Source organism: Salipiger sp. PrR007 (assembly GCF_010499845.1).
In the GTDB taxonomy this organism is placed as follows: Bacteria; Pseudomonadota; Alphaproteobacteria; order Rhodobacterales; family Rhodobacteraceae; genus Salipiger; species Salipiger pacificus_A.
Map to the genome: position 1 here is coordinate 1 of NZ_JAAGOZ010000016.1, position 56,161 is coordinate 56,161.

50 protein-coding genes, 1 tRNA gene and 1 pseudogene (1 of these 52 cut by a window edge) are annotated in these 56,161 nt (G+C 66.0%); 32 read left to right on the top strand and 20 right to left on the bottom strand.

The genetic code is table 11. The features are described from left to right. The 10 genes and pseudogenes from G0Q01_RS06405 to G0Q01_RS06450 form a co-directional block, all read left to right on the top strand. Positions 1–3,579 (top strand): annotated as a pseudogene (locus G0Q01_RS06405) (hypothetical protein); the annotation flags it as partial. A gap of 3 nt (positions 3,580–3,582) precedes the next feature. Further along, on the top strand, positions 3,583–4,080 hold the full coding sequence (locus G0Q01_RS06410; RefSeq protein WP_164213113.1) for a tail fiber assembly protein: 498 nt from the start codon (positions 3,583–3,585) through the stop codon (positions 4,078–4,080). Next, positions 4,077–4,271 (top strand): hypothetical protein, encoded by a 195-nt coding sequence (locus G0Q01_RS06415; RefSeq protein ID WP_164213114.1) that lies wholly within the window; start codon positions 4,077–4,079, stop codon positions 4,269–4,271. Before G0Q01_RS06410 ends, G0Q01_RS06415 begins: the two co-directional genes overlap by 4 nt. 12 nt (positions 4,272–4,283) lie before the next feature. Continuing rightward, entirely contained in the window at positions 4,284–5,357 is a 1,074-nt protein-coding gene (locus G0Q01_RS06420; protein WP_164213115.1) for a hypothetical protein, read from the top strand. A gap of 10 nt (positions 5,358–5,367) precedes the next feature. Then, positions 5,368–5,694 carry a hypothetical protein gene (locus G0Q01_RS06425; protein ID WP_164213116.1) on the top strand — a complete coding sequence of 109 codons (327 nt, stop codon included), beginning with the start codon at positions 5,368–5,370 and terminating at the stop codon, positions 5,692–5,694. Continuing rightward, complete coding sequence (locus G0Q01_RS06430) at positions 5,691–6,017, top strand: hypothetical protein (protein ID WP_164213117.1); 327 nt, start codon at positions 5,691–5,693, stop codon at positions 6,015–6,017. Before G0Q01_RS06425 ends, G0Q01_RS06430 begins: the two co-directional genes overlap by 4 nt. Before the next feature lie 59 nt (positions 6,018–6,076). Beyond that, positions 6,077–6,691, top strand: coding sequence for a hypothetical protein (locus G0Q01_RS06435; protein ID WP_164213118.1), 615 nt, complete (start codon positions 6,077–6,079; stop codon positions 6,689–6,691). A 183-nt stretch (positions 6,692–6,874) separates the two neighbouring features. Beyond that, entirely contained in the window at positions 6,875–7,678 is an 804-nt protein-coding gene (locus G0Q01_RS06440; RefSeq protein WP_164213119.1) for an N-acetylmuramoyl-L-alanine amidase, read from the top strand. Next, complete coding sequence (locus tag G0Q01_RS06445) at positions 7,651–8,025, top strand: DUF6527 family protein (RefSeq protein WP_370526682.1); 375 nt, start codon at positions 7,651–7,653, stop codon at positions 8,023–8,025. Before G0Q01_RS06440 ends, G0Q01_RS06445 begins: the two co-directional genes overlap by 28 nt. 87 nt (positions 8,026–8,112) lie before the next feature. Beyond that, complete coding sequence (locus G0Q01_RS06450) at positions 8,113–8,481, top strand: hypothetical protein (RefSeq protein WP_235939748.1); 369 nt, start codon at positions 8,113–8,115, stop codon at positions 8,479–8,481. Positions 8,482–8,872: 391 nt separating this feature from the next. Here the strand turns inward: G0Q01_RS06450 and G0Q01_RS06455 are convergent, their stop codons facing one another. Then, the gene (locus tag G0Q01_RS06455) at positions 8,873–9,421 is read right to left on the bottom strand and encodes a hypothetical protein (protein WP_164213120.1); all 549 of its coding nucleotides are present in this window, start codon (positions 9,419–9,421) and stop codon (positions 8,873–8,875) included. A gap of 393 nt (positions 9,422–9,814) precedes the next feature. Further along, positions 9,815–9,891, bottom strand: a tRNA-Ile gene (locus G0Q01_RS06460). 330 nt (positions 9,892–10,221) lie between these two features. Between G0Q01_RS06460 and G0Q01_RS06465 the strand changes: the two genes are divergently transcribed. Beyond that, positions 10,222–10,635 (top strand): universal stress protein, encoded by a 414-nt coding sequence (locus tag G0Q01_RS06465; protein WP_164196501.1) that lies wholly within the window; start codon positions 10,222–10,224, stop codon positions 10,633–10,635. Positions 10,636–10,713: 78 nt separating this feature from the next. Further along, positions 10,714–12,372, top strand: coding sequence for a BCCT family transporter (locus G0Q01_RS06470; RefSeq protein ID WP_164196500.1), 1,659 nt, complete (start codon positions 10,714–10,716; stop codon positions 12,370–12,372). Positions 12,373–12,436: 64 nt separating this feature from the next. Here G0Q01_RS06470 and G0Q01_RS06475 read toward each other — a convergent pair whose 3' ends face one another. After that, positions 12,437–12,931: a GNAT family N-acetyltransferase gene (locus tag G0Q01_RS06475; RefSeq protein ID WP_164196499.1), complete on the bottom strand. Its 495-nt coding sequence runs from the start codon at positions 12,929–12,931 to the stop codon at positions 12,437–12,439. Between the two features lie 204 nt (positions 12,932–13,135). On the opposite strand from G0Q01_RS06475, the gene G0Q01_RS06480 reads away from it, so the two are divergent. The 6 genes from G0Q01_RS06480 (at position 13,136) to G0Q01_RS06505 (ending at position 20,519) form a co-directional block, all read left to right on the top strand. Continuing rightward, the gene (locus G0Q01_RS06480; RefSeq protein WP_164196498.1) at positions 13,136–14,557 is read left to right on the top strand and encodes a deoxyribodipyrimidine photo-lyase; all 1,422 of its coding nucleotides are present in this window, start codon (positions 13,136–13,138) and stop codon (positions 14,555–14,557) included. Positions 14,558–14,717: 160 nt separating this feature from the next. Continuing rightward, a complete protein-coding gene (locus G0Q01_RS06485) occupies positions 14,718–15,161 on the top strand; it encodes a TrgA family protein (RefSeq protein WP_164196497.1) in 444 nt (147 codons plus the stop codon). A gap of 5 nt (positions 15,162–15,166) precedes the next feature. Then, a complete protein-coding gene (locus tag G0Q01_RS06490; protein ID WP_164196496.1) occupies positions 15,167–16,273 on the top strand; it encodes an NUDIX domain-containing protein in 1,107 nt (368 codons plus the stop codon). A gap of 59 nt (positions 16,274–16,332) precedes the next feature. Further along, positions 16,333–17,367, top strand: a complete 1,035-nt coding sequence (locus G0Q01_RS06495; protein ID WP_164196495.1) for a cysteine synthase A — start codon at positions 16,333–16,335, stop codon at positions 17,365–17,367. Next, positions 17,364–19,793, top strand: a complete 2,430-nt coding sequence (locus G0Q01_RS06500; RefSeq protein WP_164213121.1) for a DUF3772 domain-containing protein — start codon at positions 17,364–17,366, stop codon at positions 19,791–19,793. The genes G0Q01_RS06495 and G0Q01_RS06500 overlap by 4 nt, the downstream gene beginning before the upstream one ends. A gap of 9 nt (positions 19,794–19,802) precedes the next feature. Continuing rightward, complete coding sequence (locus G0Q01_RS06505) at positions 19,803–20,519, top strand: alanyl-tRNA editing protein (protein WP_164196493.1); 717 nt, start codon at positions 19,803–19,805, stop codon at positions 20,517–20,519. A 22-nt stretch (positions 20,520–20,541) separates the two neighbouring features. Here G0Q01_RS06505 and G0Q01_RS06510 read toward each other — a convergent pair whose 3' ends face one another. The 5 genes from G0Q01_RS06510 to G0Q01_RS06530 all read right to left on the bottom strand — a co-directional run bounded on the left by G0Q01_RS06510 (position 20,542) and on the right by G0Q01_RS06530 (position 25,273). After that, entirely contained in the window at positions 20,542–21,489 is a 948-nt protein-coding gene (locus G0Q01_RS06510; RefSeq protein WP_164196492.1) for a DMT family transporter, read from the bottom strand. A gap of 40 nt (positions 21,490–21,529) precedes the next feature. Next, positions 21,530–22,261: a DUF533 domain-containing protein gene (locus G0Q01_RS06515; RefSeq protein ID WP_164196491.1), complete on the bottom strand. Its 732-nt coding sequence runs from the start codon at positions 22,259–22,261 to the stop codon at positions 21,530–21,532. 141 nt (positions 22,262–22,402) lie between these two features. Beyond that, a complete protein-coding gene (locus G0Q01_RS06520) occupies positions 22,403–23,821 on the bottom strand; it encodes a YdiU family protein (RefSeq protein WP_164213122.1) in 1,419 nt (472 codons plus the stop codon). 76 nt (positions 23,822–23,897) lie between these two features. Next, on the bottom strand, positions 23,898–24,341 hold the full coding sequence (locus G0Q01_RS06525; RefSeq protein WP_164196489.1) for a GNAT family N-acetyltransferase: 444 nt from the start codon (positions 24,339–24,341) through the stop codon (positions 23,898–23,900). Beyond that, on the bottom strand, positions 24,338–25,273 hold the full coding sequence (locus G0Q01_RS06530; protein ID WP_164196488.1) for a nucleoside hydrolase: 936 nt from the start codon (positions 25,271–25,273) through the stop codon (positions 24,338–24,340). The genes G0Q01_RS06525 and G0Q01_RS06530 overlap by 4 nt, the downstream gene beginning before the upstream one ends. Positions 25,274–25,527: 254 nt before the next feature. Between G0Q01_RS06530 and zwf the strand changes: the two genes are divergently transcribed. The 4 genes from zwf (at position 25,528) to G0Q01_RS06550 (ending at position 30,032) form a co-directional block, all read left to right on the top strand. Continuing rightward, the gene (gene zwf / locus G0Q01_RS06535) at positions 25,528–26,985 is read left to right on the top strand and encodes a glucose-6-phosphate dehydrogenase (RefSeq protein ID WP_164196487.1); all 1,458 of its coding nucleotides are present in this window, start codon (positions 25,528–25,530) and stop codon (positions 26,983–26,985) included. Beyond that, positions 26,982–27,659: a 6-phosphogluconolactonase gene (gene pgl / locus G0Q01_RS06540; protein WP_164196486.1), complete on the top strand. Its 678-nt coding sequence runs from the start codon at positions 26,982–26,984 to the stop codon at positions 27,657–27,659. The genes zwf and pgl overlap by 4 nt, the downstream gene beginning before the upstream one ends. Before the next feature lie 18 nt (positions 27,660–27,677). Continuing rightward, positions 27,678–29,279, top strand: a complete 1,602-nt coding sequence (gene pgi, locus G0Q01_RS06545; RefSeq protein WP_370457287.1) for a glucose-6-phosphate isomerase — start codon at positions 27,678–27,680, stop codon at positions 29,277–29,279. Positions 29,280–29,390: 111 nt separating this feature from the next. Further along, positions 29,391–30,032, top strand: a complete 642-nt coding sequence (locus G0Q01_RS06550; protein WP_164196484.1) for a PRC-barrel domain-containing protein — start codon at positions 29,391–29,393, stop codon at positions 30,030–30,032. Positions 30,033–30,086: 54 nt separating this feature from the next. On the opposite strand, the gene G0Q01_RS06555 is transcribed toward G0Q01_RS06550, so the two are convergent. Next, positions 30,087–30,509: a cupin domain-containing protein gene (locus G0Q01_RS06555; RefSeq protein WP_164196483.1), complete on the bottom strand. Its 423-nt coding sequence runs from the start codon at positions 30,507–30,509 to the stop codon at positions 30,087–30,089. A gap of 104 nt (positions 30,510–30,613) precedes the next feature. On the opposite strand from G0Q01_RS06555, the gene G0Q01_RS06560 reads away from it, so the two are divergent. Together G0Q01_RS06560 and G0Q01_RS06565 are read left to right on the top strand one after the other, a co-directional pair. Next, positions 30,614–31,234 (top strand): holin-associated N-acetylmuramidase, encoded by a 621-nt coding sequence (locus tag G0Q01_RS06560; protein ID WP_164196482.1) that lies wholly within the window; start codon positions 30,614–30,616, stop codon positions 31,232–31,234. Next, positions 31,225–31,740, top strand: coding sequence for a holin family protein (locus G0Q01_RS06565; RefSeq protein WP_164196481.1), 516 nt, complete (start codon positions 31,225–31,227; stop codon positions 31,738–31,740). Before G0Q01_RS06560 ends, G0Q01_RS06565 begins: the two co-directional genes overlap by 10 nt. A gap of 110 nt (positions 31,741–31,850) precedes the next feature. On the opposite strand, the gene G0Q01_RS06570 is transcribed toward G0Q01_RS06565, so the two are convergent. Beyond that, positions 31,851–32,420, bottom strand: coding sequence for a DUF882 domain-containing protein (locus G0Q01_RS06570; RefSeq protein WP_108965394.1), 570 nt, complete (start codon positions 32,418–32,420; stop codon positions 31,851–31,853). A gap of 336 nt (positions 32,421–32,756) precedes the next feature. Between G0Q01_RS06570 and G0Q01_RS06575 the strand changes: the two genes are divergently transcribed. From G0Q01_RS06575 to G0Q01_RS06590, 4 genes are read left to right on the top strand one after another with little or no spacing between them, the layout of a single operon-like run. Continuing rightward, positions 32,757–34,430, top strand: a complete 1,674-nt coding sequence (locus tag G0Q01_RS06575; protein WP_164196480.1) for a L,D-transpeptidase family protein — start codon at positions 32,757–32,759, stop codon at positions 34,428–34,430. Positions 34,431–34,460: 30 nt separating this feature from the next. Continuing rightward, positions 34,461–35,573, top strand: coding sequence for a UDP-3-O-(3-hydroxymyristoyl)glucosamine N-acyltransferase (locus G0Q01_RS06580; RefSeq protein ID WP_164196479.1), 1,113 nt, complete (start codon positions 34,461–34,463; stop codon positions 35,571–35,573). Positions 35,574–35,618: 45 nt separating this feature from the next. After that, positions 35,619–35,879, top strand: a complete 261-nt coding sequence (locus G0Q01_RS06585) for an acyl carrier protein (protein WP_164196478.1) — start codon at positions 35,619–35,621, stop codon at positions 35,877–35,879. Then, positions 35,876–37,084, top strand: coding sequence for a beta-ketoacyl-[acyl-carrier-protein] synthase family protein (locus G0Q01_RS06590; protein WP_164196477.1), 1,209 nt, complete (start codon positions 35,876–35,878; stop codon positions 37,082–37,084). Before G0Q01_RS06585 ends, G0Q01_RS06590 begins: the two co-directional genes overlap by 4 nt. 110 nt (positions 37,085–37,194) lie before the next feature. Here the strand turns inward: G0Q01_RS06590 and gap are convergent, their stop codons facing one another. Continuing rightward, complete coding sequence (gene gap, locus G0Q01_RS06595; protein ID WP_164196476.1) at positions 37,195–38,196, bottom strand: type I glyceraldehyde-3-phosphate dehydrogenase; 1,002 nt, start codon at positions 38,194–38,196, stop codon at positions 37,195–37,197. Between the two features lie 244 nt (positions 38,197–38,440). Between gap and G0Q01_RS06600 the strand changes: the two genes are divergently transcribed. Beyond that, positions 38,441–39,409: a DUF808 domain-containing protein gene (locus tag G0Q01_RS06600; protein WP_164196475.1), complete on the top strand. Its 969-nt coding sequence runs from the start codon at positions 38,441–38,443 to the stop codon at positions 39,407–39,409. Between the two features lie 135 nt (positions 39,410–39,544). Here G0Q01_RS06600 and tkt read toward each other — a convergent pair whose 3' ends face one another. Then, positions 39,545–41,563: a transketolase gene (gene tkt / locus G0Q01_RS06605; protein WP_164213123.1), complete on the bottom strand. Its 2,019-nt coding sequence runs from the start codon at positions 41,561–41,563 to the stop codon at positions 39,545–39,547. 318 nt (positions 41,564–41,881) lie between these two features. Between tkt and G0Q01_RS06610 the strand changes: the two genes are divergently transcribed. Beyond that, entirely contained in the window at positions 41,882–42,391 is a 510-nt protein-coding gene (locus G0Q01_RS06610; RefSeq protein WP_164196473.1) for a hypothetical protein, read from the top strand. Further along, on the top strand, positions 42,391–42,813 hold the full coding sequence (locus G0Q01_RS06615) for a cell division protein ZapA (protein ID WP_164196472.1): 423 nt from the start codon (positions 42,391–42,393) through the stop codon (positions 42,811–42,813). Before G0Q01_RS06610 ends, G0Q01_RS06615 begins: the two co-directional genes overlap by 1 nt. Positions 42,814–42,961: 148 nt before the next feature. Here the strand turns inward: G0Q01_RS06615 and eno are convergent, their stop codons facing one another. Then, the gene (gene eno, locus G0Q01_RS06620) at positions 42,962–44,239 is read right to left on the bottom strand and encodes a phosphopyruvate hydratase (protein ID WP_164196471.1); all 1,278 of its coding nucleotides are present in this window, start codon (positions 44,237–44,239) and stop codon (positions 42,962–42,964) included. A gap of 248 nt (positions 44,240–44,487) precedes the next feature. Here eno and G0Q01_RS06625 point away from each other — a divergent pair, with 248 nt between their 5' ends. Continuing rightward, the gene (locus tag G0Q01_RS06625) at positions 44,488–45,675 is read left to right on the top strand and encodes a mechanosensitive ion channel family protein (protein ID WP_164213124.1); all 1,188 of its coding nucleotides are present in this window, start codon (positions 44,488–44,490) and stop codon (positions 45,673–45,675) included. A gap of 16 nt (positions 45,676–45,691) precedes the next feature. On the opposite strand, the gene G0Q01_RS06630 is transcribed toward G0Q01_RS06625, so the two are convergent. The 7 genes from G0Q01_RS06630 to glgB all read right to left on the bottom strand — a co-directional run. Beyond that, positions 45,692–46,582, bottom strand: a complete 891-nt coding sequence (locus G0Q01_RS06630; RefSeq protein ID WP_164213125.1) for a DMT family transporter — start codon at positions 46,580–46,582, stop codon at positions 45,692–45,694. Positions 46,583–46,597: 15 nt separating this feature from the next. Next, positions 46,598–48,232, bottom strand: coding sequence for an alpha-D-glucose phosphate-specific phosphoglucomutase (locus G0Q01_RS06635; RefSeq protein ID WP_164213126.1), 1,635 nt, complete (start codon positions 48,230–48,232; stop codon positions 46,598–46,600). Beyond that, on the bottom strand, positions 48,229–50,097 hold the full coding sequence (malQ, locus tag G0Q01_RS06640) for a 4-alpha-glucanotransferase (RefSeq protein WP_164196468.1): 1,869 nt from the start codon (positions 50,095–50,097) through the stop codon (positions 48,229–48,231). Before malQ ends, G0Q01_RS06635 begins: the two co-directional genes overlap by 4 nt. After that, positions 50,097–52,151 carry a glycogen debranching protein GlgX gene (gene glgX / locus G0Q01_RS06645; RefSeq protein ID WP_164196467.1) on the bottom strand — a complete coding sequence of 685 codons (2,055 nt, stop codon included), beginning with the start codon at positions 52,149–52,151 and terminating at the stop codon, positions 50,097–50,099. The genes malQ and glgX overlap by 1 nt, the downstream gene beginning before the upstream one ends. Before the next feature lie 7 nt (positions 52,152–52,158). Then, positions 52,159–53,580: a glycogen synthase GlgA gene (gene glgA, locus G0Q01_RS06650; protein ID WP_108965422.1), complete on the bottom strand. Its 1,422-nt coding sequence runs from the start codon at positions 53,578–53,580 to the stop codon at positions 52,159–52,161. Beyond that, entirely contained in the window at positions 53,577–54,839 is a 1,263-nt protein-coding gene (gene glgC / locus G0Q01_RS06655) for a glucose-1-phosphate adenylyltransferase (RefSeq protein WP_164196466.1), read from the bottom strand. The genes glgA and glgC overlap by 4 nt, the downstream gene beginning before the upstream one ends. A 62-nt stretch (positions 54,840–54,901) precedes the next feature. Further along, on the bottom strand, positions 54,902–56,161 hold the 3' portion of the coding sequence (gene glgB / locus G0Q01_RS06660) for a 1,4-alpha-glucan branching protein GlgB (RefSeq protein ID WP_164196465.1). 939 nt of this gene lie beyond the right edge of the window; only the last 1,260 of its 2,199 coding nucleotides appear in the window; the start codon falls outside the window, past its right edge; its stop codon occupies positions 54,902–54,904.

Below are 56,161 nucleotides of genomic sequence, written 5' to 3' on the forward strand. Positions count from 1 at the left end.
GTGAAGGCGCGCTCCGAGCGCCTCGAGTGGCAGGAAGACGAGATCCTCGTTCTCGCCGATGGCTTCACCCGCAAGACGGCAAGTGAGCTCGAGACGCTCGATCTGCCCGGTGTGGTGGTGACCACCGAGGACGAAGACGAGGGCAACGTCTACCGGCTCGGTCGGTACCATCTCGCAACCGCGCTGAACCGCCCGGCCACCTACACGCTGCAGGTCGGCTGGGAGCACCTGCGCGTCACGCGCGGCGACAAGGTGCGCTTCGTGCATGACGTGCCGCTGATCGGCGTGGGGCAGGCGCGCATCAAGGCAATCACCGTGGGCGGCGACGGGTTCGTCGATAGTCTCGTCCTCGATGATGTTTTCGACATGGAGCAAGCCAGCTTCCGCATGCTGGTCCGAAACGTCGGCGGCAATCAGAGCTTCACCGCGTTTTCTCCGGTCGATCCCCAGACGCGCGTCTGGACGCCGGCCACCAATGTGGCGGCGGGCGACATTGCGGTCGGTGACCTGGCGATCGTCGAAGAGCTGATGCAGGAAAGCGTGGACCTCATTGTCACCAGCGTGCGGCCGAAGCCGGATGAGAGCGCCGAGCTGCAGTTGGTGGACGCGGTGCCCGCCGTCCTCGACGCGGACAGCGGGGCAATCCCGCCTTACAGCCCGGTAATCACCGAGCCGCGCGATCCGGCCACCGCAGGTCTGCCACCGGCCCCGGTGGTGATCTCGGCCTATTCCTCGAGCCTCACCCAGATCGTGCTGCCCGACCTGTCGGTGCGCCCGCGTATCGCGGTGCAGCTCGCGCCTTTCGTGACCGGTTCGGCGGCCGAGGGCGTAACCTTGCAGCTGCGGTGGTCCGACGCCGAGGCAGAGGCCGCATGGGTCTACGGGGAAAAGGTCGCCGCGGGCGAATACACCCTGCTGACGGGCGCGCTCGAGGAGGGTGAGAGCTACCGCGTCGAGGTGAGCGCGGTCGGGGCGGATGGGAAGACGCGCGGCTGGGTCTCTGCGGGCTCCCCTCTCGTCGCCAGCCTCACGCCGCCTCCGCCCCCGGCAATCACGTTGACTGTCACCCCGGCGACTGTGGCTGACGCCAGCGGCGCTGGTCGCCGCCCGGCGATACGAATTGCATGGAGCGTTCTCGGCAACACGACCCTGAGGGTTACCTGGCAGCTGCGGGTCAAGGCGACCGGCGCAGTGATGCAGACCGGGCTCTTCGCGGAGTCCTCGGATGGCTATTTGACAATTTCAGAGGCCATCCTCCCGAATGTTGAATACCAAGTTCGGGCGAGCTTTGTCACCGGGGCGCCGGCGCTTCGCACGTGGTCCGCGTGGTTTTCGGTTACCTCGGATGATCTTCGGATCAGCGCAGCCGACATCGCAGATGACCTTCGGGACCGGATCGACACGGCCTTCGAGCGGCATGATCAAGCGCTTGAAGACGTTGAGAGCGGCACGATCCGTGAGTTGCTGGATGCGATCGAGGGTAGTCTTGGCTCGCTCGACAATGAGACGTCGCTACAGGATCAGATTGGCGTGGAGCGCGACCGCCTCGATGTGCAGATCCCGCGCATCTACGAGGCGGAAGAGGCGCAAGACGACATCCTGCAGAGCCTGATGGACCTCAGCGAGGCGCAGTTCGCGACGGACACCGTCATCCGCGATGCGGGCATCTATGTGAGCCCCGAGGATGGCACGGTGAAAATCACCGCCGTCGAATACCTTGAGAACAGGTATTCGGATGTGCAGTTCAATCTTGACGCTGTGGAGAGCGAGCTGTCGCTGCGGGCTACCGTGGCGTACGTTAATCAGGCGCTCGCCGAGGCCGTGCTCGATCCGTCTCAAATTCCGCTGCTGGACGATATTACGCTGCGCCTGAGCAATGCGGAGGCAACGATCAGCGCTGAGGAAGCGCAGGTCCAGCTGCTGACCGATACGCTCACGGTCGAGGGCGGGCTGGTCACCATGAACACGGTGACGGCCGAGTTGGACAGCCTCAACAACGCGCTCGAGTTGCGGGTGACATCGGCCGATTTCGATGTTGTGGAGGCGCGCCTCTCGGCGGCAGAAGTGACGCTGACTGCGTTGCCGGACAATGCGGCCATCACCGAGTCGGTTGAGGCGTCACGGATTATCGGCAATGACCTAGCCGATGGGCAGCAGCTCTCCATTGTCGAAGCCTGGGCGCGCTTCACCGGAGATGAGGCGATCAGGACGGCTGAAGCGCAAGCGCGTGAGGACCTGCGCTCTTATATTAACGAGAATGATGAGGCGATCTCTGAGCGCGTTACCTTGCTCGATGTCGAGGTGGCGGACAGCCGAGCTCAGATTGAGCAGCGGCTTACCACGCAGGCCAGTGAGACGGAGGCGCTGTCAGAAAGCCTGACGCAAACACAGGTCGATCTTGCCGACGCAGAGACAGGGCTCGCGGCCACCGTCGAGACGCTCGAGGAAACCCGCGGGCGTGTCGAGAAGACCGAGGCGGGGCTTGCGGCGGCGAGCGAGAGCCGGACCTTCCTGCTCGCCTCGGTGCGCCAAGGTGAAGAGATGGAGGAGGCGCAGCTTGCGGCGGCCTGGGACGCCTTCAGCGAGTTGGAGGCGGTGAAGGCGGGCGTTGCGGTGGCTCTGCGCGAGCAGAAAGCCAGCGTGACGGAAGGGCTCGAAGCGGAAGCATCCGAGCGGCTTCTGCTCGGTGCGGCCCTGATCGATGCGCGTGCGGCGATCGAAGATGAAAGCCGCGTGCGTGTAACGGCGGACGACGCCCTAGCGTCGAGGGCGGCGGTGATCGAGGCCACACTTAATACCCCGGGCGGGGTGCTGGCTCGCATCTCGACGATCGAGGGCGCGTATGTCGATGCGGATGGCGCGGTGGCGGCGGTCGAGCAGAAGATCAGTGCCGAGTACGGTGACCTCGAGGCGCTAGCCGAGGCCACGGCCTTTGCCAAGGCTGGCTTGGACGGCATCGTCTCGGGCTTCGTCTGGCGGTTGAACGACCAGGACGTGATGGAAATGGTCAGCGTCTCGGAAGGCACCGACGGTGCGACCGTGACCTACCGTCTCGCTGCAGACTACGTCCACATCACCGGCCTCACGCAGATCGACGACGCGGTGTTGATCAGCCTCGCCGCGGCCGAGGCCTTCATCGGCGCGCTCGAGGTTGACACGCTCAACATCAAGCAGGGGGCCGTCGTAGTCCCCTCTCACGTGCAAAGCGCAGCGGTGGAGGCGCTCCCCACGACCTGGCAGACCATCGCGGTGCTCAACTTCGCGCGCACCGCCGGGGTCCGCACGCAGATTGAATTTGGCGGGCAAATGGCAGGGGTGCCGCCGTTCGCCGTCTATGGTGATGGGGCCTCGGCCGAATTCCGTGTCGTGCGCAGCGGCTCGGTATTTGCGGGCAATCTCTTCCATACCTCCGGATTCAAGGGTGCGCGCAATTCCTACAGCTTCACCGTGGAGGACACCAATACCGCCGGCGGGACGGTCACCTATTCTGTCCAGGCGAAGAATTACCCGCACAACCGCCACGATAAGACGGCGCAGATCATTTATCCGTGGCTCCGCGCCACCCAATACAAGCGGTGACGCATGGCGACCCCATTTTTCATCACAGATACGAACAGCGGCAATGCCCTCATCACAGGATGGGGCGAGGTGCAGGATGGCGTGACGCCGAGCGCGCCATCGGGGTTTTACGTGGTGACACCATCGCGAGCCATCTACGACGATTTCCTCGCGCGCTATGCGACCAACACGGCCGCGGGATACGGCTACCTCACGCCGAGCACCTCGCACTCTGGCGCCTACTTCGAGCTCTACTACGCCTATGCGAGTGGGCTGATTGCAGAGGCGACCTTTTCGGGCGGCATCCCACCCGCTTTCGGATCGCTTGCCGAGGCGGGACGTGAAGAACGCAATGCGCGCTTGCTCGAATGCGACTGGACGCAGTTGCCAGATGCCAAGTTGACGGCGGCGAACAAGGCAGCCTTCGCCACCTATCGGCAAGCGCTTCGCGACGTGCCGGCGCAGTCCGGTTTCCCCAACACGATCATATGGCCGACCAGGCCCGCAGAGGTGAAAGCATGAAGACCTTCCTCATCCTTGCCGCTCTTACGCTCGCCGCTTGCGGTGAGACTCGGCTGCCCACCCCGGAGCGGGAGGGGCGCGATCGGCCCCGCTCAGTTTCGGCGACGCAGCGCACCAAGGAATACGCGCCGGGACCCGGCGTCTCATTTACCCGAAACGATGACGGCACCGAGACCGTCACCTACTACTAGGAGGGCTAGAAAATGGCTTGGTACAGAACCGGCACGGTCAGTGTCACGAACGGAAGCGCGACGGTGACGGGGTCCGGCACGGCCTTCGTGGCCAACGTCAAGGTGGGCGAGGAATTCCGCCTTCTGGGCGGCGATGGCTATGAGGTCGCGGCGGTCGTCAGCGACACGCAGCTCATCCTGGCGCGCAGCTTTACCGGCACGAGCCAGAGCGGGCAAGGTTATGAGATCGTGCCCATTAAGGGCTTTCTCAAGGCGGCGTATGATGCTCTGACCGCAGCCATCGCGCAGTTCCAGACCTACGCGAACGGCGCACTCGCGGGCCGGTTTGGCGATGGCTCGGTCGGGGCGCCGGCTATCTCGTTCCTCTCGAGCACCGGGATGGGCTTCTACAGAGTTGCAGCGAACCAGCTCGGGATCGCCACGAACGGCATTCGTCGGGTGCTGCTGACCACCTCCGCGATGCAGGTGGATTTACCCATCACCGGCGTCGCCGCGCAAACTCTTGGCGGCATTTATTGCTCAGCTGGAGGAACGGCAAACGCGGTCACGCTCACCTATGGAATTTCCAGCCTGCAAGCCGGGCAGGAAGTGCGATTCCGCGCGAGCCAGACGAACACCGGCGCGACTACGATCAACCTCGATGGCAAGGGCGCGATTGCCTGTCGAACGGTGACAGGCGTCGCTCTGCCGGCGGGGTACATCCGCACCGATGTCCATACCGTGGCGCGCTACGATGGCACCTATTGGGTCGTGGAGCGAGAAGTGGAGCGCGGTCGCAATGCCAACGGAGAGTACACCAAATTAGCGGACGGCACGCTGATCTGCACGGCGCAAGCATTCTCTACGAGCGCATCCGCGGACGTCACCTGGACCTACCCGCATCAGTTCGCCTACCCGGCATCCCCTGGCCGTCCGGCGGTGGGGGGTACAGTTTCCGCGACCGCCGGGACGGCGTGCTTCCTGTCTGTCGGTGGCATTACCGGGCCTGGTGGGTTCGCAACGAGCGTCTCGATTCGCGCGGTCGATGTCTCGGGTGCGCGGCAGGCGCTTGATGCTTCCCTCATCGCAATCGGTCTCTGGTACTAAGGAGTAACTCATGAACATCACCCTTAGCCCCGTCGGCGGACGCGCGCCTCTGACGCTCTCCAAGGCGGGCGACGCTCTCACCGGCAACGGCCAGACGGTCGATTTCACCGACCTTCTGAACGGAGCCACGTTGCCCCGCGCGGCCATCTCCTGCGACTGGATCGCGGGTGACGTGACCCGCGACGCAGCGGGCGTTCTGACTGTGCCGGTGATCCTGCCGCATGGGTTGAACGCTCCCGAGGCAACCCGCTTCCCGACGCCAATTGAGGTGCTGACGGACGGCGAGGTCGCGCTGCCGCCTTATGACGAAACCAAATCCGAGGAGGCCGTCGTATGAGCAATATCGACTTCAGCCAGATGATCACCGCCGAAGCGAAGGCCGCTTCGGCCGAGGCGGCGCGCAAGGCAGCCATAGACGCGGCCATTCAGGGGCGTCTGAATGAGGTGGCTCAGGGCAGGGGCTATACCTCGGCCGATAGCCTCGTCTCCTGGGCTTTGAGCAACCAGGTGCGCTTCCAGGAAGAGGCCGCGCGTTTTGCGCTTTGGCGCGACGAGGTCTGGGTTATGGCGGTGCAGATGCAGGAAGCGAATGCCGAGATCACGGCGGCGGAGATCCTCGGCGCGCTGCCGGCGATCGACTGGGAGCGGCCGCTGATCTGAAGCGGCTTCACCCGCAAACGATCCAGTCCGCTCTCCGCGGGAACCACTTGAGGCAAGACATGAGCATAAAAGACTTCCTGCCGCGCGTCCGCACGGGCGCGGGCCTTGTCCGCGATTTCCTTTACCTCGTCGGTGTGGTGACCCCGATGATGCTGGTCTTCCTTTACGGCCTCTATGCCTACAATCGAGACTGGATCGTGGGTACGGTGAAAGCCGAGCTGGGCATAGACGGCCTGGCGACGGAAGGGGCGGTAACGCGCCTCGCTGACACAGTCGAAGGATTGGCCGAGGACGTGCGGCGCGCGACCGGTGAGGATCGGGTGATCCGGCAGCCGCAGGGGCTCTCCTATGTGGAAGAGCCGGTCTCGATCGGCGAGAACGTGGTGCTCTGGCTCACGGTGGCGCGCACTCGGCTTGGGAAAGACTGCCGTCTCACCGACTGGACGCCGCTCTTCACCGATAGCCGCAATGTGCCATTGGCTGGGACTCGCCCGCACCCGGGAAGCGTGCGGCGCCAGATCGGCGATGACTTCGAAAAGCTGCGCGTCGAGATGGTCCCGCCGCCCGGTCTCGAGCCGGGGCGCATCGAGCTTTATCTCGTGCTCGACTACGACTGCGCCGGCAAGCGCGTGCCGGATCGCACGGACGTGGTGACCTATCAACTGTTGGGGTGAGCGCGGCGCCCGGCCTCGTTTGGCCAGATAATCCCGCTAAGGATTGAATTTATGAGGCCTGAACTCTCTCGACTTGTGGGGTGGAGGGAGAAAGTCCGCGCCGCGCTCGGGTCTTAACTTAACGCTGAACTCAGCATTGTCACGCCCCGCCGCCGCGCGGGGCTTTTCTTATTGGAGATCGCAATGAGACAGGAAATCCGCGCCCTTCAGGCGGGGGCGAATGCGCTCGGCTTCGCGTCGGGGCGGGAGGATGGCTTGTGGGGGCCGCGCACCGAGGGAGGAATGCTCGCGCTGCTGGCGGCGCACAAGGGCCGCTGGGGTGATCCGGTCGAGCAGATGCATCAGGCGATCATCGATCTCGGCTATCTCTCGACGGGCCCGGTCAGCCGCGTCTGGACGCCAGAACTTGACCGCGGGCTTCGCGCCTTGGTCGAGGCCGATGGGCTGCCGCGCGCAGGTGCGATCGTCGAGGATGTCACGGTGTCGCCCGGCTGGGGCGGCTGGGTCTCGCACGAGAAGCAGCTGCTGCAAGGAACTGCTGGATACCTGGTCAGTCTGTTCGTGCTGCATACCACGGCGACCTCGGCGACCTGGTGGAAAGGCAAGTCGAACCGACAAATGTTCGAGGAGGTCCGCAGCTGGCACCTCGCCAACGGCTGGCGCGACATCGGCTATCACGGGCTGATCTTCCCGGATGGTGAGGTGATCGAAGGCCGCGCTTGGTCCGAGATTGGCGCGCATGTCATCGGCCACAACGCGGGCTCGCTCGGCTACTCGATGGTCCCGGTGAAGACCGTGACGCACATGGGCGCGGCCGAGGATTTCTACACCGCCGAGACTCTCGCGGCGATGCGCGCCGTGATCGCCAAGGCCTGCAGCGCCACGCAAATCCGCCGGATCGCCGGGCACAACGAATTCGCCAACAAGCTCTGCCCCGGCTTTAAGGTCGAGGACAGCGCGTGGGCGCCGCTGGGGTGGGTTGCCTGATGGCGCGGCTCGGTCGAAAGCTCCGCTCTCTGCAGGGCGGGATGGTCGCCTTCATGTGCCCCGGCTGCCGGATGATGCACCAGCTCGGAGTCGGGGAAGGCCCCGGCCCGCGCTGGGGCTACAACGGCAACCCAGACGCGCCGACCTTCTCGCCGTCGATCAAGGTGAAGGGCACCGAGCAACTCACTGATCAGCAGCACGCGGCCATCATGCGTGGCGAGCCGTTCGAGCCGAAGCCGCTGCTCTGCCACAGCTTCGTGCGCGAGGGGCGCATCCAGTTCCTGAATGATTGCAGCCATGCGCTGGCAGGGCAGACGGTCGATCTCCCTGACCTCGATCTGCCCTGATGCGCATCCCCTTCCTCGTGATTACCGACTGGCGCCTCGCGCTAGTCCTCTCCGCGGCTGCGTGCCGCCTTCCGAAAGGTACCCAATATGGACTTCCTCAAAAGCCTTCTCGCCAGCCCCGAGCTGGTCAGCGCCCTGGTCAGTCTGATCGTGTTGGTTGTGACGATGGGCGTCAATCGCGGGCTCGGATTCCTCGAAGCCTTCACCGGCATCAGGATCGAGGCGGCGGCGCGTGAGGCGTTGCACTCGGCCATCAAGTCCGGCGTCGAGGCGGCGCTGCTCGAGGGACCGGACGCCGGATTCGAGGTGATCAAGGCGCATGCGATCTACCACGCGCAGCAGTCCGTGCCGGATGCGATCGCGCGGTTGGTGCCTGGCGACGGCGTGCTGGATCGCCTGGCGCTGCGGTACTACCGAGAGGCTATGGATCGGGTCGGTGTGCAGATCCCGGCCTGAGGAGTCCGACGCCTGATGGACAAGAGCCCGGCCATCGCGCCGGGCTTCTCTTTTCTAACTCCCGGCATGAATGTGTCCCATGTGGACGCGCAGACGAACGGTGATCGCAGGCCGCACGCTCGGCGACCATGACTGGATGGTCTGCAAAGATCGCCAGCCGGTGGGCCGCGTCTATGCCACGTACATCAGCGACCCGGCGCTCTCGTGGCTCTGGGAGGTCTGGGGCGCAGAGCCGGGGCAGGGCTATGCTGAGAGTTTGGACGCGGCGCTAGTTGAGGTAAGGCGAAGATTCAGGTGATCCGATTTAGTCGGACTGCCGCACGCCGAAACTTGGCCTATTGCAAGGCTTTTGTAACCAAAATCTTCTTGCGCCAGCTTGCTAAGCTCAAAGTCAAACGTCATCTATTTCCTGGGATTTTTCAATTAAGTACATGGCGGCGTCTTGAAATCCCAGAGGGTTCACCGCGAATGATTTTGCTTTTAGTTCGACATCTTCTCCGGTTTCGGATGAAACTTCTGATAAGCAGTAAAGGATATTCGCTTGGTGGCGTCTTTGGAGAATTTCTAGCTGACGGTCGCTCGCCTTTGACTGATCAAGCATGGCGCGATCCCATGCTCTCTCTTTCTCTTTTTCAGAAATGTCTGACGGCAAGCCCCTTAGAGGGTGGTCGAATTGGGGTCTAGTCTCGGCGATACTGGAGAGAACTTCTTCACCCAAAGCCCTCCATCTGGCGGCTTTCGTTTTGGCGCTCTCAGAGTTTTTAGGCTTGGAGAAATGCGAGTAGGGCCAAATAACAGCAATACAAGCTATAGCGCCATCTATAACCAGAAGAGCGAGCCAATATTTACTAAGCACTTCTGGTGTGAAGAATTTTCCAAATAGGATAACGGCAAAGTTTCCAGATATGAACAGAAGGAGTTTGGGTATGTTAATCAACATGCTTAGTGAGTTTCGTTCTTAGGTTCTTTGGCGATCATCTACATACGCCACGGAAGAGTTTCGGTTTCCATGGCAGTAGTTTGTCCGGACATCTATCCGATTTTTTCAAGTCATGTTGCAAGAAGAAAAGCCTTACGAACGATCGGTCCAGCGCGGCCGCTTCAAGCTGGGGGGGTGGTGTCCGCCAGTGCAAGCAACGCTGACCGCATGGCGTATGGCATGTGCTCCACGCCTGGTGCGGTCGGTGTGACTGCGCGAAAACGCCCAATGCGGGCCAGACACGCATCGGAAATCGTGGTCCACATGCGATGTAAGCTATTGATTTCATATGGACCCTCTCGCCGGGTTCGTGGTCCACATTCGCATTGATTTTAAAGAGAAATTTGGGTGTTTTGGTAGGCCCGGCAGGACTTGAACCCGCAACCAAGGCGTTATGAGCGCCCTGCTCTAACCAATTGAGCTACAGGCCCACCGTGGCGCCTGAGTAGCATTCCCTCCGCGCCGGTCAAGTGGCCTTGTGGCCTGCCGAGGCTTGCCGTGGCGCCGGGGCCGGGCAGGGGGATTTCAACTTTCTGAGGATAGGTGCCTTTACCTCACGCAATTGTGCCCTAGGTCGATCCATATCGGCGGAACACCGCTGTCCAAGGGCGGCGTGCAGCGCGGCCCTGCGATGCTGGCGCGGGAAGGCCCGCGGGAGGCGTCGGACGTCCTTGGAGACTGCCGGGCAGAGGCCGTGGCGGTTCCCGAGGCTGGAATCTCGCAGGTCCGGGGAAGCCGGGCCGCCCAAGACGGAGGGACCTATGTTCAATCGCATCATGGTGCCGGTTGACCTGACGCATGCGGATCGGCTCGCGAAAGCGCTCAACGTGGCCGGTGATCTTGCCGCGCACTACGGGGCGCAACTCGTCTATGTGGGCGTCACTGCCTCGACGCCATCGTCGATCGCGCATACGCCCAAGGAGTACGGCGAGAAGCTCGCGGCCTTCGCCAAGGCGCAGGGCCTGGCCGCCGGGGTGGCGGCCGAGGCGCATCCGGTCACCACCCACGACCCGGCGGTGGATCTCGATCCGGCGCTGGTGAAGGCCGCGGAGGAGACCGGCGCCGACCTCGTCGTCATGGCCAGCCACATCCCCGGCATCGCCGATCATTTCTGGCCTTCCAACGGTGGAACCATCGCCTCTCGGGCCAGGGTCTCGGTCATGGTGGTGCGCTGAGGCCCGCGGGCCTTGGCGTATTGCCAAAGACAAGACTGTCACAACTTGAACTAAGAATGAAAAAAGGAGGGTCCACGCGTGAGTGACGCAGCAGAGACTGACACTGCGGACCAAGGGATCCCGGCGCCCGAGGGCGCGTCGGAGATTATCGAGACCGATTACGAGATCGGTCAGGACAATTTCGAGGCACAGATCGGCCCGTTCGGGCTCGACGTGCACAACCCCGTGTTCGCGATTTCGGGCGCCGTCGTGGTCGCCTTCGTGTTCTACACGCTGGCATTGCCAGAGCAGGCGGGAAGCATCTTCAGCTGGCTGTTCTCCTTCGCCACGAAGACCTTCGACTGGTTCTTCCTCGGCGCGGCCAATATCTTCGTGATCTTCTGCCTGGTGCTGATCGTCTCGCCGCTCGGTTCGGTCAGGCTTGGCGGCGCCGAGGCGTCGCCCGACTACGGCTACGCGGGCTGGTTCGCCATGCTCTTTGCCGCCGGCATGGGCATTGGCCTCATGTTCTTCGGCGTGCTCGAGCCGGTCTACCACATGGCGGTCAGCTCTCCGCTTGGCGTTCCGTCGCCCTTTGACGCTGATGGCAACCTGATCCCCGAGAACGTCGACGCCGCCAAGGCCATGGGTCTTGCCGCGACGATCTTCCACTGGGGTCTGCACCCGTGGGCGATCTACGCCGTGATGGCACTGGCGCTGGCGCTCTTCTCCTACAACAAGGGGCTGCCGCTGACCGTGCGCTCGGCCTTCTATCCGTTGCTTGGCGATCGTGTCTGGGGCTGGTGGGGCCATATCATCGACATCCTCGCGGTCTTCGCCACCCTCTTCGGTCTTGCCACGTCGCTCGGCTTCGGCGCGCAGCAGGTGAATGCGGGTCTCAACCACGTCTTCGGCCTGCCGATCAGCCCGACCATGCAGGTTCTGATCATCACCTTCATCACTGCGATTGCGCTTGTTTCGGTGGTGCGCGGCCTCGACGGCGGGGTGAAGGTGCTCTCGGAGATCAACATGGTGCTCGCTGCGGCACTGCTGGTCTTCGTGCTGCTGGTCGGCCCGACGATTCTGATTTTCAAGGACTTCCTTGGCGGTCTCTGGGCCTACATCGTCGACCTAGTGCCGCTGTCGAACCCCGTCGGGCGCGAGGATACCGACTTCGTGCAGGGCTGGACGTCGTTCTACTGGGCGTGGTGGATCAGCTGGTCGCCGTTTGTCGGCATGTTCATTGCCCGCGTCAGCCGCGGCCGCACGGTGCGCGAGTTCATCACCTGCGTGCTGATCATCCCGAGCCTTGTCTGCGTGCTGTGGATGGCGGTCTTCGGCGGCGTGGCCATCGACCAGGTGCTGAGCGATCCGGCCACCAGCATGGTGAAGGCCAATGTCATCGACAGCTACAACCCGCCGCTGTCGCTCTTTGCCATGCTCGAGGCGCTGCCGCTGTCGTCGATCACCTCGGTGCTCGCAGTCGTGCTGGTCATCGTCTTCTTCGTGACCTCCTCGGACTCCGGCTCGCTGGTGATCGACACGATCACCGCCGGTGGCAAGGTCGACGCCCCGGTGCCGCAGCGCGTGTTCTGGGCCTGTTTCGAGGGGGCTGTGGCCATCGTGCTGCTGCTCTCGGCGGGCGGGCTCTCATCGCTGCAGTCGATGGTGATCTCGACCGGCCTGCCGTTCACGCTGGTGCTGCTGGTGATGTGCATCGCCATCTGGCGCGGCCTGCAGGCAGAGCGCCGGCTCTGATCCGCATCGCTCGATGATCAAGACGCGGGCCCCTCGGGGCCCGCGTTTTGCGTTGCCAGCGCGGTCAGTCCAACCCGAAGGCGGGATGGAACCTGAGCGCGCCCCGCGGCAGGTCCGGGCCGAAGGGCAGGGCAAGGAGCACCTCGGGCGGTATGCCGTCAAGCTGCAGCCCCGGGGCCCGCCGAAATCCGAAATGCCCGTAAAAGGCCGGATCGCCCACCAGCACGACGCCGGGCGCATGCGAAGCCCGGACCTCGGCCAGCGCCGCGCGCATCAGGGCCGTGCCAATTCCCTTGCGCTGCCGCTCCGGCGTGACCGAGATCGGCCCCAGCCCCTGCCAGCCGTGGTGGCCACCGATCTCCACCGGCGAGACCGCGACATGGCCAATCAGCGCTCCGTTCTCCTCGGCAACGAGCGAGACGGTCAGCGCACCTGCGGCGCGAAGCCGCTCGATGATCTGCGCCTCGGTGCCGCTCGCCTGCGCGGCCGTTTCGAACGCCCGGGTGGTGAGTGCCAAGATCGCCGCGGCCTCCTCCGGTCCCTCGGTCCTGATGTGCATGGTGCTCCTCCCGCGGTTTGTGGGGCCTTTCGCCGCGATCTCATCGGGCAGCTTAGGCGCTCGCCCCCGATCTTGGCGCTGATCCAGTCCGGCGCAATACGCGTATTTGCAAAGAGATGAAGACGGCGGGTCCGTGCCAGAGTCCTTGACGGAACCGGCGGGCGGGCCAGTTTGCCCGCGAAACCCGAGGTTCCAGGAGGCCCCATGCACGATGTTTCCCCGACACTTGTCTGGTTTCGGCGCGATTTGCGCCTGTCGGATCATGCGGCGCTGAGCGCGGCGGTGGCGCGCGGCGGTCCGGTGATCCCGGTCTTCCTGCGCGACCACACGGTCGACGCTTTGGGGGCGGCGCCGAAGTGGCGGCTGGAGCGGGGGCTAGAGGTCTTCATGGCGGCGCTCGAAGAGGCGGGCTCGCGGCTGATCCTGCGGGCCGGGCCGGCGCGTGAGGTGATCCCCGAGCTGCTTCGCGAGACCGGGGCCGGGGCGGTCTACTGGCAGCGCGCCTACGATCCGGCCTCGGTTGAGCGCGACACCGACGTCAAGGCGCGGCTCAAGGAGGAGGGGATCGAGGCGGAGAGCTTTGCCGGGCACCTGCTTTTCGAACCCTGGACGGTGGAGACCAAACAGGGGGGCTACTACAAGGTTTACAGCCCCTATTGGCGGGCGGTGAAGGATCGCGAGGTGGCCGCACCCGAAGCGGCGCCCTCGGGTATCGCCGCTCCCGGCGAGTGGCCCGAGAGCGCGGCGCTGGCGGATTGGAACCTTGGCGGCGCGATGAACCGTGGCGCGGCGGTGCTGGCCAAGCATGTGTCCGCAGGCGAGCAGGCGGCGCAGACGCGGCTTGGCACTTTCATGCGCGACGGTGTTGCGGATTATGGCAAGGCCCGCGACCGGCTGGACGTGGACGGCACATCTCGGATGTCCGAGTACCTCAGCCTCGGCGAGATCAGCCCGGCGCGCTGCTGGCACGCCGGGCTGCGGGCGCAGGCCGAGGGCAAGGACGGCGCGGGCAAGTTCCTCGCGGAGCTCGCCTGGCGTGACTTTGCTTATCACCTGATGTGGCACACGCCGCATATCCTCGAGGAAAACTGGCGCAAGGAATGGCGCGCCTTCCCCTGGAAGGAGGACCGCCGGTTGCGCGAGGTGCGGCTCTGGGAACAGGCGCGCACCGGGATGGAGGTGGTCGATGCGGCGCTGCGCGAGATGTATGTCACAGGCTACATGCACAACCGTGCGCGGATGATCGTCGCCAGCTACCTGACCAAGCACCTGATGGTGCATTGGCGCATCGGCCAGGCGTGGTTCGACGATTGCCTGATCGATTGGGACCCGGCATCGAACGCGATGGGCTGGCAATGGGTGGCGGGCTGCGGGCCGGACGCCGCGCCCTACTTCCGCGTCTTCAATCCCGAGAGCCAGGCCGAGAAGTTCGACCCCAAGGGCGCCTACCGCCGCAAGTGGATCGCAGAAGGGCAGGCGCAGGCGCCGCAAAGCGCGCTCGACTACTTCGACGCGGTGCCGCGCAGCTGGGGGCTGGCCGGGTCGGACCCCTATCCCGAGCCCGTGGTCTCGGCCCGCGAGGGACGCGAGGCGGCGCTGGAGGCCTATGAGAACCGGGACTTTTGACTCCGAGGGGCATCATTATTTCATAAAAACGGCGCATTCCGGGCCAATCTGCTGTTGCAGGGTGACGTCGCCGCCCCATGGGCTGTCGCCATCTTGCGCCCGGGGGGCGCGCGGCGTTTATTGACAGCAAACAAGTAATTGGTGTTCGGGGAGTATTCAGATGACCACTGCTGCGCGCCTCGTGGCAGCGCTCTGCCTCGCGTTTTTGGCCTTTGTCGGGTCACGCTACATCATGACCCGCGTCATGCCCGAGACCACGGCCTTCGGCGGGTTTCTTTGGCTCAACCTGCTGCTCGGGCTGACGGCGGGCTGGCGGATCCTGGGCACACGGGTCGGACGCGGCATGGCCAACGGCATCTCGGCCGGGATCACCGCAACGGCCATGCTGGTGCTCTGGGGGATCCTGGCGCAGGCGATCTACGAGATGTTCCGGCTCGCCATGCGGCACCGCTACGACGGCCCGGCGGAGGCCTTCGTCGCGATTTTCGATCTGGCCCTTGATTTCGGGGCGCATCTGCTGGACGGAGGGTTCATCGGGCTGATGGTCCTGGGCGCGGTCCTGTCCGGCGCCCTGGCGGAGCTGGCCGCACGAAACTGGAGATAACCCGCATGAAGGTCTTCCTGTCCGGCGTACTGGCGGATCCGGCCCTGCTTGAGATCGTGCTCGGCCGCCCGGTGGAGACCCCTGCGACACGTCTGCCCGGCCACGCGGTGCTGGACCCGGAGGGCGGGGCGGACCGGCTGACACTGCTCTGCGCGGCGCCCGGGTCCGAGGCGGCGGGTCTGTTGCCCGAGCTGACCGAGGGCGATGTCGCGCGGCTGTGCTATTTCACCGGCTGGTACGCCGAAGACCTCGCCGAGATCGCCATTCCCGGCGAGGCGGAAGCGGTCTACGCACGGATCGATCCGGCGTCCGGCGGCAGCCCTTGGGATGCCGCGCGATGGCGCGCGCAGAACGCCACGCTCGGCTGCGAGATCGCGCGCGAGATCATGCTCGGCTACGGTCGGCGCCCGGCGGAGATGGTGCGCAGGATCCGGCCCTATCTCGCGGCCCGCGCTTGGTCGCGGGCGCTGGCGGCGCGGGAGACGCCCTGCACGCTGCGCTCGGACCGCACCCGCGAGGGCGCGGTGCGAATCCTCTCCGATCGCCGCGCCCACGACGGCTTCTTCGGGATGCGCGATTTCACGCTGCAGCACGAGCGCTTCGACGGCGCCATGTCCGAGGTGATCCACCGCGAGGGATTTGTCGCCTATGACGCGGCGCTGGTGCTGCCTTATGATCCGGAGCGCGACCTGGTGCTGCTGATCGAGCAGATGCGCTACGGGCCGCTTCTGCGCGAGGACCGCCACCCCTGGGTGCTCGAGCCGGTCGCGGGGCTGGTCGATGCCGGCGAAAGCCCCGAGGATTGTGCCCGCCGCGAGGCGGTCGAGGAGGCGGGGCTGCGCCTCGGCAGGCTCGAGCCGATGCTGCGGGTCTATGCATCCCCGGGGTATACCAGCGAGTTCTTCCACTGCTTCCTTGGCCTGTGCGATCTTGGTGATCATAATGGCGGGATCAACGGGCTCGACAGCGAAAACGAGGACATCCGCAGCCATGTTCTGCCGTTCGAGGCGGCCATGGACCTCGTCGAGAGCGGCGAGGTCAACGCCGGGCCGCTGGCGATGATGCTTCTGTGGTTGGCACGGGCGCGTGAGCGCCTCCGTTCGGCGGCTTGAGTTCACCCGGCGTCCGCCCTACACCTGTCCACCAACGAATTGACGAAGTGGAGATACCCATGCGCGTGGCACAGGATCTGGCGCAGGCGGTCGGACATACCCCGATGATCCGCCTGAAGAAAGCCAGCGAGATGACGGGCTGCGAGATCCTCGCCAAGGCCGAGTTCATGAACCCCGGCCAGTCGGTGAAGGACCGCGCGGCGCTCTACATCATCAAGGATGCGATGGAGAAGGGGCTGCTTGAGCCCGGCGGCACCATCGTCGAGGGCACGGCGGGCAACACCGGCATCGGTCTCGCGCTGGTCGGCGCATCCATGGGCTTCCGCACGGTGATCGTGATCCCCGAGACCCAGTCTCAGGAAAAGAAGGACATGATCCGTCTTGCTGGCGCCGAACTGGTGCAGGTCCCGGCGGCGCCCTACCGCAACCCGAACAACTACGTGCGCTACTCGGGCCGCTTGGCCGAGCAGCTGGCCAAGACCGAAACGCACGGCGCGATCTGGGCCAACCAGTTCGACAACGTCGCCAACCGGCTGGCCCATGTGGAAACCACTGGCCCCGAGATCTGGGAGCAGACCGGCGGCAAGGTCGACGGGTTCATCTGCGCCGTGGGATCGGGCGGCACGCTGGCGGGGGTTGCGGGCGCACTGCAGTCCAAGGGTGTGAAGATCGGTCTGGCCGATCCGATGGGCGCGGCGCTCTACAGCTACTACACCACCGGCGAGCTGAAGTCCGAGGGTGACTCGATCACCGAGGGCATCGGCCAGGGCCGGATCACCGCCAACCTCGAAGGGTTCGCCCCCGACTTCGCCTACCAGGTGCCCGACGCCGAGGCGCTGCCGGTGGTCTTTGACCTGCTCTCCGAGGAGGGTCTCTGCGTTGGCGGCTCGTCCGGCATCAACGTTGCGGGCGCGATCCGCATGGCCAAGGAAATGGGCCCGGGACACACCATCGTCACCGTGCTCTGCGACTACGGCACGCGTTACCAGTCCAAGCTTTTCAACCCGAGCTTCCTGCGCTCGCGCGATCTGCCGGTGCCGGGCTGGCTCGACCGCTCGCCCGCTTCGATCCCCGGCGTCTTCGAGGACGTATGAGTGCCCTGATCCGGCGTGTCCTTGCCGCCTGCGCGATGACTTTGCTCTGCGCGACCCTGGCGGTCGCGCAGGCACAGGACATTGATTACGCCACCTGGACGAAACTCGCGGATCAGGCCGACGGGCTGCTGGACGGCGAGGATGTCACCGTCAAGCAATACGAGGATCTGCGCAGCCAGATCGCGGGTTGGCGGGACAGTTTCTTGCGGGCCGAAAGTACCAATGCTTCGCGCATCGACACGTTGCAGCAGCAGCTTGACACGCTCGGCCCGGCCCCCGCCGAGGGCGAGAGCGAGGCCGAGGACATCGCCAATCGGCGGGCCGACCTGACCAAGCAACTTGCCGATGCGCAGGCGCCGGTGCGCCGCGCGCAGGAGGCCTACACGCAGGCCAACGGGCTGATCGGCGAGATCGACACCAAGATCCGCGAGATGCAGACCAGCCGCCTGCTGACCCTCGGGCCGTCGCCGCTGAACTTCCAACTCTGGGCTCCTGCGGCGAACGACGTGGTCGCGGCAGGCACGTCGCTGGTGCAGGAGGTGCGCGACAACTTCGCCTCCGAAAGCCAGCGCGCGGCGGCGCGCGAGAACCTTCCGGTGATCATCCTGCTGGTTGGCCTGTCGGGCCTTCTGGTGATCCGCGGCCCGGCGTGGGTGCGGCGGATCGAGGAATGGCTGCGGCGCCGCACACGCCGGGGCACTGGGGTCTGGCGCTTCGTCGCCTCGCTCGGTTCGATCGTGGTGCCGCTCGGCGGGCTGATCCTGCTGGTGGTGGCGGCGACGATCTCTGGGCTGCCGGGACAGAACCTGACAGTGGTGATGTACACCGTGCCGATTTGGGGGCTGGTGCTGCTCTACATCCGCTGGCTGGCGGGCGAGAGCTTCAACAGCGACGACGCGGTCGCCACGATGCCCCTGCCCAATTGGCAGCGCACCGAGGCCTGGCTCTATTCGTCGGTCCTCGCGCTGCTCTACGTGCTTCGCGGCATGGGCCAGACGCTCTCGGAGATTTTCAAATTCTCCGATGCGACAAACGCGGTGCTCGATTTCCCGCTGATCGTGCTCACGGCGCTGATGCTGTTCCGCCTCGGGCACATCCTGTCCGGGCTGAGCCGCAGTGAGCCCGAGGAGGGCGACGGCACGCTGCTCGAGGGCTCGACCTTCCGGATGCAGCTGGCGCGGCTGATTGGCCGACTGTCGATGCTGCTGGCGGTCTTCGGGCCGATCATGGCGGCGGTCGGCTATCACCGGGTCGGGCAGGGGATGGTCTTTCCCGCAGTGGTGTCGCTTTCGCTTCTGGCTCTGGTGCTGGTGCTGCAGCGCTTCGTCAAGGACCTCTATGAGCTGATCACCCGCAAGGATCCCGACGACAGCCTGATGACCGTGCTTGCGGGCGTGGTGCTGATCGTTCTGGCATTGCCGATGCTGGCGCTCATCTGGGGCGCGCGGGTCGCGGATCTCACAGAACTCTGGGCGCGCTTCCAAGAGGGCTTCCTGCTTGGCGACGCGCGCATTTCGCCGACCAGCTTCCTGACCATGCTGGTGGTCTTCGCCGTCGGCTACGGCGTCACCCGCCTGCTGCAGAGCGGGCTGCGCAGCTCGATCCTGCCGAAGACCAAGCTCGACATCGGCGGGCAGAATGCGGTCATCTCGGGGCTTGGCTACGCCGGGGTGATGCTGGCGGCGGTGGTTGCGATCACAGCAGCGGGGATCAACCTCACCGCGCTCGGCTATGTGATCTCGGCGCTGTCGGTCGGGATCGGTTTCGGCCTGCAGAACATCGTGCAGAATTTCGTTTCGGGGATCATCCTGCTGATCGAGCGACCGATCAGCCAGGGCGACTGGATCGAGGTCGGGCCCAATATGGGCATCGTCAAGGACATCTCGGTGCGCGCGACGCGGATCGAGACCTTCGACCGCACCGACGTGATCGTGCCGAACTCGGACTTCATCTCGGGCACGGTGACCAACTTCACCCGCGGCAACGTCGTCGGCAGGGTCTTCACCACCGTCGGCGTCGCCTATGGCAGCGACACCCGCAAGGTCGAGAGCATCCTGCTGCGCATCGTGCGCGAGCATGACATGGTGTTTCTCAATCCCGAGCCCTCGGTTGTCTTTGCACGCTTCGGCGCGGATTCGCTGGAGTTCGAGATCCGGGCCATCGTGCGGGACGTGAACCAGAAGATCAAAATTCTCTCGGACTTCAACCACGAGATCAACGCACGTTTCGTGGCCGAGGGGATCGAGGTGCCCTTTGCGCAGCGCGATATCTGGCTGCGGAACCCCGAAGCGCTGTATCCCTCCGAAGATCGGTCGCCGAAGGGCGGCGACGAGGGCACCGAGGATGACACGCCGGCGAAGCGGCAGGGCAAGAAGACCGGCGGCGGAGGCGATGCCTTTCCGACCGTCGGACCGGAAGACGAGTAGGAGAGCGAGTTGACGGAACGACTGTTCCTTGAAGACGCCTATCGCCGCGAGGCGCCGGGCGAGGTCATCGGGCTGACCGAGGAGGGCGGCATCATCCTTGATGCCTCGCTCTTTTACGCGACCAGCGGCGGCCAGCCCGGCGACAGCGGCCAATTGCGCTGGCCGGGCGGCGCGATCGAGATCGCGACGGCGGTGAAGGGCGAGGGCGAGACCATCGTGCTCGTCCCGGCCGAGCCCAAACCGCTGCCCTATGTCGGCGCGCGCGTTACGCAGGTGCTCGACTGGGAGCGCCGCCACAGGCACATGCGGGTGCACACGGCGCTGCACCTGCTGTCGGTGGCCCTGCCGCTGCCGGTGACCGGCGGGCAGATCAGCGCTGGCAAGGGCCGACTCGACTTCCTGATGCCCGAGCCACCCGAGGACCGGGACGCACTCGAGGCGATGCTGAACGAGTTCGTGGCCCGCGACCTGACGGTCTCGGAAAGCTGGATCACCGAGGCCGAGCTCGACGCCAACCCCGAGCTGGTCAAGACCATGAGCGTTCAGCCGCCGCGTGGCGCCGGGCGGATCCGGCTGGTACGGATCGGCGTGGGCGACGGGCAGATCGACCTGCAGCCCTGCGGCGGCACCCATGTCGCGCGCACCGGCGAGATCGGGGACCTGCGGCTCGGCAAGATCGAGAACAAGGGCAAGCAGAACCGGAGGGTGAACCTGCTGGTCGGCTGAACCCGTTCGGCAGGTTGGCGCGTCAGGAGAGAGGGGGCTTCGCCCCCTCGGCACCGCGCGCCTCGCTGCCGGGGTAGTTGGCCCTGGCAGGAACCCGGGCGGGTCTCGGGGCGCGGCGGCGGGTGCTCACGATGTAGAGCGCGAGGCTGATGACCACCAGCGCGCCGCCAAGCAGCATGCGCGGACTCGGCGCCTCGCCAAGGAAGGCCCAGACCCAGACCGGGCCAAGCACCGTTTCGAGCAGCATCAGCAGGCTGACGTTGGCCGCGGCGGTGTGGCGCGATGCGGAGCTGAGGCAGAAGAAGGAGACCGGCAGGATCACCGCGCCGGTGGCGAGGATCGGCAGGACATGGCCCCCGGTGAGTGCGCCCGCCGGCACCAGCGCCAGCCCGCAGAGCCCCGAAATCAGCGCGCCAGTGCCCATGGCGGGCATCAGCGGCAGTGTCGGAGCGTGGCGCAGCGTGACGAAGCTGAGCCCGAGGGTGAGCGCGACACCAAATCCGCAGAGCGCCCCCACGAGCGTGCCGGGGCTGGCCGCGAGATCGCCCTTGCCGCTGACCGCGAGCCCGATGCCGAGCAGAACCGCGCCCATGGTCATCCAGGTGGCGCGGCTGGTGGGCTCGCCGTAGAGCAGCCGCGACAGCAGCGCGGCGCAGACCGGCATGGTCGCCACCGCCAGCAGCACCACCGCGACGGGCGCCACCGCGATGCCAAGCGAGAAGAGCGCGGCATTGGCACTCTGGCAGGCAATCACCGTCAGCCCGGGGCGGGTCAGCAGAAGCCGCAGGTTGCGCGGGCCGCGTGTGGTCAGGAGGAAGATCGCCCAGAAGGTCGCCCCGAGCGCCAGCCCGCGCCAGGTCAGCATCGACAGCCCCACCATGCCCGACAGCCGCATCAGCAACGTGTCGGGCGTCAGAACGAGCGCGCCGAGGGCGGCGAGCCCAAGGCCGTAGAAGGGGTGTCTTTGCATACGGGCCTTCGGTCTTGGGGCCGGAGGACCGGCGACTGTGTCAGGCGTAGAGCGGTTGCAGGCCCATCTGCATGTGAAGCGCGTTCACCGCAGTTTCCGGCAGCCCCATCGCCTTGGCGAGACGATCAAGGTATTCGGCCTCGTTCGGCGTGTCCACCGTGATCGCCATCAGCGAAGCGGCGTAGACCTGGGTCTTCTGCGCATCGGGCGTGTCGTTGGCCAGCGCCTCGGGGTCGAGCTTGGCGCCCAGCTGCTCCTTGAGAAAGGCGATGTCCTCGGGCGAGGCGTCGGCGCCAAGCGTGTCGGTCAGCTTGGCCTTTTCGGCGGCGTCGATCTCGCCGTCGGCCTTGGCGGCCTGGATCATCGCGCGCAGCATCAGCCCGGCGGCGGTCTCGGCCTCGGGGGCGGCCTGCGTGGCGCTCATCTTGTCGAGCATGTCGCCGAGGTTCTTGCCGCCCATGTTGGCCGCCTTTGCCGCGGCCGCGAGCATCCCCGCGAGGCCCGTGCTGGCGGCCTGGCCGGCCTGATCCATGCCCGGCATGGTGCCGAGGCCGCTTTTCTTCAGTTGTTCCATGATGGCGCCAAGCGGGTTGCCGTTGCCGCCGAGCATCTTGCCCATCTGCGCCTGCAGCGATGTGCCGGGCTCTGAGCCGGGGATCTGGGCCTTGCCGCCGATCAGCGTGCCAAGGCCCTGGTCGCCGGAGAGACGGTCAACGCCGCGCGCGGCGGCATAGCCGACGGCAATCTTTGCCAGGGTTCCCATGAGACTCATCTTCGTGCTCCCTTCAACATGCGTGCCGAGGTTGATGTCGCCGCAAGCTTGCCGGATGCGGTGACGTTGGGGAAGGAAAATTCCCGTATGGGCGGATTTGCGCGCTTTTACGAAGGAGTTGCCGGTCGTGCCGGCGCCGGCTCATGTGCCGCAGAAGGTCGCTTGAACAACCTCCGAGGGCAGCGGCGGGCGGCGCAGCTCGTCGGCCTCGGGCTGATCCTCGTAAGGCCGCGAGAGCACCGCATTGAGGTGATGAAAGAGGCTCTCGTCGCCCTCCATCGCGGCGGCGATCATCTGCTCGACGCGGTGATTGCGCGGGATGAAGGCGGGGTTGGCCGCGCGCATCCGCGCTTCGGGAGCGCTTTCTCCGGAGATGCGCTCCTGCCAGCGGGTGTGCCAGGCGTCATAGGCGGCGCGGTCGGTGATTTCGTCTCGGGCCGAGCCGCTGGCGAGGGCGCGGAAGGTGTTGGTGAAGTCCGAGCCGCCCGCCTGCATCATCTGCAGCAGGTCGGCGATCAGCCGCGCGTCCTCAGGGTCCGGCGCGCCAAGGCCGAGCTTGGCATCGAAGCGGGTCAGCCAGGCACCCCGGATGAGGTTGGGCATGGCGTTGATGATCTCGGTGAACTCGGTCACCGCCGCATCTTGGTCCTGCACGAGCGGCACCATGGCGGTGGCAAGCTGGGCCATGTTCCACACGATGATGTCGGCCTGCGCCTGGTAGGCATAGCGCCCGTGCTGGTCGATCGAGGAATAGACCATGTCCGGGTGATACTGGTCCATGAAGGCGCAGGGGCCGTAGTCGATGGTTTCGCCCGAGAGCGTGCAGTTGTCGGTGTTCATCACCCCGTGAATGAAGCCGAGCGACATCCACTGCGCCACCAGCTCGGCCTGGCGCTGACAGACGGCGGCTAGCATCTCGCCGGGGGTGGTGGTCTCGGGGTAGTGGCGCGCGCGGGTGTACTCGTAGAGCTGCTGCAGCTCTGGGTACTGCTGGCGCGAGGCGAAGAGCTGGAAGGTTCCGACGCGGATGTGGCTCGCGGCGACGCGGGTGAACACAGCGCCGGGCAGGATGGTCTCGCGGTAGACGTCATCGCCGGTGCGCACCGCCGCAAGCGCGCGGGTGGTGGGCACGCCAAGCGCGTGCATCGCCTCGGACAGCACGTATTCTCGCAGCACTGGCCCCAGCGCCGCCCGCCCGTCGCCGCGGCGCGAAAAGGGGGTGGGGCCGGAGCCCTTGAGCTGGATGTCGCGGCGCAGGCCGGCCCTGTCGATCACCTCGCCGAGCAGCAGTGCCCGCCCGTCGCCGAGTTGCGGAGAGAAGCCGCCGAACTGGTGGCCGGCGTAGATCTGGGCGAGCGGGTTCGCCCCCTCGGGCAGCGTGTTGCCGGAGAAGATCGCCGCGAGCAGCGGATCACCCATGCCGGTGATGCCAAGGTCCCCGGCCAGTGCCGTATTGAAGGCGATGAGCTTCGGGGCGGCGACGCGGGCGGGCGGAACCCGTGCGTAGAAGGCCTCGGGCAGGCGGGCATAGCTGTTGTCGAAGGGGATCGAAAGGGTCATGACAGTCCAGATAGGCAGAGCTGGCGCTCCGCGAAAGGGGGGCTTGCGAGAGAGAGCGGCGGTTCGGGCGCGGCTCTCAGAGCGCGCAGCGCATCAGCGCGGCGCCGCGGTCCTGCAGGCGGGCGCGGCGGCAGAAGCGCTGCAGGTGTTCGTCCTCGCGGTCGACCTCCATCTGCAGGGCGGTGATGCCGCCCTGCCGCAGCGCCTGGGTGAGCTGGAACAGCGCCTCGCTGCCCATGCCGCGGCTGCGCACCGCGGGGCGGATGTAGAGCTGGTCGATCGTGCCGGTCATGCCGCCGCTTTCCACCGACCAGCCAAAGCTGACCACCACGTATCCGACCGGCGCCTTGCGCGGGCCGATGAGCCAGGCGGCGCCCTGCGGCGCGCCCTCGAGCAGCGGTGTCAGCGCTGCGGTGACCCGGGCCTCGTCGGGCTCGGTGCCGCGCTCTGCCTGGAAGCTGGCGACCATGGGCAGCAGCCGTTCGAGATCGTCGGAACCGGCGAGGTGCAGGGATTTCATAGCTTGGCCAGCCTTTCGGTGAGCAGGGTGAAGAAGGCGTCGGCATCCAGATCGCCGATGAAGGTGGCGTTGGGCGCGCGGCCCGAAACCCCCCACCAGTCGGCCACCGTCATGCCGAGGGTCAGCTCGGAAACGGTCTCGATCTCGACGTTGATGTGCCGGCCCGAAAAGATCTCGGGAGCCAGAAGATAGGCGGTGACGCAGGGATCGTGCAGCGGCGCGCCTTCGGAGCCGTATTTCTCCAGATCGAAGCGCTCGAAGAAGTCGGTCATCTCTGCCACGGCCTTGCCCACCGGCGTGCCGAGCGCGCGGATCGCGTCGTTGCGCGGCTTGGTCACCAGCGCCTTGTGAGTCACGTCGAGCGGCATGACCACCAGCGGGACGCCCGAGCCGAAGACCTCGGCGGCGGCCTCGGGATCGACGTAGATGTTGAACTCTGCGGCGGGGGTGTAGTTGCCGACCTCGAAATAGGCACCGCCCATCAGGACGATTTCCTGCACGCGCTCGACAATGTCGGGGGCGCGGCGGAAGGCGGTGGCAATATTGGTGAGCGGGCCGAGCGGGCAGAGCGTGACCGTGCCCGAGGGCTCGGCGCGCAGCGTGTCGATGAGGAAGTCGACCGCGTGGCGCTCCTGCAGCGGCATGACCGGCGCGGGCAGCTCGGGGCCATCGAGACCGGTCTTGCCGTGCACGTGCTCGGCGGTCACCAGCTTGCGTTCCAGCGGGACGTCGCAGCCGGCGAAGACGGGGATGTCGGTGCGGCCGGCCAGTTCGCAGACCATGCGGGTATTGCGCGAGGTCAGGGGCAGCGGCACGTTGCCCGCAACGGCGGTGATCCCCAGCACTTCGAGTTCGGGTGAGGCAAGGGCCAGAAGGATGGCAACCGCGTCATCCTGCCCGGGGTCCGTGTCGATGATGATGCGTCGTGCCATGGCCCGCCCCGATTTTTTCCCCGCGCCCAAGGCGTGGTCTTGTTGCTGTCGTTTTGTTCTGCCCTTGCGTCGCACGGGCGCCCCGCCGGTTCAAGCGATCCGTCGGCCTTCGGCAAATGGTTACCGGTGCGGTTTATCTTTCCCCCTGGCATTGCCGCGCTGCCGCAGGATGTTAGACTCGCGCGCAGCAATGCGGTAGGCAGGGCTCGGTTAGCGCTAACCGACGTAATATGAGAATCGGAGACAGGCCCTAGATGGTTTCCCGCGTCATTCCCGTCGATCCTTTCGACCTGGTCATTTTCGGAGGCACCGGCGATCTTGCGCGCCGCAAGATCCTGCCCGGCCTTTATCGCCGCTACTGCTCGGGGCAGATGCCTGAGGGCTCGCGGGTGATCGGCGCTGCGCGCTCCGAGATCTCGGTGGACGAATACCGCGACATGGTGCGCGAGGCGATCCTCGAGTTCGGCAAGGCCAAATGCGATGATACGTCGCTCGGTGAGTTTCTCGAACTGCTGGGCTATGTCGCCGTGGACGCCCGCGGCGAAAGCGGCTGGTCCGAGCTGAAAGAGGCTCTGCGCGACGACGATGGGATTGTGCGGGCCTTCTACTTCTCGGTCGGGCCGAGCCTCTTCGGCGATCTTGCCGAGCAACTGCGCAGCCACGGGCTGACCAATCCCGACGCGCGGATCGTCGTCGAGAAGCCCTTTGGCCACAATCTCGAATCCGCCCGCGCGCTCAACGCCGAGCTGGCCCGGCACTTCGACGAAAAACAGATCTACCGGATCGACCACTACCTCGGGAAGGAGACGGTGCAGAACCTGATGGCGGTGCGCTTCGGCAATATGCTGTTCGAGCCGCTGTGGAATGCGCAATATGTCGACCACATCCAGATCACGGTGGCCGAAACCGTCGGCGTCGGCGGGCGCGGCAGCTACTACGACAAGTCCGGCGCGATGCGGGACATGGTGCAGAACCACCTGATGCAGCTGCTCTGCCTTATCGCCATGGAGCCGCCGGCGCGCTTCGAGCCCGACGCGGTCCGCGACGAGAAGCTCAAGGTGATCCGCGCGCTCGACCCGGTTGATCCCGACAGCATCGTGCGCGGCCAGTACACCTCGGACGGCGAGGTGAACTCCTACCGCGAGGACGTCGAAAACCAGGCATCGCGGACCGAGAGCTTCATCGCGATGAAATGCTACATTTCCAACTGGCGATGGGCAAATACCCCGTTTTATCTGCGCACGGGTAAAAGGCTCTCGGCGCAGGCCTCCGAGATCGCCGTGGTGTTCAAGGACGCGCCGCATTCGATCTTCGGCATGGACGCCGGGCGGCATCGCAACATGCTGTCGATCCGCCTGCAGCCGAACGAAGGCATGACGCTGGGCGTCACCATCAAGGAGCCGGGGCCGGGCGGCATGCGTCTTGTCGACGTGCCGCTCGACATGTCCTTTGCCGATGCGCTGGGGCCGGATGCCGCAGATGCGCCCGATGCCTACGAGCGGCTGATCATGGACGTAATCCGCGGCAACCAGACGCTGTTCATGCGCGGCGACGAGGTCGAGGCCGCCTGGGCCTGGACCGATCCGCTGATCGAGGGCTGGGAACGCCGCGGCGATCACCCCAAGCCCTATGATGCGGGGAGCACCGGGCCGGACGATGCCGCTTTCCTGATCAACAGGGACGGCCGCCGCTGGCGGGGGATCAAGACATGAGCTACGAGTTCCGCGACTACCCCGACCGCGAGATGCTGGCGATCGACCTTGCCAACATGATCGCCGGAGAGCTGCGCGCACAGCTCGACCATTCCAAGCGCGTGTCTCTCGCGGTGCCCGGTGGCACATCGCCCGGGCCGATCTTCGACAGCCTCAGCGCGACGTCGCTCGACTGGGACCGGGTCGACGTGCTGCTTGGCGACGAGCGTTGGGTGCCCGAGACCTCGGAACGGTCGAACACCCGACTGCTGCGCGAGCGTCTGCTGACCGGCAAGGCTGCGGCGGCACGGCTGCTGCCGCTCTACGCCGAGGCCGAGACCCCCGAGGAGAAGCTCGAGGAACTGGCCGAGGCGATACGCCCCTCGCTGCCGCTCGGTGTGGTGCTGCTGGGCATGGGCGCCGATCTGCACACCGCCTCGATCTTCCCCGGCGCCGACCGGCTGGCCGAGGCGCTGTCGCCGGAAGCGCCGATCCTCTTGCCGATGCGCGCGCCCGGTGCGCCCGAGCCGCGGATCACCCTGACCGCGCCGGTTCTGGGCGGGGCCCTGAACAAGCACGTGCTCATCTTCGGGGCAGAAAAGCGGGCTGCGCTGGAAAAGGCCAAGGGTCTGCCGCCCGAGGAGGCGCCGATCAATGCGGTGCTCGATCAGGCGGTGGTGCACTGGGCCGAGTGACGCTATCAGACGGAACGGATCAACAGGGGACGTACCTCCATGTGGGATGACCTGAAACGCCTCGCGGCTGCACGTGAAGGCCGGCGCATCGACACGCTCTTCGCCGAGGATGCCGCGCGGGCAGAGACTTTCTCGGTCGAGGCCGAGGGGATGCTCTTCGACTACTCCAAGACGCAGGTCGACGCCGAGGTGCTGCAGGCGCTGCTGGCCGTGGCGCGCGGCGCCGACGTCGAGGCGCGGCGCGAGGCCATGTTCGGCGGCGCCAAGATCAACGAGACCGAGGGCAGGGCGGTGCTGCACACCGCGCTGCGCAACCTTGCGGGAACGCCGGTCGAGGTGGACGGCGCCGACGTGATGCCCGAGGTGCTGGACACGCTGTCGCGCATGGAGGCGCTGGCCGCCGAGGTGCGCGGCTCGAAGATCACCGACGTGGTGAACATCGGAATCGGCGGCTCGGATCTTGGCCCCAAGATGGGCACCATCGCGCTCGCACCCTATCACGACGGCCCGCGCTGCCACTTCGTTTCCAACGTCGACGGGGCGGATATCGCCGATGCGCTGAAGCTCTGCGATCCCGAGACGACACTCTTCGTCATCGCCTCCAAGACGTTCACCACCATCGAGACCATGACCAACGCGCGCACCGCCTGGGACTGGCTCGAAGCGAAGGGCGTGAGCACCGAGGGCAAGTTCGTCGCGCTCTCGTCCAATGCCGAGAAGGCGGGCGAGTGGGGCATCCCGGCGAGCCGCGTCTTTGGCTTCGAGGATTGGGTTGGCGGGCGCTATTCCATGTGGGGGCCGATCGGCCTGTCGATGATGATCGCCATCGGCCCGGAGAACTTCCGCGCGTTCCTCGAGGGCGGGCAGGCGATGGACACGCATTTCCGCTCGGCCCCGCTCGAGGCGAACATGCCGGTGCTGCTGGCCCTCGTCGGCATGTGGCACAATCAGGTGCTGGGCTATGCCACCCGCGCCGTGCTGCCCTACGAGAACCGGCTCGCCCGGCTGCCCGCCTACCTGCAGCAGCTCGAGATGGAGAGCAACGGCAAGTCGGTGGCGATGGACGGCGAGACCCTCGGCTTCGACAGTGGCCCGGTGGTCTGGGGCGAGCCCGGGACCAATGGCCAGCACGCCTTCTACCAGCTCATCCACCAGGGCACGCGGGTGATCCCCTGCGAGTTCATGGTCGGCGCGCGCAGCCACGAGCCCAAGCTGCGCCACCACCATGAGCTGCTGCTGGCCAATTGCTTTGCCCAGTCCGAGGCGCTGATGCGCGGACGCGATCTTGACGAGGCGCGCGGCAAGGTTGCCGGAAAGTTCGAGGGCGCCGAGCTGGAGCGCCAGGCCAAGCACAGGGTCTTCCCGGGCAATCGCCCCTCGACCACGCTGGTGTATCCGTTGCTCGATCCGCGCACGCTCGGGATGATCGTGGCGCTCTACGAACACCGTGTCTTTGTCGAGGGGGTGATCCTCAACATCAACTCCTACGACCAGTGGGGCGTGGAGCTCGGCAAGGAACTGGCGACCGCGCTTGGGCCGATTGTCTCGGGCAAGGAAAGCGCCGAGGGCAAGGATGGCTCGACCCGGCGATTGGTCGCATTCGCGCAACGCGATATGTGAAAAAGTTCCACGATATCAATGCAATTAAAATCGGGGCGCGGTCGGAACACGACCGCGCCCCGCGTGTTGAGAGGGCAGACAAGACGACGACTTCCCTAAGGAGGAGCTACCATGAAACGTCTCACCACCACCGCCGCCCTCATCGCCCTCGTTGCCGGTTCGGCTGCCTACGCGCAGGAAACCAGTATGGACGCTGCCAAGGACAACGCGGACGCAGCCGTGCAGAATGCTGAGCAGGCAATGGAGAACACCGGCGACGCGGTTGCTCAGGAAACCAACGAAGCCGTGGCCGAAGGCGAGCAGGCACTTGACGCAGCTGGCGACAAGATGGCCAAAGCTGGCGCCGAGATGAAGCAGGAAGCCGGCGAGATGGCTACTTCGGCCGAAAACATGTTCAACGGCTCGCCCGACGGGCTGATCCGCACCCGCGACATCACCGGCGGTGCCGTCTATGCGGTCGACGCGGATGGCGACATGTCGGACTGGGATGAAGGCATGACCTACGACACCGTCTCGGAAGACTGGGACAACGTCGGCGAGATCGAAGACATCGTGCTGAACTCCGACGGGTCGTTCCGCGGCATCGTGGCCGAAGTTGGCGGCTTCCTCGACATCGGTGACAAGCACGTGCTGCTCGAGATCGATAACGCCAAGTTCGTTCCGATCGATGACGGCGAGTACTCGGTCGTGACCAACATGACCAAGGACCAGCTGATGGAACTTGAAGACATCGACGAAGGCCCGATGAACTAAGGTTCTTTTCCAGCATCCATGCGGCCGGGGCGTCTTGCCCCGGCCGTTTTGCGTTCAGGGGATGTCGAAGCCCGGCGCGGCCAGTTCGAACCCCTCGAAGCGAAAGCCTGGCGAGACGGTGCAGCCGACCAGCGTCCAGTCGCCGAGGCTGCGCGCCGCCTGCCAATGCCCCTCGGGCACAATGAGCTGAGGCCGCGCACCCGCGCCAAGGTCCGGCCCGAGCGCGTGAACTTCCTTGGGGCCTGCCTCGGTCTGTGCCATCGAGAGCTCCAGCGGCGCCCCGGCGTAGAAATGCCAGATCTCCACCGCGTCGACCCGGTGCCAGTGGCTGCGCTCGTCGCCCCCCAGCAGGAAATAGATGCAGGTGCCGGCAGGGCGCGTTCCATCGTCGGCCCCGGCGATCCAGGTTTGCCGATAGTGCCCGCCCTCGGGGTGGGGGACGAGCCCGAGCAGCCCAATGATCTCTTCTGCTGTCATATTGCCCTGCACAGCCCCTCCGAACGCTCTGATGAAACTCCGTTTACCCCTTGTGGCAGACCATGGGGCCTCCGGGAACCCATCGGTGAAGCAGGAGGCCGACGATGACCGAAACCCCAGAGCTGCGCCGCATGGCGCAGGAGATTGTCGCGCGCGAAGGCGGCTATGTTGATGATCCGGATGATCCGGGCGGCGCCACGAACCACGGCGTCACGCTCGGCACCCTGCGGCGGCTAGGGAGGGACCTCGACGGAGATGGCGACGTCGACAGGGCGGACCTGCGGCGGCTCGGCGAAAGCGAGGCCGCGACCATCTTCCTGCGCGACTACTTCCACGCGCCGCGCATCGACGCGCTGCCAGAGGTTCTGCAACCCTCGGTCTTCGACATGTACGTGAATGCCGGAGCCGGCGCGGTGAAGCTGCTGCAACGCCTGCTGAATGAGATGGGCGAGGCGCTTGAGGAAGACGGTGTCATTGGCCCGCAAACCGTCGCGGCGGCCCGCCGGGCCATGGCTGCCGCACCGGACCATATCGCCGATGCCTACGGGATCGCGCGTCGGAACTACTACTTCGCGCTGGCGGACCGCCGCCCGGCGAGCCGCAAGTTCGCCCGCAGCCGCGCGGGCGGCAAGGGGGGCTGGATCCGCCGCGCCGAGACCTTCATCTCGCCGCGGTTCCGCCTGACCGACGATCAGTTTCGCGCCCGGGTGGCGGCATGGGGCTGATCGACCGGATTCTCGCCGCGCTCGCCGGCACCGGCGGCAGCGTGATCCGCGAGACCGCCGAGGTGTTCCGGGAAAACGCCGAGGCGGCCTCGGCGCGCGACGCGGGGTTGCGCGCCGCCGCGCTTGAGCAGTTTGCCCGCGAATTCGGGCGCCCGGCCACCTCCCGTTTTGACCGGCTGGTGGACGGGCTCAACCGTCTTCCGCGCCCGGCAATGGCCTTTGGCACGCTGGGTCTTCTCGGCAGTGCCATGACCAGCCCCGAGTGGTTTGCCGCGCGCATGCAGGGGCTGGCGTTGGTGCCCGAGCCGCTGTGGTGGCTCTTGGGCGCGGTTGTCAGCTTCTACTTCGGCGCCCGCCACCAGACCAAGGGACAGGCTTTTCAGCGCGAGATCGCGACCAGCCTCGCGCGGGCCGCGCGCCCTTCGCCCGAGCCGCGAGACTTGGCGCCCGCCGAGGAAAATGCCGCCCTCGACGAATGGCGTGCCTTGCGCTCGGGTGCCGCGTAAGCCATTGCCGCGAGGCGGAAATACCTTGGTAGAGCCGCCTCCGGACCCTCCGGAAAGACAAAGGGCGCCCCATGGGCGCCCCTGTCACACAAAAGAACCGAAAGAGCCGCTCAGCTGCCCCAGCTGCGCACCGGGCCGCAATCCATGTGCACGAAGTTCGAGCTGGAATAGCGGCCGACGCCGCCCGCGTTGCACGAGGCCGCGGCGCGCGCCATCTGGTTGACCGAGCGCGAGTTGAGCCGCAGGTCGGCTGCTTCGCCCTTGAGGTGACGCGAGTTCTTGGCAACCCCCGAGGACCGGGCCCGGAGCATCGCGTTGGTTTTCGGGCAGCGGTAGCCCGAGATCAGCATGTAGGGTTCGCTCACGTCCATGAGGTTGTGGGCTGCCGTCATGATGTCGATGGTGCGTGCGTCGATGTTCTTCACATCGTTGCTGCGCCAGTCGCGCATGAAGTAGGAAATTTCCTTGAGCGCGTCGGGGATGTACTCCCCTTCGATCCAGTAGATCATGTTGAGCGTCTCGCCGGTGCGGGCGGAGTACATCCGCAGGCGGCGCACGTCGCCCGCGCCGCGCAGGAAACCTGCCGCGCTTGCGTAAGTGGGTGCTGCCGTGACGAGAGTTGCCGCGAACGCGCCAAGAAGGCCACGCCGCGAGATGCCGCTAGCTGTTTTGTCTGTCATGTGAAGCGCCTGTCCCGTTTAGTCGCTGTGCCTGTTTGTTCCGCCTCGTTGGGCGGACCTACCATCTTTCCCCCAGATGTGCGGCTTTTATGGCACAGGAAAATTTATCGATGAAGGATATTTTGCTACCCCTAGTGGGTTCCCCGGCAAAATCGGCGAAATTTTGCGCAGACGCCGAGAAGCAACGTTCCGGCCAGAAGGAACCTCGGCGCCGACTGTGCATTGGCGTATCAACGGTGGAAAACTCGCCGATCACGCGCGATTGTGTGTGGACAAGCCCCACCGCCGCACCGGAAAATCGCCGATAGGCATGAATGCAGAATATTACGGGTCGACATGGGTAAATTGCGGAATCTCCGGCGTGGTAGCGGTCTTGTGGGCCTTGTTCTGGCAGGGGCGCTGATCGCGCTGCCGGCGGGGCGCGCCGGCGCTCAGGAACTGTCGCAGGGGCTCTCGGAGCAGGTTGGCCAGGACGTCACCCAAGGTCTTTCCATGACCGCCTACCGCCAGGCGGTGGCCGAGAATCTCTCGGGCAACGAGGGGCTCGCGGCGTTCTACCGGATGCGAGATTTCGCCCCGATCTGGACCGGCCCGGACGACACCGCGGCACTGCGGCGGGCGGCGTTGATCGAGGCGCTCGGCACGGCCTCGGTGCACGGGCTTCCCACGCAGCGCTACGATCTCGACGGTCTGATCCGCAAGATGCGCCATGTCGAGGGCGAGCGCGCCCGCGGCGAGCTCGAGGTCGAGATCAGCCGCGCCTTCCTGCAATACGCCCACGATCTGCAGAGCGGCATCCTCAACCCGCATGACGCCGACAGCGGCATCAAGCGCGACGCGCCGCGGCGCGACCCGAAGATCCTGCTCGAGGTGCTGGCGGCGAGCGATCCGCACCAGGTGCTGCAACACCTTGCGCCGTCCTCGGATGAATACGCCCGTCTGCTGCGCGCCAAGCTGAAGCTCGAAAAGATCGTCTCCCGCGGTGGCTGGGGGCCGACCGTGCGCACCGCCAAGCTCGAACTGGGCCAGCGGGGTGGCGATGTGATTGTGCTGCGCGACCGGCTGATCGCCATGGGCTATCTCGAACCGACGCTCTCGGCCGAATATGACGACACGCTGCGCAGCGCCGTGATGCGCTTCCAAGGGAGTCACGGGCTGGCGGTGGACGGCGTTGCCGGGTCGAGCACGCTCAGCCAGCTCAACATCTCTGCCGAGGACCGGCTGAAATCGGTTCTCGTGGCGATGGAGCGCGAGCGCTGGCTGAACCTGCCCGAGGGGCTCGGCAAGCGGCACATCATGGTCAATCTTACCGATTTCCATGCCGAGATCGTCGATGACGGCAAGGTCACCTTCGAGACGCGCTCGGTGGTCGGCTCGCCCGAGGATGACCGGCGCACGCCGGAATTCTCGGACAAGATGGAATTCATGGTGATCAACCCGTCGTGGTACGTGCCGCGCTCGATCGTGGTCAAAGAATATCTGCCGCTGCTGCGCAACAACCCCGGTGCCGCGGGCCATCTCGAGATCACCGACCGTCAGGGTCGGCCGGTGAACCGAGCCAACGGGTTCTCGCAATACACCGCGTCGAGCTTCCCCTTCGCCATGCGCCAGCCGCCGGGGCCGCGTAACGCGCTGGGGACGGTGAAATTCATGTTCCCCAACAAGTACAATATCTACTTGCATGACACGCCGTCGAAATCCCTGTTCGACCGCACCCAGCGCACCTTCTCGCACGGCTGCGTCCGCCTGAGCGACCCGCATGACTTCGCCTATGCGCTGCTGGCGCCGCAGACCTCGGATCCGGTGAGGTTCTTCCAGTCGAAGCTCGGGACCGGGCGCGAGACGCGGGTGAACCTCGACCAGCCGGTGCCGGTGCACCTGATCTACCGGACCGCCTTCACCACGGTGAAGGGCGAGATGGAATATCGCGCCGATGTTTACGGCCGGGACGCGCGGATCTGGGATGCGCTGAGTGCCGCAGGGGTGGTACTGGCGGGCGGGCCGAGTTAAATCCTCGGGGAGAGCATCCCGGAGGACCCAATGTCCCTAGACAGCACCGTACACACCCACAGCATTGCCCAGATCGCCGCCGCGCTTGGTCTGCCGGCAGAGGGCGACCTCGAAATCCGCATCACCTCGGTGGCCGAACCGGCGCAGGCCGGCGAGGACCAGTTGGCGCTGGCGATGAAACCCGAGTTTGCCGCCCAGATCGGCGAGGGCCAGGCGCGCGCCGCCATGCTCTGGGAAGGCGCTGACTGGCAGTCCATGGGGCTCAAGGCGGCGATTCTCGCGCCGCGCCCGCGCCACGCGCTCTCGGGCCTTTCGGCGATGCTCGACCGTGGCAATGGCTATGGCGAGGGCATCCATCCGACCGCGCTTGTCGACCCGAGCGCCGAGCTTGGCGAGGGCGTGTCCGTCGGTCCCTACACGGTGATCGGCGCGCGGGTGAAGATCGGTGCGCGCTCGGTGATCGGGCCGCAGGTCTTCATCGGCGAAGACGCCACCCTCGGCGAGGACGCGGTGATCCACTCGGGCGTGCGCATCGGCGCGCGCTGCACCATCGGCAAACGCTTCTTCGGCCAGTTCAACTGCGCGATCGGCGGCGACGGCTTCAGCTACGTGACCCCCGAGGTCTCGGGCGTGGAGAAGGCCCGCGCCAGCCTTGGCGAGGAAGGCACCCAGCAGGCACAGCAATGGGCGCGCATCCACTCGCTCGGCGCGGTCACCATCGGTGATGACTGCGAGGTCGGCGCCAATGCCACCGTCGATCGCGGCTCGGTGCGCGACACCCGCATCGGCAATGGCACTAAGATCGACAACCTCGTGATGATCGGCCACAACGTGGTGGTCGGAGACAACACGTTGATCTGCGGCTGCTGCGGCATCGCCGGCTCGACCAAGATCGGCAGCAACGTCGTGCTCGCCGGGCAGACGGGTGTGTCGGACAATATCTTCATCGGCGACAACGTGATCACCGGCGGCGGCACCAAGGTGCTGTCGAACATCCCCGCAGGCCGCGTCATGCTTGGCTACCCGGCGATGAAAATGGAAACACACGTCGAGACTTACAAGGGGCTGCGCAGATTGCCACGGCTCTTCAAGGATGTCGCCGAACTCAAGAAATCTGTTTCCAAGCTCATGGGGAATGAGTAAGCCGACGCTGACACTGACGCTGCGACGACAAAGGGAGCGCCGCACATGACTGTAAAAGACAAGGTCATCGAGATCATCGCCGAGCAGGCCGTGCTCGAACCTTCGGACGTGACAATGGACAGCACGCTCGAGGATCTGGGGATCGACAGCCTTGGTCTCGTCGAGAGCATCTTCGCCATCGAGGAAGCCTTCGATATCTCGGTTCCGTTCAACGCCAACGAGCCCGAACAGAGCGATTTCGACATCTCCTCGGTGGCGAGCATCGTCGCCGGGATCGAAAAGCTGGTGGCCGAGCAGACCGCGTGAAACGGGTCGTCATTACCGGGGCAGGCACCATCAACGCGCTCGGGCGCGGGGTGCCTGCGACTTTCGAAGCCATGCGCGAGGGGCGCTGCGGCATCGGGGAACTGGACTTCCGGGACGTCGAGCGCTTGGCCATCCGCATCGGCGGGCAGGTCAAGGGCTACGAGCCGGAAGACACCTTCAACCGCCAGCAGCTTGCGCTCTACGACCGCTTCACGCAGTTCGCACTGATCGCGGCGCGCGAGGCCATCGCGCAGTCGGGGCTCGAATTCCACGGCGACATGGCGGACCGTTCGGGCGTGGTGCTGGGCACCTCGGGCGGGGGGCTCACCACGCAGGACGAGAATTACCGCTCGGTCTACGAGGAGGGGAAGAACCGCGTCCACCCCTTTGTCGTGCCCAAGTTGATGAACAACGCCGCCGCCAGCCATGTCAGCATGGAGTTCAACCTGCGCGGCCCGACCTTCACCGTCGCCACCGCCTGCGCCAGTTCGAACCACGCGATGGGGCTTGCCTTCCAGATGGTCCGCTCGGGCGCCTGCCCGGCGATGATCACCGGGGGATCCGAGTCGATGCTCTGCTTCGGTGGAGTGAAGGCCTGGGAAGGGCTGCGGGTCATGTCCAAGGATGCCTGCCGCCCGTTCTCGGCCAACCGCAATGGCATGGTGCAGGGCGAGGGCGCGGGGGTCTACGTCTTCGAGGAGTATGACCATGCCAAAGCGCGCGGCGCCGACATCCTCGCCGAGGTGGTCGGCTTCGCCATGACCTCGGACGCGGCCGATATCGTCATGCCCAGCAAGCAGGGCGCGGCCCGGGCGATCTCGGGCGCGCTGCGCGACGGCAGGATCGATCGCGACGAGGTGGGCTACATCAACGCCCATGGCACCGGCACCGCCGCCAACGACAAGACCGAATGCGCCGCCGTGGCCGATGCCATGGGGCCGCAGGCCGACCGTCTGATGATCTCCTCGACCAAATCGATGCATGGCCATTGCATCGGCGGCACCGGCGCCGTCGAGCTTTTGGCCTGCATCATGGCGCTGCGTGACGGGGTGATTGCGCCCACCATCAATCACGAGGAATTCGACGCCGAATGCGCGCTCGACGTGGTGCCCAACGAGGCGCGCGAGGCAGATGTTTCGGTGGTGCTGTCGAACGCGTTTGCCTTTGGTGGACTGAACGCGGTGCTGGCGCTGCGCAAGGTCTAGGCGCGTCGCCCGAAAGTACGAGCTGACATGCAAAAGGGCGGCCAGATCGGCCGCCCTTTGTTATTACCGCTGGACCCGAAAGTTCCGCGCGCGGGATCGGTTTTCGCGGATCAGTGCAGGGTGCGTCCAAGCACCGCGGCGACATCCGCCATGCGGGCCGAAAAACCCCATTCGTTGTCGTACCAGGCCAGCACGCGGACGGTGCGGCCGATGACCTTGGTCTGGTCCGGCGCGAAAATCGAGCTGTGCGTCGTGTGGTTGAAATCGATCGAGACCTTGGGCTCGGGATCATAAGCCAGAACCGATCCCATGCGGCCGCCTGCGGCCTCGCGGATGATCTCGTTGACGTCGGCGACGGTCACGTCCTTGCCGGCCTGGAAGGTCAGGTCCACGGCCGAGACGTTCGGCGTCGGCACCCGGATGGACGAGCCGTCGAGCTTGCCCTTGAGGTTCGGCAGCACCTCGCCGAGCGCCTTGGCGGCCCCGGTGGAGGTGGGGATCATCGCCATGGCGGCGGCACGGGCGCGATAGAGGTCCTTGTGGCGGCGGTCCAGCGTCGGCTGATCGCCGGTGTAGGAGTGGATCGTGGTCATGATCCCGCTCTCGATGCCGATCGCCTCGTCGAGCACCTTGGCCAGCGGTGCCAGCGCATTGGTGGTGCACGAGCCGTTGGAGATCATCGTGTGACCCTTTTCCAGATCGCGGTGGTTCACGCCGTAGACGATGGTCTTCTGCACGTTCTTTGCAGGGGCCGAGATCAGCACCGACTTGGCGCCCTGGTGAATGTGCTGCACGGCCTTCTCGCCGTCGTTGAAGTTGCCGGTGCATTCCAGAACGACGTCGCAGCCGGTCCAGTCCAGCTCTTTCATGTCGTAGGTCGACATGACCTCCATCGGGCCACGACCGATGTCCATCGTGGTGCCGTTGACCCGCACCTCGCCGCCGAAGCGGCCATGCACGCTGTCGTAGCGCAGCAGGTGGGCGGCGGTCTCGAGCGGGCCGGTGGCGTTGATCTTCACCACCTGCACGTCGTTGCGCGCGCTCTCGGCGATATGGGCGAGGGTGCAGCGGCCAATGCGGCCGAATCCATTGATGCCGACGGTCACGGTCATGGAGCGGTCTCCTGGTCAGGAAAGGGGAGGAAGTGGGATAACTTTCTTACTCGTATACAGAGGTGTGCCGTCGCAGCAACGCGAAAAATAGAGGAATTGCAGTATGTTAGCGATAAACTACGCTGCGGGCGCTAACATGGCGAACTGGTAGCGCATAAGCTTGGGCAGTGCCCTCGCGGCAGCCGCGCGCTTGCACAATGGCGCCGCCGGATTACTTTTGGTCGCAAACAACACGGAGCAGAACATGAGCGGACTTCTCGCGCTTCTCGACGACGTGGCGGGAATCGCCAAGATCGCGGCGGCCTCGGTCGATGACATATCGGCCAGCGCCGCAAAGGCCGGCTCCAAGGCCGCGGGCGTGGTGATCGACGACGCCGCGGTGACACCTAAATACGTGGCCGGCTTCGAGCCGAAGCGTGAACTGCCGATCATCTGGCGCATCGCCCGCAGCTCGGTGTTCAACAAGGTGGTGATCCTGCTTCCGCTGGCCCTGCTGTTGTCGAGTTTCGCGCCTTGGCTGCTGCCGCCGCTGCTGATCGCCGGCGGGTCATTCCTGTGCTTCGAGGGAGCCGAAAAGGTTCTGCACGTCCTGAAGCCCGGACATGAGAAGACCAATCCGGAAAAGCAGGTCGAGAAGGGCGACCCGGTGCACCTCGAAGAGCAAAAGGTTAAGGGGGCGATCAAGACGGACTTCATTCTCTCGGCCGAGATCATGACCATCTCTCTTTCGGCCATCGAGGTTACCGAGGTCTGGATCAAGGCAGTCGCGCTCGGACTGGTCGGCGTCGGCATCACCGCATTGGTCTATGGCGCGGTGGCGCTGATCGTGAAGATGGACGACATCGGCCTCTGGCTCACCCGCGTCGGCCGCCTTGGCGCCACACGGGCGCTCGGGCGCGGCATCGTCAAGGGTATGCCGATTGTCATGTGGCTGCTGTCGACCGTCGGTACCGTGGCGATGCTCTGGGTCGGCGGCTCGATCCTTGTGCATTCGCTGGCGCAGATGGGCTGGCACATGCCCGAGGAGACGATCCACCACCTCGCCGAAAGCGCGGCACATTTGGTCCCCGAAAACCTGCAACCGGCGGCGCTGTGGATCGTCACGGCGGCCTGCGACGCGGTGCTCGGCGTGATCTGGGGGATGATCCTCGTGCCGATCATCACCAAGCTGGTTCTGCCGCTCTTCGGCAGCAGCAAAAAGGCGGCGCACTGAGCGCCGCCCCGGTCACCTAGGTCAGTCACCGAAAAAGGGCGCCCCGCGAGAGGCGCCCTTTTTATGTCTTGTCTTTACGAATACGCCGGGGGTGAGCCCTAGGGGCGAGGGGCAGCGCCCCTCGCTGCGCCTGGATCAGAGCAGCCCCTTGGCCTGTCCGACCACGTTCTCCGCAGTGATGCCGAACTTCTCGTAAAGTACCTCTGCCGGAGCCGAGGCGCCAAAGCTGTCCATGCCGACAAACGCCTGTTTCGCTTCGCGGCCGCGTTCGCCGAGCAGCCAGCGGTCCCAGCCGCCGAGACGGGTTGCCGCCTCGATGCCGACGCGGACCGGGCCGGCCGGCAGAACGCGCTTGCGGTAGGCCTCGTCCTGCTGCGCGAAGAGCTCCATGCAGGGCATGGAGACGACGCGGGTGCCGATGCCCTCGGCCTGCAGCGCGTCGCGCGCGGCGAGCGCGATCTCGACCTCCGAGCCGGTGGCGATCAGGATCACCTGGCGCTTGCCCTCTGCCTCGGCGAGCACATAGGCGCCCTTCGAGGTCAGGTTGTTCGTCTTGTGCTCGCGGCGCACGGTCGGCAGGTTCTGACGGGTCAGCGACAGCACCGAAGGGGTGCCTTTCTGCGTCAGCGCCACTTCCCAGGCTTCCGCGGTCTCGACGGTGTCCGCGGGGCGGAACACCAGCGTGTTCGGCGTCGCGCGGCTGATTGCCAGGTGCTCGACCGGCTGGTGCGTCGGGCCATCCTCGCCGAGGCCGATGGAATCGTGGGTCATCACGAAGACCGTCGGGATCTGCATCAGCGCGGCGAGGCGCATCGCCGGGCGCGCGTAATCGGTGAAGGCCATGAAAGTGCCGCCATAGGGGCGCAGGCCGCCGTGCAGCGCCATGCCGTTCATCGCCGCGGCCATGCCGTGCTCGCGGATGCCCCAGTAGACGTAGCGGCCTTTGCGGCTATCCACGTCGAAGACACCGAGGTCACCGGTCTTGGTGTTGTTCGAGCCGGTGAGGTCGGCCGAGCCGCCCACGGTCTCGGGCATGATCGGGTTGACCACCTCGAGCACCATCTCCGAGCTTTTGCGGGTGGCGACCTTAGGCCCTTCTTCCGAGACCTGCTTCTTCAGCGCGCGGATCACCGCCGAGAGCTTCTTCGGCGCGTCGCCGTTTTGCTGGCGGGTGAATTCCTTCTGGCGGCTGTCCGACAGGGCGGCAAAGCGCTCTTCCCACTCGGCGCGATCGGCTGCGCCGCGGCTGCCGACCTCTTCCCACCAGCTCTTCACCTCGGCGGGCACTTCGAACGGGCCATAGGCCCAGCCCCAGTTCTCTTTCGCCGCGGTGTTCTGCTCGGCGTTGGTCAGCGCGCCGTGACCCTTGGAGGTGTCCTGCGCGGCGTGGCCAAGCGCGATATGCGTCTTGCAGGCGATCATCGTCGGCTGGGCACTCTTCTTTGCCGCGGTGATGGCCGCGTCGATCGCCTCGGGATCATGGCCGTCGATCTCGATGACTTCCCAGCCAGCCGAGCGGAAGCGGCCAACTTGGTCGGTCTTGTCCGACAGTTCGACCTTGCCGTCGATGGTGATGCCGTTGTTGTCCCAGAAGACCACGAGCTTGCCGAGGCTGTAGCGGCCGGCGAGGGTGATCGCCTCCTGGCTCACGCCCTCCATCAGGCAGCCGTCGCCGGCGATGACATAGGTGTGGTGATCCACGACCTTCTTGCCGAAGCGGGCACGCAGGATCTCTTCGCCCATGGCGAAGCCGACGGCGGTGGCGATGCCCTGGCCGAGCGGACCGGTGGTGGTCTCGATGGCGTCGGCGTGGAAGTTCTCGGGGTGGCCGGCGGTGCGGGCGCCCCACTGGCGGAAGTTCTTCACCTCATCGAGGGTGATCTGTTCGTCACCTGCGAGATAGAGCAGCGAATAAAGCAGCATCGAGCCATGGCCAGCCGAGAGGATGAACCGGTCGCGGTCCGCCCAGGTCGGGTTCTTGGCGTCGAACTTCAGGTGCTTGGAGTAAAGCACTGTGGCCACGTCGGCCATGCCGATGGGCATGCCGGAGTGGCCGGAATTTGCAGCCGTGACCGCGTCCAGCGTCAGCGCGCGGATGGCGCAGGCGCGGGTCCAGTGGTCGGGGTTCTTGGCTTTGAGTGCAGAAATGTCCACGGGGCTTTGTCCTCTTGCCGGAAGCCTGTCATCGGGCTCAATAGCAGCGCTACGGATAAGTTCAAGCGCAGTGGCCGGAACTTGTCATGCGCAGGATGAAGCACGCGCCCTAAGGCCTTGGAACATATGGCGCGCATTTTCCGGGCCCGCTTGTTATCCTTTCCCCGAACGGGGGCGCATTGATTCGCCTTTCCAGACTCTTTGGTATAGGTCGGCAACACCCGGATGCGGGCCGCCATGGGCGATGCCGCAAGGACGGCCCGAAAGGCACGCGGAACAGATGACACTCGGAAAGAGGCAAGGAATAAGGGACGCAGGATGAGCCAGATCGACGAGTTGCACTCCAGGATCACGCGCGCGCTCGACCGCATCTCGACGGGAGTCGAGGCGCTGGGGCCGGCACGGTCGGCCGCGGAGGGCGGCGCGGAGAGCGAGATTGCCACCGCCCTGGAAGAGGAGCGCATGGCCAACTCCCAGCTCGAGGAGCGGGTGCGGCAACTGCACGCGCAGCTGGAAAATCCGCCGGAAGGCGCTGCCGGAGCCGAGGCGCTGGCGGCACAGCTCGCCGAGCAGCAGGAGGCCCTTGCGGCGCTCGACGGCGAGTTGCAGCGGCTGCGCCAGGCCAATGACATGCTGATGCGGTCACAGACCGAGATGCGCGCCGCGCTCGAGGCGGGCATCGGCGAGCCGCATCTGGTCAACCAGGCCATGCTGGCCGAGCTCGACTCGCTGCGCGCCGCGCGCGGTGTCGAGGAAGCCGAGGCGCGGGCGCTGCTGGCGGGGCTGACCCCGGTGCTGGCCGCCGCGACCAATCCGGAGGAGCTGTGATGTCGCAGATCGAAGTCGAGATCCCGATCGGCGGCCGCCTCTTCGAGGTCGCCTGCCAGGAGGGCGAAGAGCAATATCTCCAGGCCGCCGCACGCATGCTGGACACCGAGGCGCAGGTGCTGGTCGGTCAGATCGGCCGCATGCCCGAGGCGCGCATGCTGCTGATGGCCGGGCTGATGCTGGCAGACAAGACCGCCGGCCTCGAGGATCGCCTGCGCGAGACCGAGGACCGGCTGCGCGAAGCGGAGGAGCGCATGGCCGCCATGGCCGCCGAGGTGCGCGCCTTGCGCGATGCCCCGCCGCCCGAGGCCGAGCGCGTCGAGGTGCCGGTGATCCCGCGCAGCCTGACCGAGGCCATGGCCGAGCTTGCCGCGCGCGCCGAGGCGCTGGCAGAGGCGGTCGAGGAAAAGAGCGCGTCCTGACCCGGTCTTCCGAGAGCAGTTGATCCGGGGCACGCTCCCGGTGCCGCCGTGACGGGGCGTGTTTGCTAGGCGAAGAAGCGCAAGGCGGCGGCCCATAGAAAAAGGGCGGGGAAATTCCCCGCCCTTCGCCATTCTTGGTGGTCCGAAATCAGCGCTTGAGGATCGAGCGGCCGGCGTATTCGGCGGCCTCGCCCAGCATTTCCTCGATGCGGATCAGCTGGTTGTACTTGGCGAGCCGGTCCGAGCGGGCCAGCGAGCCGGTCTTGATCTGGCCGCAGTTGGTGGCGACAGCGAGGTCGGCGATGGTGGCATCCTCGGTCTCGCCCGAGCGGTGCGACATCACGTTGGTGTAACGCGCGCGGTGAGCCATATCGACGGCCTTCAGCGTTTCGGACAGGGTGCCGATCTGGTTGACCTTCACCAGCATGGAGTTGGCCACGCCCTGCTCGATGCCCATGGCAAGGCGCTCGGGGTTGGTGACGAAGAGATCGTCGCCGACCAGCTGGACCGATGCGCCGAGTTTCTCGGTCAGCAGCTTCCAGCCTTCCCAGTCATCCTCGGCGCAGCCGTCCTCGATCGAGATGATCGGGTAGTCTTCGCAGAGCTTGGCAAGGTAGTCGACGTTCTCGGCGGAGCTGAGCGAGAGGCCTTCGCCCTTCATCTCATACTTGCCGTCCTTGAAGTATTCGGTCGAGGCGCAGTCGAGCGCGAGGTAGATGTCCTCGCCGGGCTTGTAGCCGGCCTTCTCGATGGATTTCAGGATGAAGTCGAGCGCGTCCTTGGTCGAGGCCAGCTCGGGCGCAAAGCCGCCCTCATCGCCAAGACCGGTCGACATGCCCGCCGCCGAGAGTTCCTTCTTCAGCGTGTGGAAGATCTCGGAGCCCATGCGCACGGCTTCGCCAATGCTGGTCGCCGAGACCGGCATGATCATGAATTCCTGGATGTCGATAGGGTTGTCGGCATGCTCGCCGCCATTGATGATGTTCATCATCGGTACCGGCAGGACGCGCGCCGAGGTGCCCCCGACGTAGCGATAGAGCGGCTGGCCGGTGAACTCTGCCGCCGCCTTGGCCACGGCGAGCGACACGCCGAGGATCGCGTTGGCGCCGAGCCGGCCCTTGTTGTCGGTGCCGTCGAGCTCGATCATCGCCATGTCGATGGCCTGCTGCTCGGTGGCGTCAAAGCCGACGATGGTTTCGGCGATCTCGCCGTTGACCGCCGCCACCGCCTCGAGCACGCCCTTGCCCATGTAGCGCGCCTTGTCGCCGTCGCGCTTTTCCACGGCCTCGTGCACGCCGGTCGAGGCGCCCGAGGGCACGGCGGCGCGGCCCATGGTGCCGTCTTCCAGCGTGACGTCGACTTCGACGGTGGGGTTGCCCCGGCTGTCGAGGATCTCGCGGGCGTGAATGTCGATGATGATGCTCATGGGTCCCTCGCAAAGGAATGGGTTCGCGATGAGCTATAGCAGGGGTTGGGCAGATGTAAACAATGACGGTAACGCTAACATAGCCTGTTCCCATGGGGTTGCGCTAACAACTCCATGGGCTTGCAGGATTGTTTTTGCCCCCGGGGAAATGGCCTCTAGGTTTTTGCTGCAGACGCATAGGCAATGATCAGCAGGAAAGGCCGCGAGAGGGGTGCCGAGGGGAGGACGGCGCCGCGCGGACGTGATGCATGGACGACGAACTCAGCCAGATCGGCCAGCAGGTGGCCGAGATCTCCGAGCTTGACCAGCTCGAACAGCAGGTGGCGAATTTTTCGGAGACGGTCGAGGCGATCATTCCGGTGTTGCCGGGTTGGGTGATGCCCACGGCGGTGCTGGGCGTTGCCTTTCTGGTCGGGGTGCTGGCCTTCCGGCTGGTCTTCGGCCTGCTGACGCGGATGGTGGAGAAGCGCGAGCTCTTCTGGCGCAGCCTCGTGTCGCGCACCCGCCGTCCGCTGCGCATGGGGCTCGTGGTGTTCTTCCTCGCGATCGGCGTGGCAGTGGCGCCGCTCGATGCGACGTGGCGCGACCTCGCGCAACATGCGCTGCTGATCGCCTTCATCGTGCTGGTGGCCTGGGTGGTGCACACCGCGCTGCACATCTGGACGACGGTGCGGCTTCGGAAATTCTCGCTCGATGCCGAGGACAACTTCCTGGCGCGCAAGCACGTCACGCAGAGCCGCATCCTGGTGCGTCTGACCGGCTGGCTGATCCTCATCGTCACCATTTCGGCGATCCTGATGACCTTTCCGGGGGTCCGCCAGTGGGGCGTGTCGCTTCTGGCCTCGGCGGGGGCGGCGGGCATCGTGGTGGGCTTTGCGTTCCAGCCGGTGCTGAAGAACCTGATCGCCGGCATCCAGCTTGCCATCACCCAGCCGATCCGCATCGACGACGCGGTGATCGTCGAAGGCGAATGGGGCTGGATCGAGGAGATCACCGGCACCTACGTGGTCATAAAGATCTGGGACTGGCGGCGGCTGATCGTGCCCTTGAGCTATTTCATCGAGCAGCCGTTCCAGAACTGGACGCGGGACGGATCGTCGCTGATCGGCGGGGTGCTGCTTTATCTCGACCATTGCGCCGACATCGGTCGGATCCGCGAAAAGATGACCGAGATCTGCCGTGAGAGCGAACTTTGGGACGGCAACGTGTGCCATCTGCAGGTGAACGACTTCCGCGAGCGTGTGATGGAGATCCGCATCCTCGCCTCGGCGCGCAACGCGCCGCGCACCTATGACCTGCGCTGCGAGATCCGCGAGAAGCTGATCACCTGGATCCAGCGCGAGATGCCCGAGGCGCTGCCGCGCACCCGCGAGACGGTCTCGGTGGACGCGGCCAACAGCGTCAGGGCGCCGGGGATCGAGGTCGTGGGGGGATGAGGCGAACGCCGGGGGCTCAGAGCCCCCGGGTGACGTCCCTCTGCCGGGCGCGGGCCAGACGGTGCTCGCGCACGAAGGTGTAGAGCCCGGCGGCGAGGATGAGTGCGGCGCCGGCGAAGGTCCAGCCGTCGGGGCGCTCGCCGAAGATCAGCATGCCAAGGCTCGCGGTAAAGATCAGCCGGGTGTAGCGGAAGGGCGAGACCGCCGCGACCTCGGCCATGCGCATGGCGTTGGTCACCGCGAGATAGCCGGCCGCGGTGACGGCCACGGCGGCCAGCATCGGCGCCACGGCGGGCAGGGTGAAGTCCGGGGCGCGGCCCGAGACGATCAGCAGCACGAGGCCCACGGGCGCGATCGACACCATGCCCCAGGCCGAGACGACGATCGAAGGCAGCGCGGCGGGCAACGTGCGGGTCACCAGATCCCGCGCGGCAAGGCCGATCACACCGACGACGGCGAAGATCTCCCAGCCGGTGAATTCCGCGCCGAAGGGGCGGATCACCATGAGCATGCCGACAAGACCGACACCTATCGCCGTCCAGCGGCGCCAGCCGACCGTCTCGCCAAGGAACAGCGCCGCGCCCAGTGTCACCGCCAGCGGCGCGGTCTGCATGATCGCCGCCATCACCGAGAGCGGGATGTAGGTCAGGCCGACGATCATCCCGAGCCCGCCGACCATTTCGAAGAGGTTGCGCAAAAGCACGCGCGGATGCAGCGCATCGGCGCGGCGCAGCGGCAGCTTCTTGAGCCGGGCGAGGATCAGGAAGACGCAGCAGCCGCCGAGCCCGATGGCCATCATGACCTGACCGGAGGGCGCCTGCAGCGTCGACAGCTTGATGAAGGCGTCGCTGAGAGCCAGCAACGCCATGCCAAGCACCATCAGGGCGATGGCGCGGAGGGTGTCCATGGTCGTGTCTTCCGATCAGGTGATGACGTCGGGCGCGTCGCGTCCGGTGCGTGTCTTGATGCCCGCGATGGCCTCGGCGGCGGCGATCACCGGCGCCAGGGCGACCTGCGGATCGAGCGCGAATTTCGCCGGGTCCGTCTCGACCTTCTCGAGGTAGACGCGCAGGGTCGCCCCCTCGGTCCCGGTGCCGGAGAGGCGCAGCACAAGCCGCGAGCCGCCCTCGAAGCCGATCTGCAGGCCCTGCTTCTCGGCGCGCGAGCCGTCGACCGGATCGTCATAGGCGAACTCCTCGGCCGAGGTGACCGTCATCCCCGCGACCTCGTTGCCCGGCAGCACGCCAAGCTGTTCGCGCACGTGATCCATCAGCCCGTTCGCCGCATCGCTGTCAACGCCCTCGTAGTCGTGGCGGGAGTAGTAGTTGCGGCCGTACTCCTGCCAGTGCGCCTCCATCAGCTCGGCGACCGAGCAGTGCTTCTTGGCCAGCACGTTGAGCCAGAAGAGCACCGCCCAGAGCCCGTCCTTCTCGCGCACGTGGTCCGAGCCGGTGCCGGCGCTTTCCTCGCCACAGAGCGTGGCGCGGCCGGCGTCGAGCAGGTTGCCGAAGAACTTCCAACCGGTGGGTGTGGCGTAGCAATCGATGCCGAGCCTCTCGGCGACCCGGTCCACCGCGCCCGAGGTCGGCATGGAGCGTGCGACGCCCTTTAGACCATCGGCATAGGCCGGAACCAGCGTGGCGTTGGCGGCCAGAACCGCGAGGCTGTCCGAGGGGGTGACGTAGCAGTGCTTGCCGACGATCATGTTACGGTCGCCGTCGCCATCCGAGGCGGCGCCGAAATCGGGCGCATGATCGCCCATCATCTCGTCCATGAGGGTCTTGGCCCAGATCGGGTTGGGATCCGGGTGGCCCTTGCCGAAATCGGGCAGCGGGATGGCGTTGATCACCGTGCCCGGACCGGCGCCGAGCTCTTCTTCAAGGATCATCCGCGCGTAGGGGCCGGTGACCGCGTGCATCGCGTCGAAGCGCATGGTGAACCCGGAGCGGAACAGCGCGTGGATCGCGTCGAAGTCGAAGATCTCCTTCATCAGCTCGGCATAATCTGCGACGGGATCGACGATCTCGATCTCCATATCGCCGAGCATGACGCTGCCGGTGCCAGCAAGGCCGACGTCCTGGCTGTCGAGGATGTGGAATTCCTTGATGGTCTTCGTCGCCTCGAAAATCTTGTCGGTGATGCTCTCGGGGGCAGGGCCGCCGTTGCCGGCGTTGTACTTCACGCCGAAGTCGCCCTCGGGGCCGCCGGGGTTGTGGCTGGCCGACAGGATGATGCCGCCATCGGCGCCGCGTTTGCGGATCAAGTGCGAGGCCGCCGGGGTCGAGAGCAGCGCGCGCTCGCCGACGATCACCTTCTTGGCGCCGCTGGCCGCGGCCATGCGCAGCACGACCTGCGCCGCCTGCGAATTGAAGTGCCGCCCGTCACCGCCGAGCACGAGGGTTTTCCCCTCGACCCCGCCGATGCCGTCCCAGATGCTTTGAATGAAATTCTCGAGATAGTGGTGGCTCTGGAAGACGGGTGTCTTCTTGCGCAGGCCGGACGTGCCCGGCTTCTGCCCCTCGATCGGCTCGGTGGGTACGGTACGGATATGCGTCATGAATGTCTCCTTCTGCCGGATGCTTCCATGATCCGGGCGGCATTGGCAAGAACGGGTGTATTTGCAATCTCTTGCGGACCGAAAGGCAGGCGCTGCCGCCAGTTGGGATATTCCCGGACGGTGCCCGGGAGGTTGGGCTGCACGTCGCTGTCCAGCAGGTCCTCGACCTGAACGGCGACCAGCCGGGAGCGGGTGGCGGCGAGAACGTGGAACATCGCCTCGGGTACTTCGGGGGAAAGATCGCCGCGGAATTGCCCGCTGAGCCAGTCGAAGCCCGCGATCTCGCGCCCGCGCCAGTCGCGCATGCCCTGCGCGTGCTCGGGCGGAGTGAGGCCGATGCGCTCGCGGATATCGATTTCGCGACCGGCGCGCCAGCCCTTCCAGGTGGGCAGATCGTGGGTGGTGAAACTGGCGATGACCGCCTCGTCGTAATCCTCGGGGCGCTTGAACTCGGGGGGATCGCCACGGTGTTCAAAGCAGGCGAGGCGACAGCCCAGCAGGCCGCTTTCGTCCATCGCGTGGTGCAGCCCGTCGGGGATAACGCCAAGGTCTTCGCCGATGATCACCCCGCCGCAGCGCGCCGCCTCGATGCGCGCGACGGCGAACATTGCCTCGCGGGGCATCTGCACGTAGGCGCCGGGCAGGCCGTCCGCGTCAGGCACCCAATAGGCACGCTCGAAGCCAATGATGTGGTCGATGCGCAGCATACCGCAGAAGCGGAGCTGCTGGCGGAGGGTGAGGGCGAGGGCTTCGAAGCCGGTCTCTTCCAGCACCACCGGGTTGAACGGCGCCAGACGCCAGTTCTGCCCCTGGGGCGCAAAGGCATCGGGCGGCGCGCCGAGGCTGGCGCCGGTGGCAAAGCTGGCGCGGTCGGTCCATGTCTCGGCGCCATGCGGGTGGGTGCCGACGGCGAGATCGAGGTAGAGCCCATGGGTCATGCCCGCGGCCTGCGCGCGGCGCTGCGCGGTGGTGACGGCGCCCTCGGCGGCATATTGCAGCCAGGCGTGGAAGCGGACCCGCTCGGCCAATTCGCGCGCGGCCTGCGCGACCTCGGGGCTGGCCGGATCCTGATACGGCGGCGCCCAGGCATCCCAATAGGCGCCCAGCTTTTCCGACAGCGCCTGGTGCAGGGCGAAACGTTGCAGCTCCGCGCCCTCGTGCCGCAGCCAGGCGTCGAAACCGGGGCCGGGCGGGGCGTTGTGGAACTCTGCCTCGAGCGCGGCGAGCCGGGCCGGGGTCTCGGTGGCGAAATCCACCAGAGGGCCGGGCGTGGCGGCTGTGTCGGTGGGCAGGTAGAGCGGCGAGAGCCGGCGGCGGTGCGACGGCGTGTAGGGGCTGAAGCCGCCGGCATCGGCGACGTGAAAGCCGGCGTGAATGGGGTTGATGCCGAGGAACCCCGCGCCCTGCGCAGCGGCGCCCTCGGCCACCACCGCGAGATCGTCGAAGCTGCCGATGCCGCCCTGCGCCGCGGGGCGCAGGCAGGCCAGCGGCACCATCAGCCCCCAATCGCGTTCGGGCAGCGGCAGGCGCGGCGGCGCGCTGAGCAGCCAGCAGGTCTCGCCGCGGGATTCGAGCCGGTGCCGCCCCAGCGGCAGGGCGGGCAGGCGGCCTTCGCCCTCGATCCCGCGGCCATCCTCGAGGGTGATCTGCCAGGCCCCGGGCACACCCAGAGAGGGCGGCTCGCCGTGGCTGCAGACGTGCCACTTGGGCAGGTCGCGCACGTTCAGCGGCGCGTCGCCGTCCAACCCCATGGCCGCAAGCAGCGCCGCCTTGGTCTCGGTCGGGGTGCTGTGCCACGCGCCGTAGAGGTCGCGGTATTCGCCGAGGATCCCGGCCTGTTCCGCGCGGGCGTCGAGCTCGCTCATCATGCCTCCTCTGCAAGCAAGAGCACCGAGTTCGCGGCGAGCGTCACGGTGCCGCCGAGACGCTGCGGGGCTGCCTCGGGGTCGGTGGTATCGATGTGGCGTACCCAGGAAAAGCCCTCGCCTGGGTGCGGCAGGGTTAGTTCCACCGCCTCGCCGGCGTTGAGAGCGATGTAGATCGCTTCCTCGCGCTGCTTGTAGAGCGGCGTGCCCGAGGCCATGCGGAACTCGGCGCAGAGCACCTTGAGATGGCCATTGGTCCAGTCGGCGCGGGTCATCTCCTGCCCGTCGGGACGCCACCAGAAGAGGTCCGGTACCCCGTCGATCCGTCGCGGGCGCGAGTGCAGGTAGCGGCGCTGGCGCAGGATCGGGTGGGCCTTGCGAAAGGCGATGAGCTTGCGCGTGAAGGCGTGGAAGGCGTCGTCGCGATGGTCCCAGTCTATCCAGCCGGTCTCATTGTCCTGGGCATAGGCGTTGTTGTTGCCGCCCTGCGAATTGCCGATCTCGTCGCCAGCGAGGATCATCGGTGTTCCCTGGCTGAGCAGCAGAGTCGCCATGAGGTTGCGGCGGCGCAGGGCGCGGGCGGCGGTGATCTCGGCATCGTCGGTCGGGCCTTCGACGCCCATATTGTCCGAGTGGTTCTCGCCGTGGCCGTCGCGGTTGTTCTCGCCGTTCGCCTCGTTGTGGCGGCGGGTGTAGGAGACCACGTCCATCAGGGTGAAGCCGTCATGGGCGGTGAGCAGGTTGACCGAGGCGGTGGCATTGCGCCCCGAATGGTCGAAGAGCCCGGCCGAGCCGGTGATCCGGTCGGCCATCACCGGCACATGTCCCAGATCGCCGCGCCAGAAGCGGCGCACGCCGTCGCGGTACTGGTCGTTCCATTCGCTGAACGGCGGCGGGTAGCCGCCGAGCTGGTAGCCGCCCGGGCCGATGTCCCAAGGTTCGGCGATCAGCTTCTTGGCGGCCAGCACCGGGTCCTGGCGCAGCGCCTTGAAGAAGGCGGAGTTGCGATCGAAGCCCTCCGGCGTGCGGCCCAGCGTCGAGCACAGATCGAAACGAAACCCGTCAACGCCCATGGTGGTGGCCCAGTAGCGCAGGCTGTCCATCACCATGCGCAGCACCATCGGATGGTCCAAGTTGAGCGTATTGCCGGTCCCGGTGTCGTTGATGTAGGTCCGCTTGTCCTCGGGGAGCCGGTAGTAGCTGGCATTGTCGAGCCCGCGGAAGCTGAGTGTCGGCCCGTGTTCATCGCCCTCGCAGCTATGGTTGTAGACGACGTCGAGGATGACTTCGATCCCGGCGGCGTGGAGCCGGGCAACCATGTGCTGGAACTCCCAGAGCGCGTCCTGCGTGAGGTAGCGCGGATCGGGGGCGAAGAAGCCGAGCGTCTGGTAGCCCCAATAGTTCTTCAGCCCCTTGTCGACGAGAAACCTGTCGTTGAGGAAGCTCTGCACAGGCAAGAGCTCGATGGCGGTGATCCCGAGGTCGGTCAGATAGTCGAGCACCGGGTCCGAGGCGATGCCGAGAAAGCTGCCCGGGTGCTCGGCGCCGGGAAAGCGCTGCGTGAGACCCTTCACGTGGGCCTCGTAGATGACGCTCTTGGCAAGCCGGGTCTCGGGGGGCTTGGTATCGCCCCAGTCGAAGCTGGTGTCCACCACCACGCCCTTGGGCATGAAGGGCGCGCTGTCGATGGTATTGCGCGTCTGCGTGCCGCCGTAGAGCGCGTCGTTCCACAGCGGGTGGCCGGTGATGCGGCGGGCGTAGGGGTCGAGCAGCAGCTTGTGGGGATTGAAACGGTGCCCCTGCCGCGGCTGGAACGGTCCCTCGACGCGCAAGCCGTAGTGCTGGCCCGGGGTGAGGCCGGGCACCCGCCCGTGCCAGACGTCGCCATCGCGCTCGGGCAGGGGGAGCCGGTGGGTTTCCGTGCCATCCTCGTCGAAGAGACAGAGCGTGACGGCCTCGGCATGGGCCGAGAAAACCGCGAAATTCACGCCATCGCCATCAAATGTCGCGCCGAGCGGGCTGGCGGACCCCGCGAGGATGACCGGCTCGCTCATCTATGCCTCATAAAGACTTGGCCTTGACCATGTCTTGGTAGAGCGCCGCGTATTTCGCTGCCGAATGGGTCCAGCTTACGGGCGAGGCCATCGCGTTGGTCATCATGCGTGTCCAGGTTTCCTTGTCCTGGTACAGAGTTATAAGCCGCATCATCGCTTGGGCCAGAGCCTGGGCGGTCACCGGGTGGAATTGCAGGCCGGTTGCACAGCCTGCTGCCAATCCAGCAGGCGATGCGTTGATCACCGTGTCCGCCAGACCTCCGGTGAGCGCCACCAGGGGCAGGGTTCCGTAGCGCAGGCCGTAAAGCTGGGTCAGCCCGCAGGGCTCGAAGCGCGAGGGCACGAGAATCGCATCGCCCCCCGCCATCAGCCGATGCGCGAATTCCTCGTCGTAGCCGATGCGCACCGCGACGCCGGGGTGCTTTTGCGCCTTGCGCTGGAAGGCCTCTTCCAGCCCCGGGTTGCCCGACCCGAGGAGCGCCAGCTGGCCGCCGCGATCGAGCAGCGCGGGCAGGGCCTGGAGCAGGATATCGAGCCCCTTTTGTTCGGTCATCCGCGAGATCACCACGCAAAGCGGGCCGGGCCAGTCGTCCGGCAGGTCCAGCTCCTTGCGCAGCGCGGCCTTGTGCTCGGCCTTCTCGGCGATGGTCTTGTAGGGCGGGGTCCAGAGCGCTTCGTCGATGCCATTGAGGATGCCGACCATATCCTCCTGCCGCTCGCGCAGCACGCCCTCGAGCCCCATGCCGAAGTCCTTGGTCATCAGCTCGGCAGCATAGGTGGGCGAGACGGTCGAGAGCTTGTCGGCATAGACAAGCCCCGCCTTCAGCGCCGAGACGCTGTCCCAGAACTCGTAGCCGCGCTGGTGAAAGCCGGTGCGCGGCAGGCCCAGCGTGCCGATGCGCGACGCCGGCGCCATGCCCTGGAAGGCGATGTTGTGGATGGTCATCAAGGTCGAGACCCGGCCCGCGGCGCCCAGCTCGCGCAGGTAGAGCGGCACGAAGCCCGCCTGCCAGTCGTGGCAGTGCAGGATCTGCGGCCGCCAGCCCTCGATCCCGTCGGCGCCGATCATCGCGGCCACCGAAGAGAGCGCGGCGAAGCGCTCGGGGTTGTCGCGCCAGTCATGGCCGTGCGCGTCCATGTAGGGACCGCCGTCCCGGTCAAAGAGATGCGGCGCCTCGAGCACGTAGAGCAGCTGATCCCCGAGCGGCGCTTTCAGCACGCGCGCAGGCCCACCGAAGAGATCGTCGTAGTCCGCTGCCACTTCCTGCGTTGGCAGCTTGGCGATGACTTGCCGGTAGCCCGGCAGCAGCACCCGCATGTCGACCCCGTGCACCGACAGCGCGCCGGGCAGGGCGCCGACCACGTCGGCAAGCCCCCCGGTCTTGATCAGCGGCACACATTCCGAGGCGACAGACAGGACTTTTGTCATTTGGCGGCTTCCCTCCGGTCGAGCATTCCTTGCGTGATCAGCGTCACGCCGCCTGGCGTGACACGGAACCACTTTGCGTCTTCCTCCGGATCCTCGCCGACCACAAGCCCCTCGGGAATATGCACGCCGCGATTGACCACGGTGTTGGTCAGCCGGACATGACGCGAGACGTGGACATTGGGCAGAAGTACCACACGTTCGAGTGCCGAATATGAATTCGTGTGCACCTTGGTGAACAGCAGCGACTCGCGAATCTCCGTGCCCGAGATGATGCAGCCGCCGGCAATGAGCGAGCTGACGGCCGATCCGCGGCGGTCTTCCTCGTCGTGGATGAACTTGGCGGGGGGGACGACCTCGGCATAGGTCCAGATCGGCCAATCGGTATCCCAGAGATCGAGCTCGGGGTCGAAGTTGGTCAGGTCGATATTGGCCCGCCAGAAGGCATCAATGGTGCCGACGTCGCGCCAGTAGGCGGGCTTGCCGGCCTCGCGCACGCAGCTGTCCTCGAAGCGGTGCGCCTGCGCGCCGCCCGCGGCGACGATCTCGGGGATCATGTCGTTGCCGAAGTCGTGGCTCGAGCTTTCCGAGCCCAGGTCCTCCACCAGCTTGCCGCGCAGGTACTTCCAGTCAAAGACGTAGATGCCCATGCTGACCAGCGTCTTCTCGGGATCGTCGGGCAGGCCCGGCGGGTCCTTGGGTTTTTCGAGGAACGAGGTGATCCGGTCGCTCTCGTCCACCGCCATGCAGCCAAAGGCGCTGGCCTCGGACCGGTCCACGGTCAGGCAGCCCACGGTCACCTGCGCGCCGCTCTCGACGTGCTGCTCGAGCATTTCCTCGTAGTCCATCTTGTAGATGTGGTCGCCCGCGAGGATGACTATATAGTCGATGTCGTAGCTGTCGATGATGTCGATGTTCTGGGCCACCGCGTCCACGGTGCCGCGGTACCAGGTCTGCTCGTTGTAGCGCTGCGAGGCGGGCAGGATATCGAGGAACTCATTGCGCTCGGCGCGAAAGAAGTTCCAGCCGCGCTGGCAGTGTCGGATGAGGCTGTGCGCCTTGTACTGCGTGGCCAGCGCGATCTTGCGGATGCCGGAGTTGAGCGCGTTGGAGAGGGCGAAGTCGATGATCCGGGCCTTGCCGCCAAAATAGACAGCCGGCTTCACGCGAAAATTCGTCAACTCGTGCAGGCGCGAGCCGCGGCCCCCCGCGAGCACGAAGGCCATGCTGCGGCTCGCGAGCCTCTGGGAACGTCGGGGCATTCGTCTCCTCCTTTACTTAAATGCGATGTATCGGGCACGGCCGCGACACGGGTATGAATGCGTCAGCTGTCTTCGCGAACGAGGAAGATCGCCGAAAGCGGCGGCAGGAAAAGCTCGGCCGAGGCGGGATAGCCGTGGCTGGGCTCGTCGTCGGCGCTGACGCGGCCGAAATTCCCGCGATTGCCTCCGCCGTAGATGCCTGCATCGGTGTTCAGCGCCTCGCGCCAGACGCCGGTGTCGGGCAGGCCGATGCGGTACCGCGGCTGCTCGGCAGGCGTGAAATTGCAGACCACCGCCACCTCGGGTTCGTCCGACCGGCCACGTCGGATCCACGAGAAGACCGAGTTTCCGGTGTCGCCTCCGGCGATCCAGGCAAAGCCCTCTTCCTCGCAGTCCTTGGCGTGCAGGGCTGGTGTCTCGCAATAGAGTGCGTTGAGATCTCGGATCAGGCGCTGGATGCCGGCGTGCTGGGGATCGTCGAGGCAGGCCCAGTCGATCTCGGCATCGTGGTTCCACTCGTGCGCCTGCGCGAACTCCTGCCCCATGAACAGCAGCTTCTTGCCCGGGTGGCCCCACATGAAGCCATAGTAGGCGCGTAGGTTGGCGAACTTCTCCCACTGGTTGCCCGGCATCTTGCCCAGCATCGAGCCCTTGCCGTGCACCACCTCGTCGTGGCTGATCGGCAGGATGAAGTTCTCGGAAAAGGCGTAGACCAGCCCGAAAGTCATCTGGTGGTGGTGGTAGCTGCGGTAGATGGGGTCCTTGCGGATGTAATCGAGCGTGTCGTTCATCCAGCCCATGTTCCACTTGAAGCCGAAGCCCAGACCGTCCTGATCCACCGGCGACGACACGCCCGGGTAGGCGGTGCTTTCCTCGGCAACGTTCATGATCCCGGGGTGCTGGCCGTAGCACTCGGTGTTCATCCGGCGCAGCATCGCGATCGCCTCGTAGTTCTCGCGGCCGCCGTCCTTGTTGGGCACCCATTGGTCCGCGGGGCGGGAATAATCGCGGTAAAGCATCGAGGCGACCGCATCCACCCGCAGCCCGTCGGCATGGTACTCCTCGAGCCAGTAGAGCGCGTTGGCGGTCAGGTAGTTGGCCACCTCGGCGCGGCCGTAGTTGTAGATCAGCGTGTTCCAGTCGTGGTGGAAGCCCTCCTTGGGGTCGGCGTGCTCGTAGAGCGCGGTGCCGTCGAAGCGCCCAAGGCCATGCGCGTCGGTGGGGAAGTGGCCCGGCACCCAGTCGAGGATCACCCCGATCCCGGCGCGGTGCGCGGCATTCACCAGGTCGCGGAACTCGTGGGGCAACCCGTGGCGGATGGT

Bases quoted from the DNA above. Each gene is read 5' to 3' on its own strand.
- G0Q01_RS06410 (WP_164213113.1), top strand. From the start codon at position 3,583: ATGGCGACCCCATTTTTCATCACAGATACGAACAGCGGCAATGCCCTC.
- G0Q01_RS06415 (WP_164213114.1), top strand. From the start codon at position 4,077: ATGAAGACCTTCCTCATCCTTGCCGCTCTTACGCTCGCCGCTTGCGGT.
- G0Q01_RS06420 (WP_164213115.1), top strand. From the start codon at position 4,284: ATGGCTTGGTACAGAACCGGCACGGTCAGTGTCACGAACGGAAGCGCG.
- G0Q01_RS06425 (WP_164213116.1), top strand. From the start codon at position 5,368: ATGAACATCACCCTTAGCCCCGTCGGCGGACGCGCGCCTCTGACGCTC.
- G0Q01_RS06430 (WP_164213117.1), top strand. From the start codon at position 5,691: ATGAGCAATATCGACTTCAGCCAGATGATCACCGCCGAAGCGAAGGCC.
- G0Q01_RS06435 (WP_164213118.1), top strand. From the start codon at position 6,077: ATGAGCATAAAAGACTTCCTGCCGCGCGTCCGCACGGGCGCGGGCCTT.
- G0Q01_RS06440 (WP_164213119.1), top strand. From the start codon at position 6,875: ATGAGACAGGAAATCCGCGCCCTTCAGGCGGGGGCGAATGCGCTCGGC.
- G0Q01_RS06450 (WP_235939748.1), top strand. From the start codon at position 8,113: ATGGACTTCCTCAAAAGCCTTCTCGCCAGCCCCGAGCTGGTCAGCGCC.
- G0Q01_RS06455 (WP_164213120.1), bottom strand. From the start codon at position 9,421: ATGTTGATTAACATACCCAAACTCCTTCTGTTCATATCTGGAAACTTT.
- G0Q01_RS06465 (WP_164196501.1), top strand. From the start codon at position 10,222: ATGTTCAATCGCATCATGGTGCCGGTTGACCTGACGCATGCGGATCGG.
- G0Q01_RS06475 (WP_164196499.1), bottom strand. From the start codon at position 12,931: ATGCACATCAGGACCGAGGGACCGGAGGAGGCCGCGGCGATCTTGGCA.
- G0Q01_RS06480 (WP_164196498.1), top strand. From the start codon at position 13,136: ATGCACGATGTTTCCCCGACACTTGTCTGGTTTCGGCGCGATTTGCGC.
- G0Q01_RS06485 (WP_164196497.1), top strand. From the start codon at position 14,718: ATGACCACTGCTGCGCGCCTCGTGGCAGCGCTCTGCCTCGCGTTTTTG.
- G0Q01_RS06490 (WP_164196496.1), top strand. From the start codon at position 15,167: ATGAAGGTCTTCCTGTCCGGCGTACTGGCGGATCCGGCCCTGCTTGAG.
- G0Q01_RS06495 (WP_164196495.1), top strand. From the start codon at position 16,333: ATGCGCGTGGCACAGGATCTGGCGCAGGCGGTCGGACATACCCCGATG.
- G0Q01_RS06500 (WP_164213121.1), top strand. From the start codon at position 17,364: ATGAGTGCCCTGATCCGGCGTGTCCTTGCCGCCTGCGCGATGACTTTG.
- G0Q01_RS06510 (WP_164196492.1), bottom strand. From the start codon at position 21,489: ATGCAAAGACACCCCTTCTACGGCCTTGGGCTCGCCGCCCTCGGCGCG.
- G0Q01_RS06515 (WP_164196491.1), bottom strand. From the start codon at position 22,261: ATGAGTCTCATGGGAACCCTGGCAAAGATTGCCGTCGGCTATGCCGCC.
- G0Q01_RS06520 (WP_164213122.1), bottom strand. From the start codon at position 23,821: ATGACCCTTTCGATCCCCTTCGACAACAGCTATGCCCGCCTGCCCGAG.
- G0Q01_RS06525 (WP_164196489.1), bottom strand. From the start codon at position 24,341: ATGAAATCCCTGCACCTCGCCGGTTCCGACGATCTCGAACGGCTGCTG.
- G0Q01_RS06530 (WP_164196488.1), bottom strand. From the start codon at position 25,273: ATGGCACGACGCATCATCATCGACACGGACCCCGGGCAGGATGACGCG.
- zwf (WP_164196487.1), top strand. From the start codon at position 25,528: ATGGTTTCCCGCGTCATTCCCGTCGATCCTTTCGACCTGGTCATTTTC.
- pgl (WP_164196486.1), top strand. From the start codon at position 26,982: ATGAGCTACGAGTTCCGCGACTACCCCGACCGCGAGATGCTGGCGATC.
- G0Q01_RS06550 (WP_164196484.1), top strand. From the start codon at position 29,391: ATGAAACGTCTCACCACCACCGCCGCCCTCATCGCCCTCGTTGCCGGT.
- G0Q01_RS06555 (WP_164196483.1), bottom strand. From the start codon at position 30,509: ATGACAGCAGAAGAGATCATTGGGCTGCTCGGGCTCGTCCCCCACCCC.
- G0Q01_RS06560 (WP_164196482.1), top strand. From the start codon at position 30,614: ATGACCGAAACCCCAGAGCTGCGCCGCATGGCGCAGGAGATTGTCGCG.
- G0Q01_RS06565 (WP_164196481.1), top strand. From the start codon at position 31,225: ATGGGGCTGATCGACCGGATTCTCGCCGCGCTCGCCGGCACCGGCGGC.
- G0Q01_RS06570 (WP_108965394.1), bottom strand. From the start codon at position 32,420: ATGACAGACAAAACAGCTAGCGGCATCTCGCGGCGTGGCCTTCTTGGC.
- G0Q01_RS06575 (WP_164196480.1), top strand. From the start codon at position 32,757: ATGGGTAAATTGCGGAATCTCCGGCGTGGTAGCGGTCTTGTGGGCCTT.
- G0Q01_RS06580 (WP_164196479.1), top strand. From the start codon at position 34,461: ATGTCCCTAGACAGCACCGTACACACCCACAGCATTGCCCAGATCGCC.
- G0Q01_RS06585 (WP_164196478.1), top strand. From the start codon at position 35,619: ATGACTGTAAAAGACAAGGTCATCGAGATCATCGCCGAGCAGGCCGTG.
- gap (WP_164196476.1), bottom strand. From the start codon at position 38,196: ATGACCGTGACCGTCGGCATCAATGGATTCGGCCGCATTGGCCGCTGC.
- G0Q01_RS06600 (WP_164196475.1), top strand. From the start codon at position 38,441: ATGAGCGGACTTCTCGCGCTTCTCGACGACGTGGCGGGAATCGCCAAG.
- G0Q01_RS06610 (WP_164196473.1), top strand. From the start codon at position 41,882: ATGAGCCAGATCGACGAGTTGCACTCCAGGATCACGCGCGCGCTCGAC.
- G0Q01_RS06615 (WP_164196472.1), top strand. From the start codon at position 42,391: ATGTCGCAGATCGAAGTCGAGATCCCGATCGGCGGCCGCCTCTTCGAG.
- eno (WP_164196471.1), bottom strand. From the start codon at position 44,239: ATGAGCATCATCATCGACATTCACGCCCGCGAGATCCTCGACAGCCGG.
- G0Q01_RS06625 (WP_164213124.1), top strand. From the start codon at position 44,488: ATGGACGACGAACTCAGCCAGATCGGCCAGCAGGTGGCCGAGATCTCC.
- G0Q01_RS06630 (WP_164213125.1), bottom strand. From the start codon at position 46,582: ATGGACACCCTCCGCGCCATCGCCCTGATGGTGCTTGGCATGGCGTTG.
- G0Q01_RS06635 (WP_164213126.1), bottom strand. From the start codon at position 48,232: ATGACGCATATCCGTACCGTACCCACCGAGCCGATCGAGGGGCAGAAG.
- malQ (WP_164196468.1), bottom strand. From the start codon at position 50,097: ATGAGCGAGCTCGACGCCCGCGCGGAACAGGCCGGGATCCTCGGCGAA.
- glgX (WP_164196467.1), bottom strand. From the start codon at position 52,151: ATGAGCGAGCCGGTCATCCTCGCGGGGTCCGCCAGCCCGCTCGGCGCG.
- glgA (WP_108965422.1), bottom strand. From the start codon at position 53,580: ATGACAAAAGTCCTGTCTGTCGCCTCGGAATGTGTGCCGCTGATCAAG.
- glgC (WP_164196466.1), bottom strand. From the start codon at position 54,839: ATGCCCCGACGTTCCCAGAGGCTCGCGAGCCGCAGCATGGCCTTCGTG.